This is a genomic window from Enterobacter sp. BIDMC 26, from assembly GCF_000534435.1.
Classification (GTDB): domain Bacteria; phylum Pseudomonadota; class Gammaproteobacteria; order Enterobacterales; family Enterobacteriaceae; genus Enterobacter; species Enterobacter ludwigii.
In genome coordinates, this window is the sequence record NZ_KI973182.1 from 229593 (window position 1) to 287263 (window position 57671).

Annotated in this window: 51 protein-coding genes and 1 tRNA gene (1 of these 52 only partly in view); 36 read left to right on the forward strand and 16 right to left on the reverse strand. The window is 55.9% G+C overall.

Translation table 11 applies throughout. The annotated features are described in order from the left end of the window. Window positions 1-3: 3 nt before the first annotated feature. The 4 genes from fimC to sfmF are packed head-to-tail and all read left to right on the forward strand — an operon-like array spanning window position 4 to window position 4806. A complete protein-coding gene (fimC, locus tag L462_RS22160) occupies window positions 4-696 on the forward strand; it encodes a type 1 fimbria chaperone FimC (RefSeq protein WP_020885156.1) in 693 nt (230 codons plus the stop codon). Window positions 697-710: 14 nt separating this feature from the next. Continuing rightward, complete coding sequence (locus L462_RS22155) at window positions 711-3272, forward strand: fimbrial biogenesis usher protein (RefSeq protein ID WP_032677569.1); 2562 nt, start codon at window positions 711-713, stop codon at window positions 3270-3272. Further along, the gene (fimH, locus tag L462_RS22150) at window positions 3265-4272 is read left to right on the forward strand and encodes a type 1 fimbria D-mannose specific adhesin FimH (protein ID WP_032677570.1); all 1008 of its coding nucleotides are present in this window, start codon (window positions 3265-3267) and stop codon (window positions 4270-4272) included. The genes L462_RS22155 and fimH overlap by 8 nt, the downstream gene beginning before the upstream one ends. A gap of 9 nt (window positions 4273-4281) precedes the next feature. Then, window positions 4282-4806, forward strand: coding sequence for a fimbria assembly protein (sfmF, locus tag L462_RS22145; RefSeq protein ID WP_032677571.1), 525 nt, complete (start codon window positions 4282-4284; stop codon window positions 4804-4806). 51 nt (window positions 4807-4857) lie between these two features. Here sfmF and fimZ read toward each other — a convergent pair whose 3' ends face one another. The 3 genes from fimZ to L462_RS22130 all read right to left on the reverse strand — a co-directional run bounded on the left by fimZ (window position 4858) and on the right by L462_RS22130 (window position 7742). Continuing rightward, window positions 4858-5490: a fimbria biosynthesis transcriptional regulator FimZ gene (fimZ, locus tag L462_RS22140; protein ID WP_014168952.1), complete on the reverse strand. Its 633-nt coding sequence runs from the start codon at window positions 5488-5490 to the stop codon at window positions 4858-4860. An 812-nt stretch (window positions 5491-6302) separates the two neighbouring features. Next, window positions 6303-7019 (reverse strand): helix-turn-helix transcriptional regulator, encoded by a 717-nt coding sequence (locus tag L462_RS22135; RefSeq protein WP_032677572.1) that lies wholly within the window; start codon window positions 7017-7019, stop codon window positions 6303-6305. A gap of 24 nt (window positions 7020-7043) precedes the next feature. Next, window positions 7044-7742 carry an EAL domain-containing protein gene (locus L462_RS22130; RefSeq protein ID WP_032677573.1) on the reverse strand — a complete coding sequence of 233 codons (699 nt, stop codon included), beginning with the start codon at window positions 7740-7742 and terminating at the stop codon, window positions 7044-7046. Window positions 7743-8020: 278 nt separating this feature from the next. On the opposite strand from L462_RS22130, the gene L462_RS22125 reads away from it, so the two are divergent. From L462_RS22125 to L462_RS22080, 10 genes are all read left to right on the forward strand, one after another. Further along, window positions 8021-8097: transfer RNA gene (locus L462_RS22125), tRNA-Arg, on the forward strand. Between the two features lie 330 nt (window positions 8098-8427). Further along, a complete protein-coding gene (locus tag L462_RS22120) occupies window positions 8428-9444 on the forward strand; it encodes an iron ABC transporter substrate-binding protein (protein WP_032677574.1) in 1017 nt (338 codons plus the stop codon). 24 nt (window positions 9445-9468) lie between these two features. Then, complete coding sequence (locus tag L462_RS22115) at window positions 9469-11043, forward strand: ABC transporter permease (protein ID WP_032677575.1); 1575 nt, start codon at window positions 9469-9471, stop codon at window positions 11041-11043. Between the two features lies 1 nt (window position 11044). Next, the gene (locus tag L462_RS22110; RefSeq protein WP_032677576.1) at window positions 11045-12085 is read left to right on the forward strand and encodes an ABC transporter ATP-binding protein; all 1041 of its coding nucleotides are present in this window, start codon (window positions 11045-11047) and stop codon (window positions 12083-12085) included. 215 nt (window positions 12086-12300) lie between these two features. Next, the gene (locus tag L462_RS22105; protein WP_032677577.1) at window positions 12301-14484 is read left to right on the forward strand and encodes a TonB-dependent receptor; all 2184 of its coding nucleotides are present in this window, start codon (window positions 12301-12303) and stop codon (window positions 14482-14484) included. A gap of 102 nt (window positions 14485-14586) precedes the next feature. Beyond that, on the forward strand, window positions 14587-15975 hold the full coding sequence (gene pheP / locus L462_RS22100) for a phenylalanine transporter (RefSeq protein ID WP_014168959.1): 1389 nt from the start codon (window positions 14587-14589) through the stop codon (window positions 15973-15975). A gap of 184 nt (window positions 15976-16159) precedes the next feature. Continuing rightward, window positions 16160-17398, forward strand: coding sequence for an MFS transporter (locus L462_RS22095; protein WP_032677578.1), 1239 nt, complete (start codon window positions 16160-16162; stop codon window positions 17396-17398). 15 nt (window positions 17399-17413) lie between these two features. After that, window positions 17414-18439 (forward strand): sugar phosphate isomerase/epimerase family protein, encoded by a 1026-nt coding sequence (locus L462_RS22090; protein ID WP_032677579.1) that lies wholly within the window; start codon window positions 17414-17416, stop codon window positions 18437-18439. Further along, window positions 18432-19574, forward strand: coding sequence for a Gfo/Idh/MocA family protein (locus L462_RS22085; RefSeq protein WP_032677580.1), 1143 nt, complete (start codon window positions 18432-18434; stop codon window positions 19572-19574). Before L462_RS22090 ends, L462_RS22085 begins: the two co-directional genes overlap by 8 nt. 75 nt (window positions 19575-19649) lie before the next feature. Beyond that, a complete protein-coding gene (locus L462_RS22080) occupies window positions 19650-20621 on the forward strand; it encodes a LacI family DNA-binding transcriptional regulator (RefSeq protein WP_032677581.1) in 972 nt (323 codons plus the stop codon). Here L462_RS22080 and L462_RS22075 read toward each other — a convergent pair whose 3' ends face one another. Both L462_RS22075 and L462_RS22070 read right to left on the reverse strand, forming a co-directional pair. Next, window positions 20622-21866: a mechanosensitive ion channel family protein gene (locus tag L462_RS22075; RefSeq protein ID WP_032677582.1), complete on the reverse strand. Its 1245-nt coding sequence runs from the start codon at window positions 21864-21866 to the stop codon at window positions 20622-20624. Window positions 21867-21932: 66 nt separating this feature from the next. Then, a complete protein-coding gene (locus L462_RS22070) occupies window positions 21933-23369 on the reverse strand; it encodes an MFS transporter (protein WP_032677583.1) in 1437 nt (478 codons plus the stop codon). A 107-nt stretch (window positions 23370-23476) separates the two neighbouring features. On the opposite strand from L462_RS22070, the gene L462_RS22065 reads away from it, so the two are divergent. Both L462_RS22065 and L462_RS22060 read left to right on the forward strand, forming a co-directional pair. Next, complete coding sequence (locus tag L462_RS22065; protein ID WP_014168966.1) at window positions 23477-24346, forward strand: helix-turn-helix transcriptional regulator; 870 nt, start codon at window positions 23477-23479, stop codon at window positions 24344-24346. Further along, a complete protein-coding gene (locus L462_RS22060; protein WP_032677584.1) occupies window positions 24343-25377 on the forward strand; it encodes a hypothetical protein in 1035 nt (344 codons plus the stop codon). Before L462_RS22065 ends, L462_RS22060 begins: the two co-directional genes overlap by 4 nt. Before the next feature lie 121 nt (window positions 25378-25498). On the opposite strand, the gene nfsB is transcribed toward L462_RS22060, so the two are convergent. The 3 genes from nfsB to L462_RS22045 all read right to left on the reverse strand — a co-directional run bounded on the left by nfsB (window position 25499) and on the right by L462_RS22045 (window position 27222). Next, on the reverse strand, window positions 25499-26152 hold the full coding sequence (gene nfsB, locus L462_RS22055; protein ID WP_032677585.1) for an oxygen-insensitive NAD(P)H nitroreductase: 654 nt from the start codon (window positions 26150-26152) through the stop codon (window positions 25499-25501). 121 nt (window positions 26153-26273) lie between these two features. Continuing rightward, window positions 26274-26642: an MmcQ/YjbR family DNA-binding protein gene (locus L462_RS22050; RefSeq protein ID WP_032677586.1), complete on the reverse strand. Its 369-nt coding sequence runs from the start codon at window positions 26640-26642 to the stop codon at window positions 26274-26276. Beyond that, on the reverse strand, window positions 26632-27222 hold the full coding sequence (locus L462_RS22045) for a TetR/AcrR family transcriptional regulator (protein ID WP_020885134.1): 591 nt from the start codon (window positions 27220-27222) through the stop codon (window positions 26632-26634). Before L462_RS22045 ends, L462_RS22050 begins: the two co-directional genes overlap by 11 nt. A gap of 190 nt (window positions 27223-27412) precedes the next feature. On the opposite strand from L462_RS22045, the gene L462_RS22040 reads away from it, so the two are divergent. Both L462_RS22040 and L462_RS22035 read left to right on the forward strand, forming a co-directional pair. Next, the gene (locus L462_RS22040; protein ID WP_020885133.1) at window positions 27413-28516 is read left to right on the forward strand and encodes an MBL fold metallo-hydrolase; all 1104 of its coding nucleotides are present in this window, start codon (window positions 27413-27415) and stop codon (window positions 28514-28516) included. Between the two features lie 32 nt (window positions 28517-28548). Next, on the forward strand, window positions 28549-28890 hold the full coding sequence (locus tag L462_RS22035; protein ID WP_020885132.1) for a RamA family antibiotic efflux transcriptional regulator: 342 nt from the start codon (window positions 28549-28551) through the stop codon (window positions 28888-28890). 58 nt (window positions 28891-28948) lie between these two features. Here L462_RS22035 and L462_RS22030 read toward each other — a convergent pair whose 3' ends face one another. After that, window positions 28949-29197 carry a DUF1158 domain-containing protein gene (locus tag L462_RS22030; RefSeq protein WP_032677587.1) on the reverse strand — a complete coding sequence of 83 codons (249 nt, stop codon included), beginning with the start codon at window positions 29195-29197 and terminating at the stop codon, window positions 28949-28951. Window positions 29198-29685: 488 nt separating this feature from the next. Here L462_RS22030 and L462_RS22025 point away from each other — a divergent pair, with 488 nt between their 5' ends. The 3 genes from L462_RS22025 (at window position 29686) to L462_RS22015 (ending at window position 36706) form a co-directional block, all read left to right on the forward strand. Continuing rightward, window positions 29686-32394: a cation-transporting P-type ATPase gene (locus tag L462_RS22025; protein ID WP_032677588.1), complete on the forward strand. Its 2709-nt coding sequence runs from the start codon at window positions 29686-29688 to the stop codon at window positions 32392-32394. 106 nt (window positions 32395-32500) lie between these two features. Continuing rightward, window positions 32501-33562 carry an efflux RND transporter periplasmic adaptor subunit gene (locus tag L462_RS22020; RefSeq protein ID WP_032677589.1) on the forward strand — a complete coding sequence of 354 codons (1062 nt, stop codon included), beginning with the start codon at window positions 32501-32503 and terminating at the stop codon, window positions 33560-33562. 9 nt (window positions 33563-33571) lie between these two features. Further along, window positions 33572-36706 carry an efflux RND transporter permease subunit gene (locus L462_RS22015; RefSeq protein ID WP_032677590.1) on the forward strand — a complete coding sequence of 1045 codons (3135 nt, stop codon included), beginning with the start codon at window positions 33572-33574 and terminating at the stop codon, window positions 36704-36706. Here the strand turns inward: L462_RS22015 and L462_RS22010 are convergent. Next, the gene (locus L462_RS22010) at window positions 36657-37778 is read right to left on the reverse strand and encodes a YbdK family carboxylate-amine ligase (RefSeq protein WP_025204771.1); all 1122 of its coding nucleotides are present in this window, start codon (window positions 37776-37778) and stop codon (window positions 36657-36659) included. The genes L462_RS22015 and L462_RS22010 overlap by 50 nt on opposite strands. A gap of 143 nt (window positions 37779-37921) precedes the next feature. Between L462_RS22010 and L462_RS22005 the strand changes: the two genes are divergently transcribed. After that, entirely contained in the window at window positions 37922-38812 is an 891-nt protein-coding gene (locus tag L462_RS22005) for an oxidoreductase (RefSeq protein ID WP_032677591.1), read from the forward strand. Here the strand turns inward: L462_RS22005 and L462_RS22000 are convergent. Then, window positions 38809-39603, reverse strand: coding sequence for an AraC family transcriptional regulator (locus L462_RS22000; protein ID WP_032677592.1), 795 nt, complete (start codon window positions 39601-39603; stop codon window positions 38809-38811). The two genes, L462_RS22005 and L462_RS22000, sit on opposite strands and share 4 nt — an antisense overlap. A gap of 118 nt (window positions 39604-39721) precedes the next feature. Between L462_RS22000 and L462_RS21995 the strand changes: the two genes are divergently transcribed. From L462_RS21995 to L462_RS21975, 5 genes are all read left to right on the forward strand, one after another. Continuing rightward, on the forward strand, window positions 39722-41677 hold the full coding sequence (locus L462_RS21995; RefSeq protein ID WP_151711980.1) for an FUSC family protein: 1956 nt from the start codon (window positions 39722-39724) through the stop codon (window positions 41675-41677). Continuing rightward, on the forward strand, window positions 41667-41882 hold the full coding sequence (locus L462_RS21990) for a DUF1656 domain-containing protein (protein ID WP_020885123.1): 216 nt from the start codon (window positions 41667-41669) through the stop codon (window positions 41880-41882). Before L462_RS21995 ends, L462_RS21990 begins: the two co-directional genes overlap by 11 nt. Further along, window positions 41879-42742, forward strand: a complete 864-nt coding sequence (locus tag L462_RS21985; protein WP_032677594.1) for an HlyD family secretion protein — start codon at window positions 41879-41881, stop codon at window positions 42740-42742. Before L462_RS21990 ends, L462_RS21985 begins: the two co-directional genes overlap by 4 nt. Window positions 42743-42947: 205 nt before the next feature. Then, window positions 42948-43397, forward strand: a complete 450-nt coding sequence (gene lysM, locus L462_RS21980; RefSeq protein ID WP_020885103.1) for a peptidoglycan-binding protein LysM — start codon at window positions 42948-42950, stop codon at window positions 43395-43397. Between the two features lie 44 nt (window positions 43398-43441). Then, window positions 43442-43837 (forward strand): YidB family protein, encoded by a 396-nt coding sequence (locus L462_RS21975; protein ID WP_020885102.1) that lies wholly within the window; start codon window positions 43442-43444, stop codon window positions 43835-43837. A 70-nt stretch (window positions 43838-43907) separates the two neighbouring features. Here the strand turns inward: L462_RS21975 and L462_RS21970 are convergent, their stop codons facing one another. Further along, entirely contained in the window at window positions 43908-44828 is a 921-nt protein-coding gene (locus tag L462_RS21970) for an AraC family transcriptional regulator (RefSeq protein ID WP_032677595.1), read from the reverse strand. Window positions 44829-44931: 103 nt separating this feature from the next. Between L462_RS21970 and L462_RS21965 the strand changes: the two genes are divergently transcribed. Then, window positions 44932-45765 (forward strand): oxidoreductase, encoded by an 834-nt coding sequence (locus L462_RS21965; RefSeq protein ID WP_014168986.1) that lies wholly within the window; start codon window positions 44932-44934, stop codon window positions 45763-45765. Window positions 45766-45838: 73 nt separating this feature from the next. On the opposite strand, the gene L462_RS21960 is transcribed toward L462_RS21965, so the two are convergent. After that, window positions 45839-46189 carry a helix-turn-helix domain-containing protein gene (locus L462_RS21960; protein WP_032679651.1) on the reverse strand — a complete coding sequence of 117 codons (351 nt, stop codon included), beginning with the start codon at window positions 46187-46189 and terminating at the stop codon, window positions 45839-45841. Window positions 46190-46521: 332 nt separating this feature from the next. Here L462_RS21960 and L462_RS21955 point away from each other — a divergent pair, with 332 nt between their 5' ends. After that, window positions 46522-47697: an efflux RND transporter periplasmic adaptor subunit gene (locus L462_RS21955; protein WP_014168988.1), complete on the forward strand. Its 1176-nt coding sequence runs from the start codon at window positions 46522-46524 to the stop codon at window positions 47695-47697. A 23-nt stretch (window positions 47698-47720) separates the two neighbouring features. Further along, the gene (gene oqxB, locus L462_RS21950; RefSeq protein WP_020885098.1) at window positions 47721-50873 is read left to right on the forward strand and encodes a multidrug efflux RND transporter permease subunit OqxB; all 3153 of its coding nucleotides are present in this window, start codon (window positions 47721-47723) and stop codon (window positions 50871-50873) included. Between the two features lie 69 nt (window positions 50874-50942). Here the strand turns inward: oqxB and L462_RS21945 are convergent, their stop codons facing one another. Together L462_RS21945 and L462_RS21940 are read right to left on the reverse strand one after the other, a co-directional pair. After that, entirely contained in the window at window positions 50943-51419 is a 477-nt protein-coding gene (locus L462_RS21945) for an RrF2 family transcriptional regulator (RefSeq protein ID WP_020885097.1), read from the reverse strand. Window positions 51420-51749: 330 nt separating this feature from the next. Continuing rightward, window positions 51750-53129, reverse strand: coding sequence for an aminotransferase-like domain-containing protein (locus L462_RS21940; RefSeq protein ID WP_032677596.1), 1380 nt, complete (start codon window positions 53127-53129; stop codon window positions 51750-51752). Window positions 53130-53231: 102 nt separating this feature from the next. Between L462_RS21940 and L462_RS21935 the strand changes: the two genes are divergently transcribed. The 4 genes from L462_RS21935 (at window position 53232) to L462_RS21920 (ending at window position 55794) form a co-directional block, all read left to right on the forward strand. Next, window positions 53232-53987, forward strand: a complete 756-nt coding sequence (locus L462_RS21935) for an AzlC family ABC transporter permease (RefSeq protein ID WP_032677597.1) — start codon at window positions 53232-53234, stop codon at window positions 53985-53987. Continuing rightward, entirely contained in the window at window positions 53980-54279 is a 300-nt protein-coding gene (locus tag L462_RS21930; protein WP_032677598.1) for an AzlD family protein, read from the forward strand. Before L462_RS21935 ends, L462_RS21930 begins: the two co-directional genes overlap by 8 nt. 117 nt (window positions 54280-54396) lie before the next feature. Further along, window positions 54397-54879, forward strand: coding sequence for a glutathione peroxidase (locus L462_RS21925; protein ID WP_032677599.1), 483 nt, complete (start codon window positions 54397-54399; stop codon window positions 54877-54879). Window positions 54880-55050: 171 nt separating this feature from the next. Beyond that, window positions 55051-55794, forward strand: coding sequence for an SDR family oxidoreductase (locus L462_RS21920; protein WP_032679652.1), 744 nt, complete (start codon window positions 55051-55053; stop codon window positions 55792-55794). Between the two features lie 167 nt (window positions 55795-55961). Here L462_RS21920 and L462_RS21915 read toward each other — a convergent pair whose 3' ends face one another. Next, the gene (locus L462_RS21915) at window positions 55962-56273 is read right to left on the reverse strand and encodes a hypothetical protein (RefSeq protein ID WP_032677600.1); all 312 of its coding nucleotides are present in this window, start codon (window positions 56271-56273) and stop codon (window positions 55962-55964) included. A gap of 321 nt (window positions 56274-56594) precedes the next feature. Between L462_RS21915 and L462_RS21910 the strand changes: the two genes are divergently transcribed. Continuing rightward, window positions 56595-57080 (forward strand): GNAT family N-acetyltransferase, encoded by a 486-nt coding sequence (locus tag L462_RS21910; protein WP_050595727.1) that lies wholly within the window; start codon window positions 56595-56597, stop codon window positions 57078-57080. A gap of 206 nt (window positions 57081-57286) precedes the next feature. Then, on the forward strand, window positions 57287-57671 hold the 5' portion of the coding sequence (gene leuE / locus L462_RS21905) for a leucine efflux protein LeuE (protein ID WP_014168997.1). The gene runs 260 nt beyond the window's last position; the window shows 385 of its 645 coding nt (coding positions 1-385); it begins with the start codon at window positions 57287-57289; its stop codon lies beyond the right edge, outside the window.

Consider the following 57671-nt stretch of genomic DNA (forward strand, 5'->3'; position numbering starts at 1 on the left):
GTGATGAATACCCTAATTAAACCAGGACTGTTTTTATCGTTAATTTTAATGATGGTTTCTGCATGCGCAAATGCTTCCGGCGGTATTGCGCTGGGGGCCACCCGCGTTATTTATCCGGCAGATGCAAAGCAAACTTCGCTGGCGATCACCAACAGCAATAAACAAGAGCGCTATTTAATCAACGCGTGGATCGAAAATGCGAACGGGCAAAAAGAAAAAACCTTTGCCGTGACCCCGCCGCTGTTTGTTAGCGAGCCGGACAGCGAAAACACGCTGCGCATTATTTATGCCGGACCCGCGCTGCCTGCCGATCGTGAATCGCTCTTCTACATGAACGTGAAAGCGATCCCGTCCGTGAACAAAGCGAAAACGGAAAACAATAACGTGCTGCAGCTGGCCATCCTGTCGCGGATCAAGCTGTTTGTCCGCCCGACAAATCTGCCGATGCAGCCGGAAGAGGCGCTCTCGCAGCTGCGTTTTGAGCGCGTCGGCAACCACCTCAAAGTCAGTAACGCTTCGCCGTATTACATCACGCTGGTCAATATGAAGCTGGGCGGACAGACGCTGGATAACCTGATGGTTGCGCCTAAAAACTCGGCGCAGCAGGTACTGCCAGCCGCCGCAAGCGGTACGCTCTCCTGGCAGAGCGTGAATGACTACGGTGCCATTACGCCGGCGCGTAGCGTCAACCTGTGAGCAGAGTCAGCGCGATGAATAATCACCAGGGACGTTACTGCCCGGTCGCACTGGCGCTGATGGCAGCGCTCTGGCCACAGGCTGGCTGGAGCGAAAGCTACTTTAACCCGGCCTTCTTGTCCGATGACACCGCCAACGTGGCGGATTTATCGCGTTTTGAACAAGGTCACCAGCAGGCGCCTGGCGTTTATCGCGTGGATATCTGGCGTAACGATGAGTTTATCGCGACGCAGGATGTGCGCTTCGAGCAGGCCGACAATACACCGCCGGTTGCCGGTGGGCTGTCGCCGTGCATTACGCGCGTGATGCTGGAGCGTTTTGGCGTCAATATCGCAGCCTTTCCTGAGCTGGTTAACGTGAAAGGGGAGACCTGTATACCCCTGGCGAAGGCTATTCCCGGCAGTGAGATCGCGTTCAACTTTGCCTCGTTGCGCCTGAATATCAGCCTGCCACAGGTGGCGATGCAGAACAGCGCACGCGGTTATATTCCGCCCGATCAATGGGATGAAGGGATCCCTGCTGCGCTGGTGAACTACAGCTTTACCGGCAACCGCGGGAGCGAGGACGACAGCTATTATCTGAACCTGCAGAGCGGGCTGAACTATGGCGCGTGGCGTTTACGCAATAATGGCGCATGGCGTTACACGCAGAATAACGGGCAGCGGCACAGCAACTGGCAGAATATTGGCACCTGGGCGCAGCGCACCGTGATCCCGCTGAAAAGCGAGCTGGTACTGGGCGACAGCAATACCGGTAATGACGTTTTCGACAGCGTGGGTTTTCGCGGCGGGCGGCTCTTCTCGTCTGACAGCATGTACCCGGACAGCCTGCAGGGCTACGTGCCAACCGTTCGCGGCATCGCCCGAACGCCCGCCAAAGTGGTCGTTCGACAAAACGGCTACGTTATCTATCAAAGCTATGTACAGCCTGGCGCCTTTGCTATCACCGATCTCAACCCAACCTCGTCAAGCGGTGACCTTGAGGTGACGGTTGAAGAGAAGGATGGCAGCCAGCAGCGCTATACCGTGCCGTATTCCACCGTGCCCCTCCTGCAGCGCGAAGGTCGCTGGAAATATGACCTGGTGGCCGGGGATTACCGCAGCGGCAACAGCGAACAGGATACGCCATTCTTCACGCAGGGTACGTTAATTACCGGGCTTGGCGACGGCTACACGCTGTACGGCGGTACCCAGCTGGCGTCACGTTATACCGCGGTGGCCATCGGGGCCGGGAAAAACCTCGGTGACTGGGGGGCAGTGTCGCTCGATATCACTCATGCCCGCAGCCAGCTTGCGGATGACAGCCGCCATGAAGGGCAGTCGCTGCGTTTCCTCTATGCAAAATCGCTTAACGGATTCGGAACCAACTTCCAGTTGCTGGGCTACCGCTACTCCACAAAAGGGTTCTACACCCTGGACGATGTCGCGTGGCGTTCAATGGAAGGCTACCAGTATGCCGACAACCAGGATGATGACGGTGTGCCGGATGTGGAGAGTTATCACAACCTGACGTGGAATAAAAAAGGGCGCTTCCAGCTCAATATTTCCCAGTCGCTGGGGGATTACGGCTCGGTCTATATCTCCGGTAGCGAACAGACGTACTGGGGCACCGATGAGTCCAACCTCTGGTATCAGCTGGGGTACGCGGGCGGCGTGAAGGGCGTCAACTACTCTGTGTCCTGGTCATGGAACAAATCGGTCGGGATAGACGGCACGGACCGAATCGCGTCGTTTAACGTCTCCGTACCGTTCAGCCTCTTTACCCGCCAGGGTTTTCGTCGGGACAGCGCCATTGACCGCGCCTATGCCACGGCGTCAGCCAGCCGTAATAGTGATGGCGACACAAGCTGGCAAACCGGGGTCAGTGGGACGTTGCTGGAAGATCGCAACCTGAACTACAGCGTGACCCAGGGCCACACCAGCAATAACGGCTCAAGCGGAAGCGCCAGCGCGAACTGGCAGGCAACCTACGGCACGCTGGGGGTTGGCTACAACTACGCACGCGACCAGCACGATCTCAACTGGCAGCTCTCCGGCGGCGTGGTCGGCCATGCGGATGGCGTAACCTTCAGCCAGCCGCTGGGTGATACCAACGTTCTGATCAAAGCGCCGGGAGCATCGGGCGTGAGCGTGGAAAACCAGACCGGTGTGAAAACCGACTGGCGTGGCTATGCGGTGATGCCGTATGCCACCGTCTACCGCTATAACCGCGTGGCGCTGGATACCAACACCATGAGCAATAACACCGATATCGAAAATAACGTGAGCAGCGTGGTGCCGACAAAAGGGGCGCTGGTACGCGCCAGCTTTGATACCCGTATTGGCGTGCGCGCCCTGCTGACCGTCACGCGCGGCAACCAGCCTGTGCCATTCGGTGCCGTGGTGCGTGAAACCCAGAGCGGCGTCACCAGTATGGTGGGCGATGACGGACAGATTTACCTGAGCGGCCTGCCGCTGGAAGGTGAACTGCTGATCCAGTGGGGCAACGGGATGCAATCCCAGTGTCGTGCGCACTACAGCTTGCCAGAAAAGAGCCTGCAACAGGCAATCACACTTAAGGGGATTCGCTGTGAGTAAAATCCATTGCCTGGCTTTATCACTTCTCTCTATTTTGCCCGTGGGGAATGCCTTAGCCACCGTGTGTGTGAATGAAAAGGGCGTCCCTACGGAGGTGCATTACGACCTGACGGATAAATTTAACAGTTCGAATAACCAGATCGGACAGGTGGTGACGCTCAGCGAGAAATCGCAGTGGGTGGGGGTGAATGCCGTCTGCCCGAAGGGCACCACCGGGAACACGACCAAACGTAGTTATGTTACCGATTACCCGGTCACGGGAACGAGTGATGGCTATCAGTACCTGAAGCTAAACGACTATCTGGATGGGGCAATGAAAATTACGGACAGCTATGCTGGCGTATTTTATCCACCCAAAAGTTACATCCAGATGGGGAGTCACCCGAACGTCTCTAAAAACAAACCGTTTGGCGTTCAGGATTCCAGCCTCGTCTTTCGCCTTAAAGTGACCCGACGGTTTATAAATATGGTGGTGATCCCGCGGGCGACCATGTTCCGCGTCTATGTCACCACCACCTCCTCTGATCCGTTAACCTCGCCGGTCTACACCATCAGCTACAGCGGGACCATTCAGGTGCCGCAAAGCTGCGCCATCAATGCGGGGAATATCGTGGAGTTTGACTTCGGCGATATCGGGGCCTCCCTGTTCAGCAAGGCCGGGGCGGGTAACAAACCGGAAGGGGTAACCGCGCAAAGCAAAACCATCGCCATCAAATGCACCAACGTGGAAGCGAACGCAATGCTGACGATGCGCGTTGAGGCAGAAAAGGTCTCCAGCAACGCGGTGGTGTCGGATAACCCCGATGTGGGGTTTGTGATTGCCAACGAAAGCGGTACCCCGCTAACGCCCAACAACCTGACCAGCAAAATTCCGTTCCGGCTCGACGACAGTGCGCAGGCGCAGGTGGGGATCCGGGTCTGGCCGGTCAGCGTGACGGGGAATAAGCCTGCGGAAGGCCGTTTCACGTCGCGGGGTTATCTGCGTGTGGATTACGATTAAGGGGAAGAGATGCGGAACCGGAACTGGCATTTCGCCGCAATGACACTGATGATGCTTCACGCCAGCGCGCAGGCAGCCACTGCGCTGGGGGAGATCAATATTCAGATGTACGGCAACATTGTTGATTTTACCTGTGTGGCCGAGGGCAGCGATAGCGACAAGAGCGTTACGCTGGGAACCTGGCCCACGAAACAGCTCAGCACCACGGGAAGCCGCACGCAGCCCATGCCGTTTACGCTGAAGCTGACCGGCTGTCCGCCAGGTGCGGCGTCCATCACGTTTTCGGGTAAAGCCGACGGAAGCAATAACGGGTTACTGGCGCTCAATGACGCCAGTACGGCAAGCAACGTTGCCGTCGAGATCAGGGATGCGGATAAAACGCGTCTGGCACTTCAGCAGGCCAGCCAGTCTGTAGCGGTTGATGCGCAAGGAAATGCGACATTGTCATTTTATGCCAATTATATTGCCACTGCTGATAACCCTCAGCCCGGACGGGCTGATGCTGATGCCACTTTCATGATTAATTATAATTAGCGCTGACCGCACTCCCTGCAGCTCGGATAAGCTGCAGGGAGTGAATTCAGGTTATAGCAGTTCGTGTGCTTTGGCATAATCAATTAATTCAACGATGCTTTGCACACCCAGCTTGGAATAAATATTGGATTTATGTGCGCTGATGGTTTTGTTGCTTAATAGCAACTGCTCTGCAATCTCCTTATTGGATAAACCATTTGCCAGGTAACGTAATACCGTCACCTCACGATTCGATAATGGCATATCCGCGACCATCCCTTTCCCCGAACCCAAATGGTTTATAAAATTCAACGTTTCCGACGGGAAAAAAGAATAGCCCATCAGGATCATTTCAACGGCGTTGTAGATCTCGCCCAAATCTTTTCGTTTACTGACAAAACCATTTGCCCCGGCGCGAATGGCGCGTCCCGCATAAAAAGACTCGGATTTTGAAGAGAGGAACAGGACCTTGATGTCTTTATTTAAGTTTCTGATTCTCTTCAGTAAAGCGAAGCCATCTGTGCCCGTAAGTTCGATGTCCAGGATCACCAGATCGATAGGGTGGTTACGGATACAGTCAAGGACTTCATGGCTGTCGCCAGACTTGAGTTTGACTGTGATGTTTTTATTTTTCTGTAGCAGGACTTCTATCGACATTCTGACGATAGGGTGTTCGTCCATAATGATAACGGATGCCGGTTTCATTTTTAATGCCTCAGACTGTTAAAAGCGTTATGCCGAGTTTGGTTAAAACTCTCGAAATGCCGGAAGGATAAATGTGCAGATCCTTATACCGTAGTATTTCCCTGGAAAGAGCGAAAGCATCCTTGTTAACGTAGTGAAGAAATCTATGCCTCAGCGCGGTCATCTCATTTGGCTGGTGTTGGCAAAAAGGTTTTTCTTATTCATATTTGATACGCGTCTTATTATACCGTGTAAGTTTTTTCCGAAAACCCTGTAAATTACCCCTCGCTTATTACTTTGTATTATCTTCTGGATCCGAATAGCTATTTTTTTAAAATTAGCTTAAATATCCTGTTATCCCATTTACCGCATCTTTTGATCTTTATGTAATAACAAAAAATGACATATCACACTGTATGTTGATCAAATGTTAACAAATCGACGGCCGTTTTCAGGGGCTGAAAGCGGGATCGGATGGCGAAAAAGTGTTCATAGAGGGCACCAGACCTTCGTTTGAAAGTGATCGGGTCGCCGCCGGAAAGGGCACCCATCGTACAGCAGAACATACTGCAGACTTCGCTTTCGAGTGCCGGGCAGTCTCGCCGAGCCGCTTGTTTTTACATCATTATCGTCTTATTAACTCCTTTATCAAACACTTAACGCACGGAGGAAAGTGCTGCAGATTATTCATTCTGTGACATTTCACATGGTTTAAGCCCGTAAATTAGGAATAGTTATAAAATTGAAATTATTGTTAAAATTTAACAAATAAGTAACATGATTGATAAGTAAATTCCTAAAGGTCTTTAGGAAATAAGGGCTTAGTGGGTGGGTTAGAAGGTGCAGTCTGAGAGGTTATTGAGAAGGTGCAGCAGTTCCTGGCGATGGGTCAGACCCAGTTTCAACAGAATGCAGCTGAGACGATAGATAATGCGGCTATAGGGGCGATTCTGCATCAACGCTATCTGGCGAAGGGTCTTCCCCCGCGATAACTCCTGCAAAATAGGCCATTCGGTGCGGGAGAACCAGTCTTTATCGCAGCCCTGGGGAGGGCTGGTATCCATCAGGCTGTGCTGGAAAGCAGACGGCGTCAGCTGACGTTCGAGTACGTGAAAAGGGCCCGCCGCTTTGCAGAACAGGCGAGTATCGTAATTATCCGCCCTGACTAACAGATAGGGCGTCAGAAAAGGGGGATAGAGGCTATGCCTTCTGAGCTGATCCAGCTTGTCGATCAGCGCAGTGGAGCGGCTTTCAATATCCACCACCAGACGGGCGGATGGCCACTGGGCCAGGGCGCTAAACGCATCCTCCAGCGTGGGATAGTCGCAACAGCTGCTCAGGGGAAATTGGCCGTTGAGAAAACCGGTGCGCAGAAAATGATCCTCCGTCACCAGAATGATAAACGGAGCGTCTGTTTTGCGGGGCTGGCTGATGGACTGACTCAAAAATTCGAGCCGGTCGAAGAAGGGGGGAGCAAAAGGCGAGCGCGTAAATCCCAGTGCATCACTTCCTGTACGCCGCCGCCGGTAACGGCGCACTGTCATTCGCATGGCCTCCCCCCTGGAAATGGCTTTTTAATCCTCCGGCCATGTCCAGGACGGCCAGTAATAGCCCTGGCCGAGTTCTGCGCCTGCCTGCAGTGCCCAGGTACAATCCTGCTCAGTCTCAATACCTTCAATAAGCACTTTCCCGGCAAGCTGAAAGCACCGGGACACCAGTTGCCTTAGCGCGGGCGTGGCGCGTAAACGCCAGAATGCATCCTTATCGATTTTTACGCCGCTTAACGGTAACTGGCAGGATAAAAAGGGCGGGATGAGTGTTTCATCAATGTCATCCAGCCAGATACCGTGACCTTGTCTGATGAGCTGCAACAGGCTCCGGGTAACGGTCTGCCTCTGCGCGGCTGACAGCGTTAAAAAAGCACTGGGGTCGACAAGTTCAATATTCAGCGGCGGACATTTTATCCGGCTAAGCCGCTGAAAAGCGTCGGGCTCTGTCAGGACGGTTATCGGCAGATTAATGAAAAAATTATTACAGTGCGGGGTATTTTTTAACGCGGTGAGCTGTGCTTCAAGCAGCGTTATCGACCAGTCTGCAGACTGATGGCGGAAAAAGGCTTCGCTATGCTGCGTTTCAGACAGGACGCTAAGGACCTCTACGCCGACCCTGCGTAAAGAGGAGAGGGCGACGATGGGCTCAAGTTTGATGCCGACGATGTCCTGAGAAAGGTACTGTAACCGGGGGGGCGTATAGGTCAGGTTTTGCGCTGTCACTCCATGGTCCTGTTGTCTGTCAGCCTCCAGGCGGCCGGGATACCTCACACTAGTGTGACGAGCTGACGCTCAGGAAAACAGCAGGCGTTACTTAAATGCAACTAAGCCTTTTCGCAGCGCGAAATTCTACGACGGAAAAGCGATGAATGTTGAAAAAACAGCCGTATTTACAATCGGCTAGCGGTAATTGCCCCTGAAAGCCGAAAAGGCATTGACTCACCTGTCATTGACCGTATAATTCCAGGCGTTTCACCACCGCGAAGTTCACTCTTCTCAGTGCGCCCTTAGCTCAGTTGGATAGAGCAACGGCCTTCTAAGCCGTAGGTCGTAGGTTCGAATCCTACAGGGCGTGCCATTTACTGCCTTCACCCTTTTTCGCTTCCACTCTCCCGTTTTACGCTAAATACACGTTTATGCCGATCTCATTCTGTCGATTAAATAATCGGGAAATAAATAGAACGCTAATGAATATTTGTTATTTTTCCAGCCTAAGGTTTTCTTAATCTTTATTTCATCCATTTTTATAATCTGGATTTTTATCATATTTATCCGCTGTATAAGAATATTTTACACTTTTACGACTAAACTTGATTGATACTAATTATCATTAGCGTTTTTGTATGCTTTAATCCTGTCCCACAACGCTATGCGTGGTAAATCACCCTGGTCTATAAAGGATATGTTCATGAATTCTCGCCTGTTGTCATGCTTCTCGCTTGCCTTGTTGTCTTCATCTCTTTTCCTTTCCACACAAGCACTTGCCGCTGATAACAACGAAGGTATCGTTGTTTATAACGCGCAGCATGAAAATCTGGTGAAGGCGTGGGTAGACGGTTTTACCAAAGAAACGGGTATTAAGGTGACGCTGCGTAATGGCGATGACAGCGAGCTGGGTAACCAGCTGGTTCAGGAAGGCACGGCATCACCTGCAGACGTGTTTCTGACGGAAAACTCGCCTTCAATGGTTCTGGTGGATAATGCCAAACTGTTCGCGCCACTGGATGCAGAGACCCTGAAGCAGGTGCCTGCGGAATTTCGTCCTGCGCACGGCCGCTGGATCGGGATTGCTGCGCGTAGCACGGTGTTTGTCTATAACCCGGAAAAATTGAGCGAACAGCAATTGCCAACATCGCTGATGGATCTGGCGAAACCTGAGTGGAAAGGCCGCTGGGCGGCATCGCCGTCAGGCGCGGATTTCCAGGCGATCGTGAGTGCGATGCTGGCCCTGAAAGGCGAGCAGGCCACCCTTGAGTGGCTGAAGGCGATGAAAACCAATTTTGTGGCCTACAAAGGTAACAGCACCGTGATGAAAGCCGTTAACGCCGGCCAGATTGATGGCGGTGTGATTTATCACTACTACCGTTTTGTCGATCAGTCCAAAACGGGTGAAAACAGCAAAAACACCCAACTCTACTACTTCAAACATCAGGATCCGGGTGCCTTTGTCAGCCTTTCCGGCGGTGGCGTACTGGCGTCCAGCAAACACAAAGAACAGGCTCAGGCATTCATCAAGTGGATCACCGGTAAAGAAGGTCAGGAGAGCCTGCGCACCAACAACGCGTTTGAATATGCGGTTGGCGTGAACGCGGCCTCTAACCCGAAGCTGGTTCCGCTGAAAGATCTGGATGCGCCGAAAGTGGAACCTTCAACGCTTAACAGCAAAAAAGTTATCGAGCTGATGACGCAAGCCGGCCTGCTGTGATCCTGAGAGTTAAGTGAACGCCTTATGTCTGGTCTGAGTCTCGACATCGGAAAAAACAGGATGCAGGAGCCTGCCCGCAGGCGACCTGCGCTGCCGATGGTTGCGTTAGCTGTCTTATTTTCATTAATGGCGCTTCTGCCTCTGGGTTTTATCATTGCCATTGGCATTGAGACGGGCTGGGAGACCATTAAGACGCTGGTGTTCCGCCCGCGTGTTGCTGAGCTACTCAGCAACACGCTGTGGCTGACGGCCTTAGCGGTTCCGCTTTGTATTGTGACCGGCGTGGCGATAGCCTGGCTCACGGAGCGTACCCGGCTGGCCGGGCGGGGAATATGGTCTGCGCTGGCGGTCGCCCCGCTGGCAATCCCCGCGTTTGTACAAAGCTATGCCTGGGTGAGCGTCGTCCCCTCCCTGCACGGTCTCTCAGCGGGAGTATTCCTCTCTGTTTTAGCTTACTACCCGTTTATCTACATGCCGGTTGCCGCGGTACTGCGCCGCCTCGACCCGACGCTTGAAGATGTGGCCGCGTCGCTCGGCACGCCGCCGTGGCGGGTCTTTTTCCGCGTAGTGTTGCCGCAGCTCAAGCTTGCTATCTGCGGCGGGGCGCTGCTGGTCGCGCTGCACCTGCTGGCGGAATACGGCCTGTACGTGATGATCCGCTTTGATACGTTCACCACCGCGATTTATGACCAGTTTCAGTCTACCTTCAGCGGCCCGGCAGCCAATATGCTGGCAGGCGTGCTGGCCTTATGCTGTCTGGCCATCTTAATGCTGGAAGGGGTGACGCGCGGAAAAGCACGCTATGCGCGCATCGGCGGCGGGGCAGCACGTGAACAGAAACGCTGGCCGCTGAAGCCGGTCGCGGCCACGCTGGGCCAGCTGTTTTTCCTCACGCTGATCGTGCTGGCGCTGGGCGTACCGTTAATTGTGCTCTGTCGCTGGGTCTGGCTGGGCGGTATTGAGAACTGGATGAGCGTGGACCTCTGGCACTCCCTGCGCCAGACGCTCATGCTCGGCGTGGGTGGCGCACTGCTGACCACGGCCTGCGTGATCCCCATTGCGTGGCTCGGTATCCGTTATCCGCACCGCGTCTTCCGGATGCTGGAAGGGTGTATCTACATCACCAGCTCGCTGCCGGGGATTGTGACCGCTCTCGCGCTGGTAACGGTGACGATTCATTACGCCCGCCCCATTTATCAGACGGAAATTACGCTCTTCCTCGCCTATCTGCTGATGTTTATGCCCCGCGCGCTCATCAACCTGCGGGCCGGGATTGCACAGGCGCCGGTAGAGCTGGAAAACGTGGCGCGTAGCCTTGGCAGCACGCCTGCGAAGGCGCTGTGGAGCGTCACCATGCGGCTGGCCGCGCCGGGTGCCGCCGCGGGGGCTGCGCTTGTTTTTCTCGGCGTCAGCAACGAACTGACCGCCACGCTGCTGCTCTCCCCGCTGGGAACGCGCACGCTTTCCACCGGCTTCTGGGCGCTGACCAGTGAGATCGATTATGTTGCCGCCGCGCCGTACGCGATGCTGATGATCCTGATTTCACTCCCGCTGACCGCCATCCTCTACGTGCAGTCGAAAAAAATTGCAGGACTATGACATGCTTGAATTAACGTCCATTTCTAAATCCTTTTCCGGTGTGCAGGTGCTCGACAGCTTAAACCTGAGCGTTGCGCCGGGGAGCCGGACGGCGATAGTCGGGCCGTCCGGGTCAGGGAAAACGACGCTGCTGCGCATTCTTGCCGGCTTTGAAACGCCGGACGCCGGGCGGATAGTGATGCAGGGCCGAACGCTGTTTGACGAAAACAGCTTCGTTCCCGCCCATCTGCGCGGCATCGGCTTTGTTCCCCAGGAGGGGGCGTTATTCCCGCATCTCAGCGTTGCAGACAACATTGCCTGGGGGCTGGACGGCACGCGCCACGAAAAGCGCCAGCGCGTAGAGGCGCTGATGGAGATGGTGTCGCTGGACAGGCAGCTCGCGACCCACTGGCCGCATGAGATTTCTGGCGGACAGCAGCAGCGTGTGGCGCTCGCCCGCGCGCTGGCTCAGCGTCCTTCATTGATGCTGCTGGATGAGCCGTTCTCGGCGCTCGATACCGGTCTTCGCGCCATGACCCGCAAAGCGACCGCTGACCTGCTGGCGGAAGCGGGCGTTGCCTCGATTCTGGTGACGCACGATCAAAACGAAGCGTTATCTTTTGCCACCCAGGTGGCAGTAATGCGTTCCGGGCGCTTTACCCAGGTGGGTACCCCGTATGACGTCTACACTCAGCCCGTTGATGAAGAGACCGCGCTGTTTCTGGGCGACGCAGTGATCCTGCCCGCTCAGCTTACCGCCGGCCATGCGGTGTGCGCGCTGGGTGAGATACCCACCAACAATACGCATGCCACCGGGCAGGGCCGGGTCATGATGCGCCCTGAACAACTGCGCGTGACGGCGTGCGCGCCGCATGAAAGCCCGGTGTCGATAATTGATGTCGATTTTACCGGTCATTTGTCCACGCTCACCCTGGCGTTTGCCGGGCAGCAGGAGCCTGTTGTTCTGAAGACTGTAAGCCAGCCTGGCTGGAATCCGGGTACGGCTGTGCGTATTGATGTTGCGGGAACCGCCCGCGTTTTATCGTTCTCCCGCCGCGCCTGAAAGACCGTCCCGGAAACGGGGCGGTTATGCCACGCTATCCCGTCCATACGTCCTCCTGCTTTCCCGCGCCTGTTAACCGATTTTCTCACGCAGTGACGTGCGTTTACGCTTGCCAACAATCATGTAATGCGTATAGTTCTCATTTGCATTGCACTTGATTACATTCTAAGGCCCGACAACGGGCCCTTTTTGCGCGCACGTTTAATGAGTTAATTATGAATAACACGAAAAGGCATAAAACGCTGCTGGCTCTCGCCATTGGCGCGGTCACGCACTCCGCCCTGGCGGCGGATGAAAAGAAAGAAGACACCCTGATTGTCCAGTCTGCGCCTGCCAGCGATTTTAAACCCGGCGGCGACCAGCTTGTGCCGGCGTTCCTTGACGGGCAGGTGGCGAACGGTGGACGCATGGGGATGCTGGGGCAGCAGAACGCCATGGACGTGCCGTTTAATATCATCAGCTACACCTCGAAGCTGGTAGAAGATCAGCAGGCGAAAACCATTGCTGATGTGGTCGCTAACGACGCGGGGGTGCAGTACGTGCAGGGCTACGGCAACAGCGCCGAAACCTTCCGTATCCGTGGCCTGAAGTTTGACGGGGATGACATGACCTTCGGCGGCCTGTCCGGCGTTCTGCCGCGTCAGGTGGTGGATGCGCAGATGGTCGACCGCATTGAGATTTTTAAAGGGGCAAACGCCCTGATGAACGGCGCGGCAAGTTCAGGCGTGGGGGGAATGATTAACCTTGAGCCGAAACATGCGGATGAAACGCCGCAGGCAAAAGTGGGCGTTGATTACACCTCTGATTCCCAGTTTGGCACCACGCTGGATGCGGGCCGTCGCTATGGCGACAACGACCAGTTTGGCGCGCGCGTGAACCTCGTCCATCGCGAAGGGGAAAGCGGGGTGCCCAACGATCGCCGCCGCACTACGCTGCTCTCCACCGGCCTCGACTACAAAGGCGACAATTTCCGCACCTCTCTGGATGTGGGATATCAGAAGAAAACCTTCCATGGCAGCCCGACCAGCGTCAATATCTCCGCCGTGGATTTCGTGCCTGAACCGCCGAAAAACGATCGTAACTTCTCGCAGAAATGGGCCTACAGCAACATCGAAAATGAATTCGGGATGTGGCGCAGCGAGTACGACATTACCGATAACTGGACGGCCTATACCGGCCTCGGCGCACAGCACGCTCACGAAGAAGGGATTTACAGCGCGCCGAAGCTGCTGGATAAAAGCGGTAAGGCGACGGTCAGCCGTCTTGATACCAACCGCATCAGCGATTCCGTCAGCGGGATGGCGGGTATTCGCGGTAACTTTGCTACCGGCTTCGTAACGCATAAAGTCAACGTCGGTTACTCCGCGATGACCAAAAACGAAAAAATCGGCTGGAAAATGTCGGCGGCGGCGGATAACCCAACCACCAATATCTATCACAATACCGGTGTGGATATGCCGGACAGCTCCAGTTTCAACGGTTTAGGCGGAAATTACAGCGATCCGCTCACCAGCGGGCGTACCCGGACGCAGGGCTGGCTGTTGAGTGATACGCTGGGCGTGCTGGACGACAAACTGCTGTTTACCGCCGGGGCGCGTCATCAGAAGGTGGTCATTCGCGGATACAACAAAATTACCGGGCAGGAGAATAAAGCAGACGGCTTCGACGGCAGCCGCTGGATGCCTACCTACGGTGTGGTTTACAAGCCGTGGGAGGCGATCTCCCTGTATGCCAACCACACTGAAGCGCTGCAGCCGGGTCAATCAGCCCCCAACACCGCCACCAACTACGGGCAGAGCACCGGCATCGTTCACTCTAAGCAGAACGAAGTGGGCGTGAAGGCGGATTTTGGTCGCGTGGGCGGCTCCCTGGCGCTGTTTGAGATCAAAATGCCGTCGGCGATCCTCAACAGCAACGGTCATTATGGTCTTGATGCCGAGCAGCGTAACCGCGGCGTGGAGCTGAATGTGTTCGGTGAGCCCCTGCTGGGCGTCCGTCTGAACGCCAGCGCTACCTGGCTGCAGGCGGAGCTGACCAAAACCAACAACGGCCTCAACCAGGGTAATGATGCGATTGGCGTTCCGAATTTCTATGCCGTTCTGGGCGCAGAGTATGACATCAAACCGATTGATGGCCTGACCGCTACCGCGCGCGTGAACCACTCCGGCACGCAATACGCGGACCTGGCGAACACCAAAAAGCTGGACAGCTACTCTACGCTGGATCTGGGTATGCGTTATCGCTTCGCCGTTAACCACAATCAAAATCAGATGACGGTGCGTGCGGGTATCGACAACGTGACTAATGAAAACTACTGGTCCAGCGTGGATGATTCAGGTACCTACATCACCCAGGGCGAACCGCGTACCTTTAAAGTCTCGGTGGGCTACGCATTCTGAGAACGCCGCTCGTTATCCGGGGCAGGGATGCCCCATTCCCTTGCTACCACCAGCCTGAAGTGTTAAAACGTGCCCCTTCTAAAAAAGAGACAGGGGTAGGGCGTGAAAGACGCGTCATCCGCTTCAGGCACCGGTAGCGCTGAAGCTTCGTCGGAACAGAATCCGACGCTGCAACGTGGTTTGCAAAATCGACATATACAGTTAATTGCCCTCGGTGGGGCTATCGGTACCGGGCTGTTTCTCGGCATCGGCCCTGCCATTCAGATGGCGGGGCCGGCGGTATTGCTGGGTTATGCCCTCGCCGGGATTATCGCCTTCCTGATCATGCGCCAGCTTGGCGAGATGGTCGTCGAAGAGCCTGTGTCAGGCTCGTTCGCACACTTTGCGTATAAATACTGGGGCCCGTTTGCGGGGTTCCTCTCCGGCTGGAACTACTGGGTGATGTTTGTGCTGGTGGGGATGGCAGAGCTGACCGCCGCTGGCATCTACATGCAGTACTGGCTCCCGGATGTGCCCACCTGGATTTGGGCGGCGGCCTTCTTCATCATCATTAATGCCATCAACCTTGTGAACGTCCGTTTGTACGGTGAAACCGAGTTCTGGTTTGCGCTCATCAAGGTGCTGGCGATTATCGGCATGATTGGTTTTGGCCTGTGGTTGCTGTTCTCGGGTCATGGCGGTGAGCGTGCCACGATCGACAACCTGTGGCAGCACGGGGGGTTCCTGGCGACCGGCTGGAAGGGGCTTATCCTTTCGCTGGCGGTGATCATGTTCTCTTTCGGCGGGCTGGAGCTGATTGGTATCACTGCCGCTGAAGCGCGCGACCCGCATAAAAGCATTCCGAAAGCGGTCAACCAGGTGGTGTACCGTATTCTGCTGTTCTACATCGGTTCGCTGGTGGTATTGCTCGCGCTCTATCCCTGGGTTGAGGTGAAATCAAACAGCAGTCCGTTTGTGATGATTTTCCACGATCTCAACAGCAATGTGGTGGCCTCAGCGTTGAACTTCGTTATTCTGGTGGCGTCACTTTCGGTCTATAACAGCGGCGTCTACTCCAACAGTCGGATGCTGTTTGGCCTCTCCGTGCAGGGGAATGCGCCGAAGTTCTTAACCCGCGTCAGCCGTCGCGGCGTGCCGGTGAATTCTCTGCTGTTGTCCGGTGCGATCACCTCTTTGGTGGTGGTGATCAACTACCTGCTGCCAAAAGAGGCGTTTGGCCTGCTGATGGCGCTGGTGGTTGCCACCCTGCTGCTGAACTGGATCATGATCTGCCTGGCGCACCTGCGTTTTCGTGCCGCGATGCGTCGTAAGGGACGTGAGACGCAGTTTAAAGCGCTGCTTTATCCGGCAGGAAACTATCTCTGCATCGCTTTCCTCGGGTTGATCCTTGTGCTGATGTGCACCATGGACGACATGCGCCTTTCCGCGATGTTGCTCCCGGTGTGGGTCATCTTCCTGTTTGTGGCATTTAAACTTTCCCGCAAGCAATAATGCATGCCGCCCTCTCCCGGTGGGAGAGGGCGAGCTATCCGGTTTCCCATCCCAACGCGATAAACCTCTTTATCGTGACCCCTCTCCCAAATCTCTCCTGATCCACAGGATCTTTATTTTGTAATCGATTACTTTTCATTTGAGGGTATTTGTAATCGATTACTTTTCTAGGGTGAGGCTCATTATGATGTCAACAACTGAAAGTAGTGGAAAGGTGATAGCGCAGCACCGGCTGCTGGTTCCGCGTCTGTCGCTGATGATGTTTCTGCAGTTTTTTATCTGGGGTAGCTGGTCGGTCACGCTGGGTCTGGTGATGACCCAGCACAATATGTCGTTGCTGATTGGTGATGCGTTCTCCGCCGGGCCCATCGCCTCTATTTTGTCGCCGTTCGTGCTCGGGATGCTGGTGGATCGCTTCTTCGCCTCGCAGAAGGTGATGGCGGTAATGCACCTGGCGGGCGCGGCTATCCTGTGGTTCGTTCCGGGGGCGCTGATCGCTGAAAATGGTGCGCTGCTGATCGGCCTGCTGTTTGGCTACACGCTTTGTTATATGCCGACGCTGGCGTTAACGAACAACATCGCGTTTCACAGCCTGGCAAACGTCGATAAAACCTTCCCGGTGGTGCGCGTGTTCGGCACTATCGGCTGGATTGTCGCGGGGATCTTTATCGGCGTTACTGGCGTGGCCTCCAGCGTCACGATCTTCCAGGTTGCGGCGGCGAGCTCCGTGCTGCTGGCGCTCTACAGCCTGACGCTGCCGCACACGCCTGCCCCCGCAAAAGGGCTGCCGGTCCAGGTTCGCGATCTGTTCTGCGCTGATGCGTTTGCCCTGCTGAAAACCCGCCACTTCCTGGTCTTTTCCGTCTGCGCAATGCTGATTTCCGTGCCGCTTGGCACCTACTACGCTTACACCGCCTCGTATCTGGCGGATGCCGGGATTGCTGATGTCAGCACCGCGATGTCGTTCGGCCAGATGTCAGAGATTGTCTTCATGCTGGTGATCCCGCTGCTTTTCCGTCGTCTGGGCGTGAAAGTCATGCTGCTGGTCGGCATGCTGGCGTGGTTTGTCCGTTACGCGATGTTTGCCATGGGGGTGAGTGAGGAGGGACGTTTCCTGCTCTATCTCGGCATCCTGTTGCACGGTGTGTGCTATGACTTCTTCTTTGTGGTGGGCTTTATCTATACCGACCGCGTGGCGGGCGAAAAGGTGAAAGGCCAGGCGCAGAGCATGATCGTGATGTTCACCTATGGCATCGGCATGCTGCTTGGTTCGCAGATTTCTGGCGCGCTGTATAACCGTCTGGTGGCGGGACAGGCCGTGCCGCAGGCGTGGGTCACCTTCTGGTGGATCCCGGCGGTGGCGGCAGCGGTGATTGCGCTGATTTTCCTTCTCACGTTCAAATATGACGATGACAAGGCGTAACGTTCAGGAGGTGGTATGAGAACGATTAAGGGACCTGGTATTTTCCTGTCGCAGTTTATCAGCGCAGAAGCGCCGTTTAACTCGCTGGATGGGCTGGCAGGCTGGGCAGCAGGTAAGGGCTACAAAGCCGTGCAGATCCCCTGCAATCATCCGCACATTTTTGACGTGGAGAAAGCGGCTGAGAGCCAGGCCTACTGTGACGACATTACCGGCACGCTGGCGGAGCACGGGCTGGCGGTCAGCGAGCTGTCGACCCATCTGGAAGGGCAGCTTATTGCGGTGAACCCGGTCTACGGCGACGCGTTTGACCATTTCGCGCCGGCAGACGTGCGGGGTAACGACGCGGCCCGTCGGGCGTGGGCAGCCAGCAAATTGAATCAGGCGGCGGCGGCCTCCGAAAAGTTAGGCCTGACAGCGCACGCCACTTTTTCTGGATCGCTGGCGTGGCCATTTTTCTATCCGTGGCCGCCGCACAACGCGCAGCGTTTTCAGGACGCTTTCCAGACGCTGGCAACCCGCTGGCGGCCCATTCTGGACACTTTTGATGAGCATGGCGTCGATGTCTGTTATGAGCTGCATCCGGGGGAAGATCTGCATGACGGCGTGACGTTTGAGCGTTTTCTGGCGCTGGTGGACAACCACCCGCGCTGCAATATTCTCTACGATCCCAGCCATATGCTGCTTCAGCAGATGGACTACCTGACGTTTATCGATCTCTACCATGCGCGCATTAAAGCGTTTCACGTCAAAGATGCAGAGTTTCGTCCTAACGGGCGCAGCGGCGTATACGGTGGCTACCAGCCGTGGCTTCATCGTCCGGGTCGCTTCCGGTCGCCGGGCGACGGGCAGATCGACTTCACCGGTATTTTCAGCAAACTGACCCAGTACGACTACGAGGGCTGGGCAGTGCTGGAGTGGGAGTGCTGTCTTAAAGATGGCGATACCGGTGCCCGCGAAGGCAGCGAATTTATCCGTCGTCATATCATTCCGGTATCCGGGCGCGCGTTTGACGATTTCGCCGCAGGAGGCAGCCATGATTAACGTCGGGATCGTCGGCAGCGGCTTTATCGGCCCGGCGCACATTGAGGCGCTGCGGCGTCTCGGCAGTGTGCAGGTGGTCGCCCTGTGCGACAGCTCGCTTTCACAAGCGCAGGAAAAGGCGCGCCAGCTGAATGTGCCCCATGCTTACGGGAACGTTGAGGCACTGCTCGCCCATCCGGATCTGCACGTGGTGCATAACTGCACGCCAAACCATCTCCACGCAGAGATGAACCGTCAGATTTTGCGGGCGGGTAAGCATGTTTTTTCCGAAAAGCCGCTGTGTATGACCCCGGAAGAGGCCCGCGAGCTGGTGGCACTGGCTGAGCAGGCGGGCGTGGTACACGGCGTCAGCTTTGTCTATCGCCAGTTTGCGATGGTGCGCCAGGCGGCCAGCATGAGGCGCGAGGGCAGTCTCGGTCGGCTGTTTGCCACGCATGGCAGCTATCTGCAGGACTGGATGCTGCTGGAAACCGACTACAACTGGCGGGTGGATGCCGCGCTGGGCGGTGCGTCGCGCGCGGTGGCGGATATTGGCTCCCACTGGTGTGACACGGTGCAGTTTGTGACCGGGCGGCGGATCACTGACGTGATGGCCGATCTCGCCATCGTCTGGCCAACGCGCAAGGCCAGTGCGGCGGGAAACCGGACCTTCACGGATGATCGCAGCGCGAACGATGAAGACAAACCGGTCACCACCGAAGATTTTGGCTCGGTGCTGGTGCGCTTCGACGATGGCAGCAAAGGCAGTTTTAACGTCTCGCAGGTCAGCGCCGGGCGCAAAAATCGGCTGACGTTTGAAATTAACGGCAGCGAACGGTCCGTGGCGTGGGATCAGGAGGTGCCGCAGCAACTCTGGATCGGCCATCGTACGCAGGCAAACCAGATCCTCTCCGACGATCCAAACCTGATGAACCGTGACGTGGCCGAAAGCGCCCATTTTCCCGGCGGACATATCGAAGGCTGGCCTGATGCCTTTAAAAATATGATGGCGCAGTTTTACCGCGCCGTGATGCAGGGGGAGATGCCGGCACAGCCGCTGTTTGCGACGTTCCATGACGGCGCGAACGTCATGTATATCATTGATGCGATAGTGAAAAGCCATCAGCAACAGCGCTGGGTGCGCGTTGCGTATTGACGCGTTGCCCGGTTCGCCGGGCAACGAATTTATGGTAGCCTGCATAAAACGTTAACCGCAGGAAATGCCGTCGCTATGTCCATTCAGAAAATCGCTCAGCTTGCCGGGGTGTCCGTGGCAACGGTCTCTCGCGTGCTTAACAACAGCGATACCGTGAAAGCGAAAAACCGCGAACGCGTCCTGCAGGCGATCAAAGAGAGTAATTACCAGCCCAACCTGCTGGCGCGCCAGCTGCGAACTGCCCGCAGCTATATGATTCTGGTAATGGTGTCGAACATCGCTAACCCGTTCTGCGCCGAAGTGGTGAAAGGCATTGAAGAGGAAGCCGAAAAGAACGGCTACCGCATTCTGCTGTGCAATTCCGGCTCTGACATTGAACGCTCGCGTTCGGGGCTGAGTTTGCTGTCCGGTAAAATTGTCGACGGCATTATCACCATGGATGCCTTCTCAAAGCTTCCTGAGCTGGCCGCCCTGATTGGCGCTGCGCCGTGGGTGCAGTGTGCCGAATACGCCGATGCCGGTGCGGTCTCCTGCGTCGGGATTAACGATGTGGACGCCTCGCAGCATGCGGTCAGCCAGCTTGCCGACGGCGGGCGCGGGCGGATCGCGATGATTAACCACGACCTGAGTTATAAATATGCCCGCCTGCGCGAGCGTGGCTATAAGAGCGTTATCCACCTGAAAGATCTGGCTTACCAGGCAGTGGAATACGCCAGCGATCTCAGCTTCAGTGCCGGAATGGCGGCGATGCAAAATCTGCTGAAGGAAAACCCGCCGGACGCGGTCTTTGCCGTTTCCGATACCCTGGCGGCAGGCGCATTGCATGCGATCCAGCAGGCGGGATTACGCGTGCCGGAAGACATTGCGGTAGTCGGGTTTGACGGTACGGAACTGGCGGAGATGATTTCGCTCACCACCATCGAACAGCCGTCGCGGGATATTGGGCGCAAGGCGGTCGATTTGTTGTTGAATAAAATCGATAACCCGGATGCGCCCACGGAAAGAGTGATGATGGACTGGCGCTTTATCTCCCGCGCCAGCGCCTGATTATTTCGCTATTACGCCAGCCAGCGAGCGAATATCGTTTCCGGTCGGAGACTGATGAATACGCAGACCAAATTCATCCACCACGGCGAATATATGGTCGAAAATATCGGCCTGAATCGCCTCATATTCCGCCCAGACGACTGTGTTAGTGAACGCGTATATTTCAACTGGCAGCCCGTTAGCTTCTGGCGCTAACTGGCGAACCATCAGCGTCATATCTTTACGGATCCGCGGGTGATTACGCAGATATTCATTTAAATAGGCGCGGAAGGTTCCAATATTGGTCATTTTGCGCAGGTTCAGCACCGATTCGCCTTCACCGTTTTCCTGATTCCAGAGCGTAATTTCTTCATGACGCGCCGCCATGTACGGCTTAAGCAGCTTCGCCTGAATCAGCTGCTGTTGCTCCTGCTCGTCGAGGAAGTGGATGCTGGTGGTGTCTATATTCAGGCTACGCTTGATGCGTCGCCCGCCGGAGGCCGACATGCCGCTCCAGTTGATAAAGGCATCAGAGACCAGCGCCCAGGTCGGAATGGTGGTGATGGTATTGTCGAAGTTGCGCACCTTCACGGTGGTCAGGCCGATGTCTGTGACCGTGCCGTTGGCTCCGTATTTTGGCATCTCCAGCCAGTCACCGAGTTTAAGCATGTCATTGGCGGAGAGCTGGATCCCGGCGACAAGCCCGAGGATCGGGTCTTTAAACACCAGCATTAACACTGCAGCCATGGCGCCCAGGCCGCTAATCAGAATGGCTGGCGACTGACCAATCAGCAGCGAGATAATTAAAATCCCCACCAGAATAGCGCTCACCAGTTTTATCCCCTGGAAGATGCCCTTCAGCGGGAGCTGCGAGGCTGTCGCCATCTTTTGCGAAAGATTGAAAATGACGTCCAGCAGCGAGAAGAACGAGAGCAGGGCATACACCATCACCCACAACTTTGCGCAGGTGGTGAGCATTTCCGCGGCTTCGCTGCCTTTTTGCAGCCACAGTACCGCCTGAACGTTGACAATAATCCCCTGCAGGGTAAAGGCGACACGGTGAAATAACTTGTTCTGGGTAATGATTTGCAACCATAAATGGCTGCTGGCCTGCGCGCGTTTCTCAAAGGCCCGCAGGACCACTTTGTGCAGAATAAAATGAACGATGAGTGCGGTAAGAAAAATAATACCAAAGATAATTACTAAAGAGGTGGTGTGATTAATTTCAATGCCTAACTCTTCAACCTGAGCAATTAATTCCTGCATAACGTCTCCTGTATTGATGCAGCCCCATAATGGCGGCTGCGGATCTATTATGCAAATCCGTCAGGGTTATTTGACGGCGTGGCAGGTCGTCACCACCGGCAGGCACAGGTGATGGCGAACCCGCAGCGTCGCCAGCGCGAGGATCACCATCAGGCCAGTTTCCACCGCGAGGAAGAGGGTGATCGCCTGGGTGTAATCTCCGTGATGATTTTGCAGACCGTGCAGCAAAATCGCGCCAAAGATGGCCGGGCCGAGTCCAAGCGCCGCCTGCTGCAGCGTGCTCAAAATGGCGCTCGCCGCCCCGGCGTCATCAGGCTGAATATCGCGCATGCCAATACGATAAAAACTGTTCACGATCAGCGCCTGACCGTAGCCGACCAGCCCGGTCGCGGGTGCCAGCGTCAGCGCGGTATTGTGCATTCCCCAGAGGCGGAAGGTGACAATCAGCGCCAGCAGGCCCGCTATCTGGATCGCCAGACCGGTCAGCAGAATGGTACTGGTGCTGTAGCGGGCAATCAGACGCGGGGCAAACCACGCTGAAATAAAGTAGGTGACACCCAGGGCGATAAAACTGTTGCCAGACTGCCACGGCGCCATCCCCAGACCGGTTTGCATGGTTAACGCCATGCAGAACATAAAGCCGGACCAGACGCTAAAAAAGAGCAACGCAATCAGCACGCCAAAGCGGATACTGCGCAACTGCAGCAGGCGCGGCGGGATCAGCGGATGTGCATCGTCCCGCTCTTTTTTGCGGGCGTTGAGGGCCATCAACCCGGCAAGCGGAATAATGGCGATAAGCGCGACCTTGAGCGGCCAGGACCAGTGCCACTGCGGGCCAAGCGCCATCGGGAACAGCAGGCAGCAGAGGATGATCGCCAGCAGGACGGTGCCCGTCCAGTCAATGCTTGATGGCGTGTCGCGGCGGGTTTCCGGCACGTAGCGGCGGCTCATGGCCAGCACCACCAGACAAATTGGCACGTTGATAAAGAAGGCGTTACGCCAGCCGAGGCCGGCAATGTCCGCCGATACCAGCCAGCCTCCGCCCATCTGGCCGACGATAAACGCGATGCCGCCGATGCCGCCAAAGAGGCTGATGGCCTTCGCGTGGGCCGTGCCTTTCAGCGTTACGTGCAGGGTGGCGAGAATTTGCGGCATGATCAGCGCCGCGCCAGCCCCCTGAAGAATACGGGCGCCCAGCAGTTGTTCAATGTTGCCTGCCATTCCGCACAGCAGCGAGGCCAGGCCAAAGCTCGCCACGCCCCACATGAAAAGACGACGGCGGCCAAGGTTATCCCCCAGCTTGCTGCCGAGGGCAAGGCAGACGGCAAAGGCCACACCGTAAAGGGCCACAATTAATTCCAGCTCGGTGGCCGTAGCGTGCAGCGAATGGGTGATAGCATCCAGCGCCACGTTGGTGATTGAGGTATCAATCAGCGGCAGCATCTGGCCGGTTAACAGCAATATCAGGCCTGCGCGGCCCGGTGAAACGACTGACGTATTCATGGTAACTCCATTGCGTCATTCAACAGATGGTCGTAGCATCAACGATCTGATAAACGGGTACCAGTTCTTGCTTATACTGGTACTGGCACTACCATGCAGGGGGATTTATGGCGCTGATGTCTGAACCCGTCGTCTCGCTCAAGGATGACACCCGAAAACAACTTGGTGCGTTTTTACGCGCCCGACGCGAAAGCCTCGATCCGCAGCGGCTCGGCCTGCCGCGCAGCGGTCGACGCCGCACGCCCGGGCTGCGCCGTGAAGAGGTGGCCCTGCTGGCGGACGTCGGGGTGACCTGGTACACCTGGCTTGAGCAGGGCAGGGACGTCAATCCGTCCAGCGCGGTGATGGCCGCCGTGGCAAAAGCGCTGCAATGTACCCCGACCGAAGCGCGCCATCTTTTTGTGCTGGCCGGGCTACCGCCGGGTGAAGCACCGCAGGCCACCTGCTGTGAAGGGATCAGCGAAGGCACGCGCCGCCTGCTTGATACGTTGATGCCGAAACCGGCCAGCATTCAGAAACCCAATTTCGACATCGTGGCCTGGAACGACAGCTTTGGTCATCTGATGGGTGTCGATTTCAATGCGATCCCCCCGGAAGACCGCAACTGTATTTATCTGTTCCTCACCCACCCGGCATGGCGCGCCCGTCTCGGCAGACGTGACGATGTGCTGCCCGTCTTTGTCTCTTATTTCCGGGCGGCGATGGCCGAGCACCGGGGTGACCCGCTGTGGGAAGCCAAACTGGCGCGCTTCTTTGCGGTGTCTGAGGAGTTTAAAAATCTGTGGCATCAGCGCAATGACGTGCGCGGTGTGGAAAACCAACTCAAGTTGTTTACCCATCCTGAGCTTGGGGAATTTACCCTGCAGCAGATGTACTGGTACTCTGCTCCACGAAACGGTTCCCGGTTGCTGGTGTATCTGCCAGTGGATGAAGCCGGGGAGAGAGCAATGGAATGGCTGACGGAGCAGGCAAAATGAAGGTTACCGGCAAACAGGAGCGGCTGCTACGCCGCGCACTCAACGAGTGGCAACAGGAAGGCACATTAACCGCTGACGACCATCAGCGGCTGGCCGGTACGCTTCAACGCGTGACCATGGACTGGCAGCGGCTGAGCCGCTATGCCTTCTGGACGGCACTCGCCTGCGTCATTATCGCCATCGGCAGCCTGTTCTCGGACAGCGAACTGATGGCGCGCATTATCGAATTCTTCGCTTTTTCCTCCCTTGCCCGCATCGGGCTGCCGGCACTGCTGGCCGTGCTGTTTTATTTGTGGGGCTTCAGCCGCCAGCGGCGGGAGACGCAGTGGCATTACAGTACCGAAGCGATTTTGTTCCTCGGAGTCTTGTTTACCGCCATCGCGCTCTGGCAGCTGGGTGAACGGCTGGATAACGGCAGCGGCCACATCGCGCCACTGTTCCTGGCCGGCTGTGCCGTCTATGGCCTGGTAGGCTTTTTCGGCCGCTCCGGGCTGGTCTGGCTGTTCTTCTTGCTCTCGCTTGGCAACTGGTTTGGCGCGGAGACGGGCTATATGTCCGGCTGGGGCGCTTACTGGCTGGGGATGAACTATCCGGTGCGCTTTATCTTTTTCGGCGGCGCGCTGCTGGCCCTGTGCTGGATCCTGCGCGCTGTGCTGCAGTCCCGTCATCTCTACACCACCAGTAAAGCGATGGGGCTGACGTATCTCTTTGTCGCCCTGTGGATCATGTCGATATTTGGTAATTACGATATCGATAACTGGTACAGCGTGACCCAGGCCTCGTTGCTGCCGTGGGCGCTGCTGTTTGCGGTGGCGGCGGTTCTTTGTATTTACGTCAGTCTGAAAACTGACGACGGCATGCTGCGCGGGTTTGGCCTGACGTTCCTCGCCATTAACCTCTATACCCGCTACTTCGAATACTTCTGGGATGGGATGAACAAGGTGGTGTTCTTCCTGATTCTGGCGGCGTCGCTGGCGGTGATAGGGCGGTATGCGGAGCGGATCTGGCATGCCGGGCGTGCGGAGAAGTAAGTTTTGCGCGTGTTTATCGGGAAGACGCAGAAAACGCCGTCTGCGCGAGATGCTGACTCAATGGCGAAACCAGGCAGATGACGCGTGATTGAAAACGGGCCGCAGTTGCGGCCCGTTTGTCTTAGCACTCGGTCACAATCGTGCTCAGCGGCAGGCGAGATTTTGGCAGCGTGGCGTTGAAATCTTCCACGCTGTGGTGTCCAACCGGGACCACCACCAGGCTGGTGAAGCCTTTCTCTTTCAGGCCAAACTCTTCGTCGAGAATGGCGGCGTCAAAACCTTCAATGGGTACGGCATCCAGGCCCAGCGCGGCCACGCCTAACAGGAAGTTACCGACGTTGAGGTAAACCTGTTTCGCCATCCACTGGTCGTCATCTTTCAGATCCACGCGGTGCATGTCGGCGAAGTAGCAGCGACCTTTGTGATTCGCCGCTTTTGCTTCTGGGGTGTTGAAGCGACCGTCGGCCTCTTCCTGATCCACGACGCGCTCAAGCCATGCATCGTCCATGGCGGTTTTCGCGCAGAACACCACCACATGAGAGGCGTCCATCATTTTGCGTTCGTTGAACACGTAAGTGCCTGCCGCAGATTTGGCCACGCGCGCTTTACCTTCCTCAGTGCTGGCAATAATAAAATGCCACGGCTGGGAGTTCGTGCTGGACGGGCTGTACTGCAGCAGGGTTTTGATCTTCTCCGCTTCTTCAGCGGTCAGTTTCTTGCTTGGGTCAAACGCCTTGGTGGAGTGGCGTTTCAGGGCAACGGAAATGATATCCATAACAACTCCTGGTGATAAAATTCGCCCGCGTGCGGGCGCGAAAAGGAGTGCAGATTACCGTGCGAAGCGGGAAAAGATAAGTGCATTTTGAGCGCTTAATCTGTTCGTCTCAGACGAACAATCAGCGCGGCCTGATCCATTTCTGGTCTTTTTTCGGCAGCTTATCGACGACCAGATTCCAGGAATCGTTGATGAGATCGGCCACCAGTTCCGGCGTAACATCGTCGGTGCCGTAGAGTGAAATCCAGTGCTTTTTATTGAGATGATACCCCGGCTCAACGCCGCGGTAGATCTGCTGGTTTAACAGGGATTTTTCCGGCTCGGATTTCAGGCTGACATGCGGTCGCCCGTGAGCAACCGCAACAATCATGAAAATCTTGCCACCCACTTTAAACACATCAAATTCCGGCCCGAACGGCCAGCAGTGTTCGGTGAACGGCAGTTCCAGCGCCACGCGTTTGGCGTGTTCCTGCAGCGATTTACTGTCCATCAATATCCTCGGAGGCGAGTCCACGCCACATGGCTTCAAAGCCCAGCGCTTTAAAATCGACGGCGCGGGACGGATCGCGGGTGGCAAATTCCATGGTGGTTTCGGCAAGCGATAAGAACATGGCATCACCAAAGGTACGAAACTCATCGGACATAAATACCGGCCGCACTGCACGACGGCACAGTTCATGCAGTTCCGGGAACATCTCCTGCACGGCCTGCTCCGTTTCGGCGCTGATCTTCTCGCTGACCCCAAGCTGGCGAATGGCGGCGTGAGCGACAGGATTACGGATGCCCCAGTCCACGTAGCTGTTCCAGATATTGCGGGTATGTTCTTTGGGAAGGGTGAGCGTGCGATCAAGCTCAGCCAGCATCGTCTGGCAGAGATCCTGCTTCAGGTGCAGATAGAGGGCATTCAGCAGATCGTCTTTGGTAGCAAAGTAGCGGAACAGTGTGCCTTCAGCGACGCCCGCGTTCCGGGCAATTAAGGCCGTTGAGGCGGCAATACCTGACTGTGCAAATGCAGCGGTTGCTGCGTCCAGTAAGGCCTGTTTTTTATCTTCACTCTTCGGACGTGCCACTAAATTGTTCCTCCTGTCAATTGTAAAAACCTTGATTGAAACACGTGCTTTGACAGGCTGCAACGCGCAATGTCAAAGATCGAAAACGTCTTGACGACTTTATCATCATATCTATAATGAGTGCTTACTCACTCATAATCAAGTTCAACCCGCGTAAACCATCGGATGGGGCGCGTTTTCGGGTCAGGATATGAAAAAGCCTCTATTCATCTGCGTGGTGTTCGTCATGATTATTGCTTCAGCTGCGAGTTTACCTTTTGTCCTGAATCCTGGATTTGGCCAGCCACCGCAGGGTGCGCAGCTTACCGAAGTGGAGGCCTCCCCGCAGTATCGCGACGGGAAGTTCCACAATACGTTGCCGACACCGGGCTTCACCGGCGAGCAAAATATGCTGGTGGCGTGGTGGCAATTTCTGACCCGCAAAACCGAAAATGCCCGTCCCGCGCAGCCGCTGCCGCTGGTGAAAACCGATCTCGCCAGTCTGCCGCTGGAGCAGGACACGCTGGTCTGGCTCGGTCACTCGTCGTGGTATATGCAGCTGGCGGGTAAACGTATTCTGATTGACCCGGTGCTCAGCAACTATGCCGCGCCGTTCTCGTTCCTCAATAAAGCTTTTGCGGGCGAGTATCCCTGGCATGCGCAGAACATGCCGGAGATCGACCTGCTGATCATCTCCCACGATCACTACGATCATCTGGATTACGCCACCATCAGGGCGTTACTGCCGAAGGTGAAACGTGTGGTTACCCCGCTGGGCGTTGGATCTCATCTGCGCTACTGGGGCATGAAGCCGGAAATTATCGACGAGCGCGACTGGAACCAGTCGGTGCGCATCAGTGATGACTTAACGGTGCACGTCCTGCCGGCACGTCACTTCTCCGGACGCGGGATTAAACGCGATCAAACCCTGTGGGGGAGCTTTATGTTCGTCACGCCGGCGCAGAAGGTTTATTACAGCGGAGACTCCGGTTACGGTCCGCACTTCAGGGCCATCGGTGAGCAGTTCGGCGAGGTGGATTTAGCCATCATGGAAAACGGCCAGTACGATCGGGACTGGAAGTACATTCACATGATGCCGGCGGAAACGGCGCAGGCGTCGGCTGACCTTAACGCGAAAGCTGTCGTGCCCGGTCATAACGGACGCTTTGTGCTGGCGAAACACACCTGGAACGATCCGCTGATCCAGCTGGCGCAGGCCAGCAAAGATAAAAATTATCGACTACTGACGCCGGAGCTGGGTGAACCTGTTCACGTGAGTGATACCACGCAAACCTTTCGTGAGTGGTGGGAATAATGTTTAAGCGAGAAGCAGAGGGGGAGAGCAGTATGACCATTTCCGCTCAAGTCATCGACACCATCGTCGAGTGGATCGACGACAACCTGCACCAGCCATTACGTATCGAAGAGATCGCCCGCCACGCGGGTTACTCGAAATGGCATCTGCAGCGTTTGTTTATGCAGTATAAGGGCGAAAGTCTCGGGCGTTACATTCGCGAACGCAAGCTGCTGCTGGCAGCGCGTGACCTGCGTGAATCGGACGAGCGTGTCTACGATATCTGTTTGCGCTACGGCTTTGATTCGCAGCAGACGTTTACGCGTATCTTTACCCGTACCTTCAACCAGCCGCCTGGCGCGTACCGCAAAGAGAACCACAGCCGGACACACTGAACGTGTCGTTATGCAGAAATCCGACCGGGTAAGGCGCAGCCGCACCCGGTTTTTTTACTTACGATGCCAGTGAAAACCAGCGACGCCAGACGAAACGCAGGATGAAGAATTCGAGGGCGCCAAGCAGTAAAAACCACACGCAGAACAAAATGGTGTACAGCTGGTTAAGATCGACCATGTGGAAGATCGTCATCAGCTTTTTCGACAGCACCAGCCCAAGCGACGGCGCAGGTAACAGCAGGCAGGAGAGCAGGGCCATCAACAAAATGCCCCCCGCTGTGAGCAGCGATTCTAACGGGTGTTTCATCTTAATGTTAATCGTCAGTTAAAAATGTCATTGTCCGGCATCGCGGAACGTAAAGCAATATAAACCCGGCAGACGTTTTTTGTTAAATCAAATGCACTTTTCTGCGAATAAATAACAGAAAGAGAATAATCTCTCAGAAGCGATTAAATTATTATCGCGTTATGTAAATAAATGTCCTTGTCATGCAAATAATTTTACAAACATATAAGTGCTATATCCAATTAACGTGGCAATAACAATGGCTGCGACAATGTATAACGCCAGGCGGCGTGCGCGATAAATACCAAACATGGTTCCTCCTCGTTTAGCGTTGGTTTAGAAATATTTTGTAAAAATCATCGTATTCGAATAATAGTTATTAGTTTTGAATATCCCGGCAGTAATTATATTGCGGTAGATCAATTTTACCCGCAAGCCTTAAAAATGAATTTATTAAAGCCAGAAAGGAATTCAGGCTTCCGTCCACCGTATATTGAAGGAAAAATACGATGACCAAAAAAAATCTCTCTCAGAACATGCCACCTGCTGGTGGGCAGGCGTATCAGCAGACCGTTGAGCAAGTGCTTGCTAACAAGCAGAGCCAGGCAAGCGGCCTCGACCGTGCTGAAGCGCAGGCACGTCTGCATCAGTATGGCCCTAACGCGTTGCCGGAGAAAAAAGGCAAGCCCGCCTGGCTACGTTTTCTCGCCCATTTTAATGATGTACTGATTTACGTTCTGCTTGCCGCGGCGGTATTAACCGCAGTTATGGGCCACTGGGTCGATACGCTGGTTATCCTCGGTGTGGCGGTAATCAACGCGTTAATTGGCCATATTCAGGAAAGCAATGCGGAAAAATCCCTGAAGAGTATTCGTAATATGCTCTCCAGCGAAGCGCGCGTCATTCGCAATGGTAATCATGAAACGCAACCGACAACTGAAATAGTCCCGGGCGATATTATTGTATTACGCGCGGGGGATCGTATTCCGGCGGATATGCGTTTAATCGAAGCGCATAATTTACGCGTGGAAGAGGCTATTCTGACCGGCGAATCTACCGTGGTGGATAAACACATTAATCCGCTGACCGGTGAATTACCGCTGGGCGACCGCACTAACCTGGTCTTTTCCGGTACGACCGTGAGTGCAGGGGGCGGCATTGGCGTGGTCATTGCCACCGGGCAAGAGACTGAACTTGGCCACATTAACCAGATGATGGCGGGTATTGAAAAGCATCGTACGCCGCTGCTGGTGCAGATGGACAAGCTGGGAAAAGCGATCTTCGCCATTATTCTGGCGATGATGGCGGCACTGTTTGTCTTCAGCCTGGTGTTCCGCGAAATCCCCATGGGCGAGCTGCTGCTCTCTCTGATTAGCCTGGCGGTCGCGTCCGTGCCGGAAGGTCTGCCAGCCATTATTTCTATCATCCTTTCTCTTGGCGTGCAGGCGATGGCACGCAAGCGGGCGATTATCCGCAAGTTGCCAACGGTTGAAACCCTGGGGGCGATGACCGTGGTCTGCTCGGATAAAACCGGCACCCTGACCATGAACGAGATGACGGTGAAAGCCATCATTACTGCCGACAGTTGCTACCGCGTGGACGGTAACAGCTACGAGCCGGCGGGGAACATTTACCTGGAAGGCAGCGACGAGCCGATGCAGATCCAGCCGGGCACCGTGCTGGAGCAGTACCTGCGCACTGTCGATCTCTGTAATGACAGCCAACTGATTCAGGACGAACGCGGTCTGTGGGGCATCACCGGTGGGCCGACCGAAGGGGCGCTGAAGGTGCTGGCGGCGAAGGCGCATCTTGAGCCGGTGATGACCACCCTGATTAACAAGATCCCGTTCGATTCGCAGTACAAGTACATGAGCACCCACTATCAGATTGGTCACGAGGAGCACATCCTGATTACCGGCGCGCCGGACGTGATTTTCGCGCTGTGTAAACAGCAGCAGGCCCGTAACGGCGCTGAAGCGTTCGACCGCGCTTACTGGGAAACCGAGATGGAGCGCTATGCACGTCAGGGGCTGCGTATGGTTGCCGCGGCGTTCAAACCGGCGAACGGTGAGCAGGCGCTGACGCATGACGATCTGAATCACGGGCTGATCTTCCTCGGTATTGCCGCAATGATGGATCCACCGCGTCCTGAAGCGATTGATGCGATTCATGCCTGCCAGCAGGCCGGGATCCGCGTGAAGATGATCACCGGGGATCACCCGCAGACGGCAATGAGCATCGGTCAGATGCTCGGGATCACCAACAGCGAGCAGGCGGTGACGGGCTACCAGCTGGAGAAAATGGACGACGCTGAGCTTGCAGACGCCGCGGTGAAATATGACATTTTCGCCCGTACCAGTCCGGAGCATAAGCTGCGTCTGGTGAAAGCCCTGCAGGACAAGGGTGAGATCGTGGGCATGACCGGCGACGGTGTGAATGACGCTCCGGCGTTGCGCCAGGCGGACGTGGGCATCGCAATGGGCATCAAAGGCACCGAAGTGACCAAAGAGGCGGCGGACATGGTCCTGACCGACGATAACTTCGCCACCATCGCCAGCGCGGTAAAAGAGGGGCGTCGCGTTTACGACAACCTGAAGAAAACCATTCTGTTCATTATGCCGACCAACCTGGCGCAGGGGTTACTGATTGTTATTGCGCTGCTGGCAGGAAACATTATCCCGCTGACGCCGGTACTGATTTTGTGGATGAACATGGCAACCTCCGCCACGCTCTCCTTTGGCCTGGCCTTTGAAGCCGCTGAGCGCAACATCATGAAGCGTCCGCCGCGTCAGACCGGACAGCACGTGATGGATGCGTACGCCGTATGGCGCGTGGCCTTTGTCGGGACCATGATTGCCATCGCCGCCTTTGCGCTGGAAGCCTGGCTGGCACCGCGTGGCCACAGCGCGGAGTTCATCCGTACCGTGCTGCTGCAGATGCTGGTCTGCGCTCAGTGGGTATACATGATTAACTGCCGCAACACTGAAGGGTTCTCCCTGAACCGTGGCCTGCTGGCGAACAAAGGGATTTGGCTGGTCACAGGCGTGTTGTTCCTGCTCCAGGCAGCAATCATCTACCTGCCGTTTATGCAGATGCTTTTCGGCACGGAAGCGCTGCCTCTGCGCTACTGGTTCGTCACGCTGGCGGTAGCCGCGGTGATGTTCTTCGTTGTTGAAATCGAGAAGCGACTGACCCGCAGGTTCCGTAAGGCTGCATAACCCTTTGCCCTCACCTTAACCCTCTCCCGCCGGGAGAGGGGATGCTGGCCTCCCTTTCATTGGGCAGAGGGCCGGGGTGAGGGAAACACATCAGAGGTACATCCCCATGAAATTCCCGCTCCTGTTCGTCCTCCTCGCCCTCTTTCAACCCGCGTTTGCTGCTGCCATTCCGGTTCGCGTGGCGGTTGTGGAGCAAACGACCCACGCAGCTGAACGGCACGTGCCTGGCCGCATTGAAGCCATTCATACCGTCGAGATAAGAGCGCGCACGGAAGGCGTGATTACCCAGGTTCATTTCCGTGACGGACAATACGTGAAAAAAGGTGACGTGCTGTTTGAGCTGGACGATGCCGAGCCACGCGCCGCCGTGCGTCTGGCACAGGCTGAGGTAAAGAGCGCGGAAGCCACGCTGCGTCAGGCGCAGCAGCAGCTTTCACGCTTTGAAAGCCTGGGCAACAGCAATGCCATCAGCCGTCACGACGTGGATAACGCGCGCATGCAGCGCGATGTCGCCAGCGCTGCGCTGGAGCAGGCGAAAGCTCGCCTCGAAACCCGTAACGTGACGCTGGCGTACACGCGCATCACATCGCCGATTGATGGCCGCGTGGGGCACAGCCAGTTCCATGCCGGCAGCCTGGTGAACCCGTCAAGCGGCGTGCTGGTGGATGTCGTGCAGCTTGATCCGATCCGCATCGCCTTTGCGCTGGAAGAGGGGGCGTTTGCCACCAAAGCCGGACAACATGCGGATATCAGCGCCCTGAAGCGCGCCTGGCAGGCGCGGATTGACAGCAATGGTCAGCGCCTGAGCGGTGAACTGACCTCCGTGGACAATCGTATCGACCCGCGTACCGCCAGCGTGATGCTGCGCGCCGAATTCGCCAACCCGCGCCATCAGCTGCTGCCGGGCGGCAATGTGAATGTCTACCTGCGTCCGGCAAGCGCGCAGCCGGTGCTGACAGTGCCCGCTGCGGCGGTACAGCAAAACGGCGAGGGATTCTTTACCTGGGTGGTTAACGCAGAAAGCAAAGCCGAAAAACGCCCGCTGAAGATTGCCGGACAGATTGGCCAGCAGTTTGAGATTTCATCCGGCTTACATCCCGGTGAGCGAGCGATCACCGACGGTGCCCAGCGCGTACAGCCTGGCGCAGCCGTCCAGATACTGAATTAAGGAGCCATCATGCTGACGTTTTTCATCAAACGCCCGCGCTTCGCGATGGTGATTGCGCTGGTGATAACCCTGCTGGGTGCCATCGCGCTGAAGATTATCCCGGTGGAGCAGTACCCGCAGATCACCCCACCGGTGGTGAATGTCTCCGCCAGCTGGCCCGGTGCCAGTTCGGCTGACGTGGCGGAAGCCATTGCCACGCCGCTGGAGACTCAGCTTAACGGCGTGGATCACATGCTCTATATGGAATCCACCAGTTCCGATGAAGGTGCCTACAGCCTGAACATCACATTTGCGGCAGGGACCGATCCGGATCTGGCCGCCATCGACGTGCAAAACCGCGTGGCGCAGGCTGTGGCGCAATTGCCCACCGAGGCGCAGCAAAACGGCGTGCAGGTGCGTAAACGCGCCACCAATCTGATGATGGGGGTAAGCCTTTACTCACCGGACAATACCCACACGCCGCTTTTCGTCAGTAACTACGCCAGCACGCAGGTACGTGAAGCGCTGGCGCGTTTGCCGGGCGTCGGGCAGGTGCAGATGTTTGGCGCACGCGACTACAGCATGCGTATCTGGCTGCGTCCGGATCGCATGAACGCCCTGAACGTGACCACCGATGACGTGGCTCAGGCGTTACGCGAGCAGAACGTCCAGGGGGCGGCAGGCCAGGTCGGAACGCCGCCGGTGTTTAACGGCCAGCAGCAAACCCTGACGATTAACGGCCTGGGGCGTTTAAATCAGGCTGAGGACTTTGCGGACATCATTATCCGTGCGGGGGAGATGGGCCAGCTGGTGCGCCTGAAAGATGTCGCCACGATTGAACTGGGGTCGCGCAGCTACAGCTCCGGCGCCCAGCTGAACGGGCATGACTCGGCCTATCTTGGCATCTACCCTACGCCGTCCGCCAACGCCCTGCGCGTAGCCGATGCGGTTCGCGCGGAGCTGGCGCGACTCTCTGCACGCTTCCCGGACGATCTGACCTATGAAATAAAATTCGATACCACCACCTTTGTCGCCGCGACCATCAAGGAGATTGGTGTCTCGCTGGCGCTGACCCTGCTCGCCGTCGTGGTGGTGGTTTCCTTATTTCTGCAGAGCTGGCGTGCGACGCTGATTGTGGCGCTCGCTATTCCAGTGTCGCTGGTCGGCACCTTTGCGGTGCTCTATACCCTCGGTTATTCGGCCAACACGCTCAGCCTGTTCGCCATTATTCTGGCACTCACCATGGTGGTGGATGACGCCATTGTGGTGGTGGAGAGCGTTGAAACGCTGATGGCGGAAGGGCAAAGCCGCACGGCGGCTACCGCACAGGCGCTGCGCCAGATTGCCGGGCCGGTGATTGCCACCACCCTGGTGCTGCTGGCGGTGTTTGTGCCGGTGGCGCTGCTGCCGGGGATCGTGGGGGAGTTGTATCGCCAGTTCGCGGTCACGCTCTCCACCGCCGTCACGCTCTCAAGCCTGGTGGCGCTGACCCTGACGCCAGCGCTCTGTGCGCTGTTGCTGCGCCCGCGCCCGAAGAAGCCAGCCGCGGTTTACCGCGTTTTCAACCGCGGACTGGATACCACGCGCACCGTTTATACCCGCATCGTTAACTGCATTAACCTTCGTCCGTGGCTGGTGCTGCTGGCAACGGCCGGCGCGGCGGGCGTGGTGGTGTTCAGCTTTATGTCGATGCCAAAGGGCTTCCTGCCGCAGGAAGATCAGGGCTACTTCTTCGCCAGCGTGCAACTGCCGGAAGCGGCGTCGCTGGAGCGTACCGAAGCGGTGATGACCACCGCGCGGGAGCTTATCGCCAGACACCCTGCGGTCGAGGATGTGATTCAGGTCTCCGGTTTTAACATTCTCAACGGTACCAGCGCGTCTAACGGCGGGTTTATCTCCATCATGCTGAAGACATGGAGTGAGCGTCCGCCGCTTGATGAGGTGATGGGAACGCTGCAGCGTCAGTTGCTGGCGCTGCCGGAAGCGACCATCATGACCTTCGCCCCGCCGACGTTGCCGGGGCTGGGCAACGCCTCCGGCTTCGACCTGCGTATTCAGGCCCAGGCGGGGCAAAGCCCGGCGGAGCTGGAACGCGTTACCCGCAACGTTCTGATAAAAGCTAACCAGCATCTGCAGCTTAACCGGGTGTTTACCACCTGGAGCAGCAACGTGCCGCAGCTGACGCTGACCGTTGATCGCGAGCGCGCTGCCCGCCTCGACGTGCCGGTCTCGCGCATCTTCAGCAGCCTGCAAACCGCCTTTGGCGGCACGCGGGCCGGGGATTTTAGCGTTAACAACCGCGTCTACCACGTGGTGGTACAGAACGAAATGCAGTGGCGCGAGCGTGCCGGGCAAATCAGCGAATTGTTCGTGCGTAGCAATAACGGTGAGCGGGTGCGTCTGAGTAATCTTGTCACGATTACCCCGACCGTTGGCGCACCGTTCCTGCAGCAGTACAACCAGTTCCCGTCGGTGTCAGTGAGCGGGTCGGCGGCAGACGGCGTGAGCAGCAGCACGGCGATGGCCGTGATGAGCGAGCTTCTGGCGGAAAACCTGCCTGCCGGGTACGACTATGCCTGGAGCGGGATGTCTTATCAGGAGCAGCAGACCGGAAATCAGGCCATCTGGATTGTCCTGGCCGCGGTGGTTATGGCGTGGCTGTTCCTTGTCGCGCAGTATGAGAGCTGGACGCTACCCGCGAGCGTGATGCTCTCAGTCCTGTTCGCCATCGGGGGCGCGCTGGTGTGGCTGTGGATCGCGGGATACGCCAACGATGTGTATGTGCAGATTGGCCTGGTGCTGTTAATCGCGCTGGCGGCCAAGAACGCGATCCTGATCGTCGAGTTTGCCCGCGCACGGCGTCATGAGGGGATGGCGATTGTCGATGCGGCCCGTGAGGGCGCCTCCCGCCGCTTCCGGGCGGTGATGATGACGGCGGTGTCATTTATTATCGGTGTGCTGCCGATGATGCTGGCGTCCGGGGCAGGGGCGCAGAGCCGCCGCATCATTGGCACCACGGTGTTCAGCGGGATGCTGGTGGCCACCGTGGTCGGCATTCTGTTTATCCCGGCGCTGTTTGTGCTGTTCCAGCGCCTGCGTGAGTGGGGGCATCGCCTTACGGACTCGTCGCCCACAGCTCGCAATGTTTCTGAACCAGAGAAATAAGCGAACCGCCGTCTGCGATAAAATCGCGCATGCGCTGCGCCTCGCTCTTGCCCTGTTTTAACATCAGGGCTATTTCCTTAATCGCGCTCGTCGCGCCGAGCTTCTCGGCCGACGGCGCAACCTGCTCCAGCAGCCACGCAATATCTTCCGCCACGGTTTTGTGCTCACCAGTCTGCACGTCTGTCAGAATGCCCTCTAACCCATAACGACATGCCTGAAAACGGTTAAAGCGGTACAGCAGAAAATCCTTTTCCTGATGCTTATAGGGCCGCGTGGTCAGCAGCCAGTGAGACGTCGCCTGAATCAACCCGGCGATGTTGATCGCGTGGCCGAGCGTCAGCGGTGTATCCATCACCCGCACCTCGACCGTGCCAAAATGCGGGCTGGGGCGAATATCCCAGTGCAAATCTTTAATGCTGTCGATCATGCTGGTGGCGCTCAGACGACGAAACAGCCCTTCGAACTCCTGCCAGTTGTTCACCCACGGCATCTGTCCATTATCCGGAAATCCCGAGAAGATATTGAGTCGCGACGAGGCGAACTTTGTGTCCGTACCCTGCATATAGGGTGAGGACGCCGCCAGAGCAATAAAGTGGGGGACAAAGCGCGACAAACCATGCAGCAGATAAATAGCGTCGTCGCCGGTCCGACACCCGACATGCACGTGCTGGCCGAATACCGTCGCCTGCAAAATCAGATAGCCAAACCGTTCGAGCGTGACGTTATAGCGCTCGTCATCGCACACCTCCTGACGCTGCCACTTCTGGAAAGGGTGCGTCCCACCGCCGCAGATCTGAATATGCTGCTCCGCAGCGGCGCGCAGAATACTTTGCTGCATCACCGAGATTTGTGCGGCGGCCTGATCAATGTTCTGACACACGCCGGTGGCGATTTCGAGCATGCTCTCGGTGATATCGTGCTTCACTTCCCCGCCTTTGATGTCGTCTTTGACGGCAGCGATAAGGGCGGAGGAGTCCTGGCTCAGATCGTACCCCGGCGGGTTAACCACCTGCAGTTCAAGTTCAATACCAAGGGTATAAGGTTCAGAGGAATGGAAATCGGGTAATGGCATGGTGCACTCCGTTGTCGTAGATGAAATGAGTATAGACAACGGGTATGGCTCCCACTTCAGGCGGTGGTATAAAGGGACGTGTGGCGGCTATGCTGAACGCCACGGCACACTGATTAGGGCTTTAGCGACCAGGGGAGTTAACAATGTCTGACTATCCAACCATTGCACTGATTGGACCCGGTGCAATCGGAACCACTATCGCTGCGGTGCTGCATGAGGCTGGCCGCACGCCGCAACTGTGCGGACGTACCGCACACCCGCAATTACGTTTGCGGCACGATGAGGGTGAAATCGTGGTACCCGGGCCGGTATTAACCGATCCGACGGTCATCGATCGTCCGTACGATCTGGTTTTTATCGCAGTGAAAACGACCCAGAACGCCGACAGCGCGGGATGGCTGAACGCGCTGTGCGATGAAAACACGGTGGTTTGCGCGCTGCAAAACGGCGTCGAGCAAAAAGCCCAGCTGGCACCGTGGGTCAATGGCGCGACGGTACTGCCGTCGGTGGTCTGGTTCCCGGCGCAGCGTGAGCCGGATGCGTCAGTCTGGCTGCGGGCCAGTCCGCGGTTGACGCTGCCGGATGTGCCGCAGGCAAAACGGGTGGCTGATGCGCTGAACGGCACGCGCTGCGCGGTAGACTTGTCGGCAGATTTTCTTACCGTCGCATGGCGCAAGCTGCTGCAAAATGCGGTTGCAGGCCTGATGGTGCTTGCGAATCGTCGTGCCGGGATGTTCTCCCGTGAGGATATCAGCGAGCTGGCGCTGGCGTATCTGCGCGAAGGGCTTGCCGTGGCCCGAGCAGAAGGCGCGGTGCTGCACGATGACGTTGCGCAGGAGATCCTGGCGAATTTCCAGCGCGCACCTGCCGATTTAGGCACGTCTATCCTCGCCGATCGTCAGGCCAACCGTCCCATGGAGTGGGATATCCGCAACGGCGTGATCCAGCGCTATGGTCGTGCTCACGGTATTCCCGTTCCGATTAGCGATGTGCTGGTTCCCCTGCTTGCTGCAGGCAGCGAAGGGCCGGGTTAACGGCCGCTGACTTTTCGTTCGGCAAAATAGTGCGCGGGCGTGGTGCCCATGGCTTTCCTGAACATGGTGATAAACGCATTCACGGATTCATACCCAAGCGTTGTCGCCACGTTCTGGACCGGGACACCGCTTGCCAGCTCCTGCAGGGCAATAATCAACTGCAGCTGCTGACGCCAGCGGCCAAAGCTCAGCCCGGTCTCGCGCGCCATCAAACGCGCAAAGGAGCGCTCGCTCAGCGCCAGCCGTTTCGCCCACGCTTTCAGGGTGCTTCTGTCGTCAGGATGGCTGACCAGCGCGTCGGCCATGGCGCGTATTTTGGGATGGGCTGAAACGGGCAGACTCAGCTTCTGCTGCGGCATGCTGGCGAGCTCATCAAGCGTCACTCTGGTCAGCCGCGCGGCATGGCTCTCTGGCGGATAATCAACGCGTTCATGCGTCAAACGGTCAACCAGCGTTTTGATTAACGGGGAAATGGCCAGCGTGCAGCATTTCTCCGGCAGCGCGGCGGCACCGGGCTCAATAAACAGATAGTTGAGATGAGCATTCCAGGTCGCTTTGGCGCTGTGTGCGATCCCGCCAGGGATCCAGACGGCACAGTCTGGCGGCACGATCCAGATATCATTTTCCGCATGACAAATCACCGCGCCATACAAAGCAATAATCAGCTGCCCCTTACGGTGGGTGTGCACCGGCACTTCCGCGGCGTACTCCATGAAATCCAGATGTCGGGCTACGGCCGGGCATGCGGTGGCGTCAGGGTCGAAGAGCGTATTGGCAAGTTGAGGTTTCACGTTTCTGGCAACATTTAGGTATTTTTTGACAGAATAGAGTATTTAAGCGGGTTCGCAAGCCAGTAATAATTCTGGCATGAACATATTAAACGCTTTTCATTTTCATTCGGGGCGCGCCATGCGTGAGCGCTTATCTCCCGTGCTGCGTAACGATGCCAGTGCGTTGCTCTATTCCGCGAGAAGTTTTGCAGCGGCGATGCTCGCTTACTCCATTGCGCTGTCGATAGGCCTCGAACGTCCATCGTGGGCCATTATTACCGTCTATATCGTGTCGCAGACGTCGGTGGGGGCCTCGCTGAGCAGAAGTCTCTATCGTCTGGCCGGCACCGTTGTGGGGGCCTGCGCCACCGTTGCGATCGTACCTGTCTTCGTCAATATGCCGATCCTCTGCAGCGTGATGCTGTCGGGCTGGATCACGTTCTGCCTCTATTTATCTCTGCTGGAGCGCACCCCGCGGGCGTATGCCTTTGTACTGGCCGGGTACACTGCGAGCCTGATTGGTTTTCCTGCGGTATCCGACCCCGGCGGGATTTTTAATATCGCCATTATCCGTGTGCAGGAGATTGTCATTGGGATCTTCTGCGCGGCGCTGATACATCGCTATGTGTTACCCGCGCGTATCTCCGGCCTGTTCAACAGTAAGTTATCGCAAACCCTGCGCGCCGCGCGTGAGCGGGTGGCTGACACCCTCGCAGGCAAACCCGTCGCGGTTTCAGACCCGCTGCATCTGGCGCTGGCGCTGCAGTTTCTGCAGGGTATAAGCCACCATATTCCGTATGATTTTGCCCTGTCTGCTCCGGTGCGGCAGGGCAGAAAGGCTATCCATGACCGACTGGCGCGGCTGGTCATCGTCAACTGTGAATTACGCGATCGCTTACCGGCGACGGTGCCTGCCGGGTTGCAGGTATTGCTCGACGACGTTCAGGCCTGGCTGGGGGATAAAAATGCTGCACGCCCCAGCACGGCAGATGCGTTAATAGCACGCAGTGAACAGCTCGCAGAGCGCTACGCTGCACAGGCCCGGACGATGGACGACGCGCTACAGGCCAGTTTTGTCCGTTATCTGACGCAGGCCATTGCGCTGTTGCAGCAGTGCGAACGTCTTTCTGATGCCATCCACCATGCGAAGCCCGCCCAGGGACTGACGGTGGGCAGGGCAGTTAAAGGGTATGTTTTTCACCGCGATCCTCTTACTGCCGCCCGCACCGCGCTGGGCGCGTTCGCCATTATCCTGAGCGGCTGCCTGGTCTGGATCTTCTCCGCCTGGCCCGATGGCAGCACGGCGGTCTCTATCCTTGGGGTCTGCTGCACGCTGTTTGGCAGTTTCGACACCCCGGCTCCGCACATAGTGAAATACATTATTGGCTCGTTCTGGGGCGTATTGATTAGCCTGCTGTACAGCTTTGCGCTGCTTCCGCAGGTGAGCGATTTCCCCGTGCTGGTGGCCGTGCTGGCGCCGGTATATCTGCTGGCCGGGTCACTTCAGGCACGTCCTCCCACCACGTTTATGGCGATGGGGATCACCCTGACGCTGCCGGTGTTGTGCGAGCTGGGTGCCCACTACAGCGGAGATTTTGCCACGGCGGCCAATTCCGCCATTGCGCTGTTTGCCGCAACCGGCTTTGCTGTTATCAGCATGAGCCTGCTGCAAACCGTGCAGGCCGACGCGGCCATCGCACGTCTGCACACGCTGTGCCAGCGCGATATTCGTCGCAGCGTGAAGGGCACGCTTCTGCTGGATGAGACGCACTGGACCAATCTGATGATTGACCGCGCTGCCCTGTTACTGCCGCGCCTGCAGCGCAGCGGACGTGCCTCAGAGCAGGTGCTTAACCCGCTGCTGCGCGCGCTGCGCATCGGCCTTTCGGTGATGCATTTACGCCGCTGCGGTATGCCCGCGAGCAGGGAGATCAGCGCGCGCCTGTATCACCTGAACGACACCGACGCCTTGCGTGAACACATCGCCGACCACATCCGCCTCTGTTTGCCTGCCACAGATGCACAAACGCGCCAGTTTGTCGGCCATCTGGTGGATTTACATTGCGCATTACGGAGGGCAGACGATGGTCAATGATCTGAATATCGGGGGCGTTTTTATCCCGGGACTGCTTGTCACCGCGCTCGCGGCGCTGGCGTGCACGCTGGCACTCATCGCGCTTTTATCCCTCAGCAGGCTCTACCGTCGTTTGCCTTTTCGCCCGCTGCTGGACGTTTCAACTTATCTGGTCACCTTTTTCCTGCTGATGCAGGGCCTGACCGCGCTGGGGTTATTTAGATGAAATCATTACTTTCTCTGGTCGGTCGCTATGCGCTGACGTTATGTGCCGTCGCGGCGGCCACGCTTCTGGCTTTTATGATGTGGAAACATTATGCGCAAACGCCCTGGACCCGCGACGGCCGGGTACGGGCGGATGTGGTACAGATTGCGCCGGACGTATCCGGGCCGGTAATCCGCGTGGCCGTCCGGGATAACCATTGGGTTAACCGGGGCGATGTGCTCTACGCTATCGACCCGCACTGGCTCACGCTGGCGGTGGCCAGCGCGCAGGCGGAGGTGGAATCCAGACGGCATGAGATGGTGATGCGACAGGATGCCGCCAGACGACGCGCACAGATTAAAGCCGCGATTTCCAGCGAGGATTTACAGCAAACGGGCAGCGCCGCGAACGTCGCGGTGGCGAATTATCACGGTGCGCTGGCCGCGCTGGAGCTGGCCGAGCTTAATTTGTCCCATGCCACCGTACGGGCTCCCGTCTCGGGTTATATCACCCATCTGCGGCTTCGCCCGGGGGACTATGCCACCGCGGGGGAGACTAAGGTCGCCATCGTCGATGCGCACAGTTTCTGGGTGGTGGGGTATTTCGAGGAGACCAAACTTCGACATATTCGCGTTGGGGACACGGCGCATATCGTGTTGATGGGCTATGACCCGGTGATTGCCGGGCATGTTGAGAGCATCGGCCATGGGATCGGTGATAACAACGATGAGACGGGCGGGCTTGGGCTTCCCGACGTCGAGCCGACGTTTAGCTGGGTGCGGCTGGCGCAGCGCGTCCCGGTGCGCATACATATTGATGCATTGCCGAAGGGGATTGAGCTGGTAGCCGGGTTGTCGGCGAGCGTGGAGGTGGTGCGTTGAGGGCGACGGGAGCCCCTGTTTATATTGCGGCATAACGGCGATACCAGGGCAAATATCCTGCACCCTGACGCTGATTGGATATACTTCATGTGGCAGGTTGTGCTGTTTCCCGATTTTTCAGCCAGAGCGGAGACACCGCATCGTACATCCTGCAACGGGATCCAATGAAAATGTTCACCATGAAACAGTTATGGAGGTGTGGAAGATGGGATTATTAAGTTTTGTGAAAGAAGCGGGCGAGAAAATCTGGGATGCCGTATCCGGCGGTAGCAAGGAAGATCAGGCCGACAAGCTGAAAAAACATATTGATAGTCTTAACCTGCCTGGTGCCGAAAAGGTCAACATTAATGTCGCGGACGACGGTACGGCGACGGTGACCGGCGACGTGGGCTCCCAGGAAGATAAAGAAAAAATTCTGGTGGCGGTAGGTAACGTCACCGGGATTGGTCAGGTCAATGATAGCGTGACCGTCACCCAAAGCGGGGTGGAAAGCCGCTATTACACGGTGAAATCCGGCGATACCCTGAGCGCCATCTCAAAAGCGATGTATGGCTCTGCCAATGAGTATCAGCGTATTTTTGAAGCCAATAAACCGATGCTGACGCATCCCGACAAAATCTACCCGGGTCAGGTACTGATTATCCCGGCTAAGTAAGCCGTCAATCAGGACGTGTTAGCGATGTTTGTAGGGAGTCTGTGATGGGATTATTAGATCAAATCGGCAGCCTGGCCGGCGGGCAGGGCGGTAAGACGGAGCAACTCCAGGCGATCATGACCTGGATTGAGCAGCAGGGCGGCATTCAGGGGATCCTCGAAAAATTCCGCAATGGCGGCCTGGGCGGCGTTGTCGAGTCGTGGCTTAGCCAGCAGAGTAATCAGTCGGTCAACAGCGAACAGATCACATCGGTGTTTGGATCGCCAGCGCTGCAGGATCTTGGCGCGAAACTGGGCGTGGATTCTCAAACCGCGTCGACGCTGATTGCTGAATACCTGCCTAAAATCGTCGACGGCCTTTCACCGCAGGGCGAAGCCCCGGCCCAGGGCGACCTGATGTCTGCGGGACTTAACCTGCTCAAAGGTAAGTTCCTGAGTTAGTGCAATCCACGGCGTGATGACGCCGTGTACATACCAGGCCTGTATTCAGGCCTGGTATGTAGTATCAGGCTTAATGGGAAGAGACAAATATCGACGCCTGCTGCACAGGCGGAACGGCGAAATTACGCTGCATGCGTTTTATTTCCTCTGCGGGTGGCAAACCAAACAGCCGTTTGAATTCACGATTAAACTGCGACGGACTTTCATAACCGACGGCGTAGCTCGCGGCGGCGGCGGTAATATGCTGACGCATCATCAACATCCTTGCCTGATGCAGGCGCACCGATTTCACATACTGCATCGGCGGCATACGGGTTATCGCTTTGAAATGGGTGTGAAACGTCGGCACACTCATTCCGGCCTCCATCGCCAGTTGATTAAGCGTTAACGGCTCAGCGTAGGCGGTATGGATGTGCTGCAGTACTTTGCCAATTTTGCCGAACTGCCCCTGTAAGGCCAGCGCGGCGCGCATGGCCTTGCCCTGGGCGCCCGTCAGGACGCGGAAATAGAGCTCTCGCACCCGCGCCGGGCCGAGGATCGCCGCCTCAAGCGGATTGTTCAGTACTTCAAGCAGGCGCAGCACGGCCGTTTTTACCGCGTCGTCCATCGGGCTCGACATCATGCTTTGCGGCGCAGCGGGAGGATGTGGGGCGTGATGCTGCTCAATCTGCAACATCAGTTCAGCGGCAAGCTGAAAATCCAGATGCAGATATATCGCCAGCAAGGGGTGTTCTGCCGATGCGTCGGTTTCCATCACAAACGGCACCGGAACCGACACGGCCAGATAGTGCTGTTCATCATACAGATAGGTCTGCTGACCGAAAAAGCCGCGTTTGCTGCCCTGGCAGACAATTACAATCCCCGGATCGTAAAGCACGGGCGTTCGCGCAAGCGGGCGGTCGGCACGCAAAATTCGCACATCAGGTAACGCCGTCAGGTTGTACCCCTCCTGCACCGCCAGTGCTTTTACTAAGGTAATCATCCCGGACATCACTGCACCTCATAAAATCAGGCAATAAAAAGAGAAGATACGGCCTAAAAATACGGCAGAGCAGAGAATACCATGCAATCTTCACTGTTCATGGGAGTTATTTATGGCATCTGCAAAAACAATCTTAATCACCGGCGTCAGCAGCGGCTTTGGTCGTGCTCTGGCGGAGGAAGCCCTCGCCGCAGGCCATCGGGTCGTGGGGACCGTGCGCACCCCCGAAGCAAAGCAGGCATTCGAGGCACTCGATACGCAGCGGGCATTCGGCTGCCTGCTTGATGTCACGGACTATGCGCACATTGATGAAGTGGTTACGCAGAGTGTGTCTGCCGTCGGCCCGATTGATGTCCTTGTGAACAATGCCGGTTACGGTCACGAAGGCATACTGGAAGAGTCCTCGCTCGCAGACATGCGCCGCCAGTTTGAGGTGAATGTGTTTGGCGCCGTCGCGATGATCAAAGCCGTGCTGCCGGGCATGCGCCAGCGTCGTCACGGCCATATTCTTAATATCACCTCGATGGGCGGTTTCATCACTCTGCCCGGCATCAGCTATTACTGCGGCAGTAAATTTGCGCTCGAAGGCATATCAGAAACGCTAAGCAAAGAGCTTGCTCCGTTCAACATACATGTCACTGCGGTGGCACCGGGCTCGTTTCGCACCGACTGGGCAGGACGCTCGATGGTACGCAGCGCGCGCAGCATCCCGGACTATGACGCGTTATTCGATCCTGTCCGCCAGGCTCGTCAGGAAAAAAGTGGTCAGCAACTCGGCGACCCCGTAAAAGCGGCGCGCGCCATGCTGGCTATCATTGAGAGCCAGAACCCGCCGACGCATTTATTGCTTGGCAGTGATGCTTTGAGTTTAGTGCGGGAAAAGCTTGCGCGTTTAGGTGAGGAAATCGATCGCTGGGAAGCGTTAACACGTTCAACGGACGGCTGAGCGGCGAACACGGGAACATGATTACAGGCCGGTTTGCCACCGGCCAGTACCGGTCGCGGCGAAAGCCGCGACACTATGTTGATTGCTGGCGTTCAGGGCAGACGGTATTGCGACGCCATGCCCCGGGGGCCTGGCCATACTGACGCTTAAAGCTGCGGTTGAAGGACTGCTGGGAGTCAAAGCCCAGCGCGATCGCCACGTTCAGGATCGGTTCATCGCTGTGGGTTAAGCGCTCGACCGATTTTTGCAGCTTTTGTGCACGAATATACTCGGCCAGCGGATACCCGGTATGTTCCTTGAAGATCCGCTGGAGATGCCATTTCGAGTAGCCGGCGCGCCTGGAAACGGTGTTAATGTCCAGGCGGCTTTCAAGGTTGTTGTCGATCCAGTCGAGTAGATCATGAATAAATGCGTCAGTGTTCATGGTTTCCCCCACGCCGCGTTTTAAAAAGCATTTTTGTCTGTTGCATTTAAAGATGACTCGCTCTGACATTAAATGCAAGTTTTATTGTTGCATTTAAATCCTTGCCGAAAACGCGCCTTTTGTCCCTGAGCCAAATAGCACATAAAGTGTATTAATTATTCTTGCACTAAATCTGACGCCTTCCTACAATCGCCGCGATAGTGTATTCGCAACTGTTACAGTTTTGTGGCGATGAACGACACAAATAGTCTCAAGCCAGTCCGGACAAAGGAAGTGGCGCCGCGTCTCCCGCAGCGTCTTGCCCGGCGGCTACCATTACCGGAATAAAAATAATGAGCCTGCAAAAACCCTGGGTTAACGTTCATCTGACGGCGCTGGGAGCGATGTTCCTCTCCATGCTGCTTGTCGGATGCGATGACGGCGTGGCACAAAATGCCGTCCCACAAGCGCCCGCTGTGAGCGCCGCTGACGTGGTAGTGAAATCCATCAGTCAGTGGGATAGCTTTAACGGCCGGATTGAAGCGGTGGAAAGCGTTCAGCTGCGCCCCCGCGTCTCCGGCTACATTGATAAAGTGAATTACACCGACGGCCAGGAAGTGAAAAAGGGCGAGGTGCTGTTCACTATCGATGACAGAACCTATCGCGCTGCGCTGGAACAGGCGCAGGCCACCTTAACGAGAGCCAAAACGCAGGCCAGCCTGGCGCGCAGTGAGGCTAACCGTACCGATAAACTCGTCAATACCAACGTCGTCTCCCGTGAAGAGTGGGAGCAGCGCCGTTCGGCCGCCGCTCAGGCGCAGGCCGACATTCGCGCCGCGCAGGCAGCAGTTGACGCGGCACAACTTAACCTCGATTTCACCAAAGTGACCGCGCCTATTGATGGCCGCGCCAGCCGCGCGCTGATCACCAGCGGTAATCTGGTCACAGCGGGTGACAGTGCCAGCGTCCTCACCACGCTGGTCTCCCTGAAAACGGTTTACGTCTACTTTGACGTGGATGAAGCAACCTACCTCCACTATCAAAATCTTGCCCGCAGCGGGCAGGGCGCGTCCAGTAATCATCTGGCACTCCCGGTTGAGATTGGTCTGGTGGGGGAGGAGGGTTATCCCCATCAGGGCAAGGTGGATTTTCTTGATAATCAGTTAACGCCGAGCACCGGCACCATCCGTATGCGCGCGCTGCTGGATAATGCGCAGCGTCAGTTCACGCCAGGACTGTTTGCCCGCGTACGCCTGCCGGGCAGCGCTGAATTCAAAGCCACGCTTGTCGACGATAAAGCGGTGCTGACCGATCAGGATCGCAAATACGTTTATATCGTTGATAAAGAAGGTAAAGCGCAGCGCCGCGATATCACGCCGGGGCGTCTGGCCGCCGGTTTACGTATCGTGCAGCAGGGGCTGAACCCTGGCGATAAAGTCATCGTCGACGGTTTACAAAAAGTGTTTATGCCGGGTATGCCGGTTAACGCGAAAACCGTTCCGATGACCGCCAGCGCCGCGCTTAACTGATCCCTTACCCGAGAATCCGACATATGGACTTTTCCCGCTTTTTTATCGACAGGCCGATTTTCGCCGCAGTACTGTCGATTCTGATTTTCATCACAGGATTAATCGCTATCCCGCTGTTGCCGGTGAGCGAATATCCTGACGTCGTACCGCCAAGCGTGCAGGTGCGCGCGGAGTATCCGGGTGCCAACCCGAAAGTGATTGCAGAAACCGTGGCGACGCCGCTGGAAGAAGCCATCAACGGCGTTGAAAACATGATGTACATGAAATCCGTTGCAGGCTCTGACGGCGTACTGGTAACCACCGTGACGTTCCGCCCGGGTACCGACCCGGATCAGGCGCAGGTACAGGTGCAAAACCGCGTGTCACAGGCCGAGGCGCGTCTGCCAGAAGATGTACGACGTCTGGGTATTACCACCCAGAAACAATCACCGACGCTGACGCTGGTGGTGCATCTGTTTTCGCCGGGCGGCAAGTACGATTCACTGTATATGCGTAACTACGCCACGCTTAAAGTGAAGGACGAACTGGCGCGTCTGCCGGGCGTGGGTCAGATTCAGATTTTTGGCTCTGGCGAATACGCGATGCGCATCTGGCTGGATCCCGACAAGGTGGCAGCCCGCGGGTTGACGGCCTCGGATGTCGTGACGGCGATGCAGGAGCAAAACGTTCAGGTTTCTGCCGGACAGCTTGGCGCCGAGCCGCTGCCGAAAGAGAGCGATTTCCTGATCTCCATTAACGCCCAGGGGCGTCTGCACACGGAAGAAGAGTTTGGCAATATTATTCTGAAAACGGCGCAAGACGGCTCGCTGGTACGCCTGCGCGACGTGGCGCGTATTGAAATGGGCTCTGGCAGCTATGCGCTGCGTTCCCAGCTCAACAACAAAGACGCGGTCGGGATTGGTATCTTCCAGTCCCCGGGTGCGAACGCCATCGATTTGTCTAACGCCGTGCGCGCGAAAATGAACGAACTGGCCACGCGTTTCCCGGAAGATATGAAATGGGCAGCACCGTACGACCCGACGGTTTTCGTTCGCGATTCCATTCGCGCGGTTGTGCAGACCCTGCTGGAAGCGGTGGTGCTGGTAGTACTGGTGGTGATCCTGTTCCTGCAGACCTGGCGCGCGTCGATTATTCCGCTGATCGCGGTGCCGGTATCGGTTGTGGGGACGTTCAGCATTCTCTACTTGCTTGGCTTCTCACTGAATACCCTGAGTTTGTTCGGGCTGGTGCTGGCTATCGGTATCGTCGTGGATGACGCCATCGTGGTGGTGGAAAACGTCGAGCGAAATATCGAAGAGGGGCTTTCTCCGCTTCAGGCGGCGCATCAGGCGATGCGTGAAGTTTCGGGGCCGATTATCGCGATTGCGCTGGTGCTGTGCGCGGTGTTTGTACCGATGGCGTTCCTCTCCGGAGTAACCGGCCAGTTCTACAAACAGTTTGCGGTGACTATCGCGATTTCGACGGTGATTTCCGCCATCAACTCGCTGACGCTCTCGCCGGCACTGGCAGCGCTGCTGTTAAAACCGCACGGTGCCCCGAAAGACTTCCCGACCCGGCTTATCGATCGTCTGTTCGGCTGGCTGTTCCGTCCGTTTAACCGCTTTTTCCACCGTAGCTCTAATGGTTATCAGGGGCTGGTGGGGAAAACGCTCGGACGCCGTGGCGCGGTGTTTGTTGTTTATGTGCTGCTGTTGTGCGCGGCTGGCGTCATGTTTAAAGCGGTCCCCGGTGGGTTTATACCTACCCAGGATAAGCTGTATTTAATTGGCGGCGTGAAAATGCCGGAAGGTTCTTCACTGGCCCGCACCGATGCGGTGATCCGCAAAATGAGCGAAATCGGGATGAATACGGAAGGCGTGGATTATGCGGTCGCTTTTCCTGGGCTTAACGCGCTGCAGTTCACCAACACGCCGAATACCGGGACGGTCTTCTTTGGTCTGAAACCGTTCGATCAGCGTAAACACACGGCCGCGGAAATTAACGCTGAGATCAATGCCAAAATCGCTCAAATTCAGCAGGGCTTTGGTTTCTCCATTTTGCCACCGCCGATTTTAGGGCTGGGGCAGGGGTCGGGTTATTCGCTGTACATCCAGGATCGCGGCGGTCTGGGCTATGGTGCGCTGCAAAACGCGGTGAACACCATGTCCGGTGCGATTATGCAGACGCCGGGGATGCATTTCCCGATCTCAACCTATCAGGCTAACGTTCCGCAGCTGGATGTGCAGGTTGATCGAGATAAGGCGAAAGCGCAGGGCGTGTCGCTGACCGATCTGTTCGGTACGCTGCAAACCTATCTGGGATCGTCTTATGTGAACGATTTTAACCAGTTCGGGCGTACCTGGCGCGTGATGGCGCAGGCCGACGGGCCGTTCCGCGACAGCGTGGAAGACATTGCGAATTTGCGCACCCGTAATAATCAGGGCGAAATGGTGCCGATCGGCAGTATGGTGAATATCAGCACCACCTACGGGCCGGATCCGGTGATCCGTTATAACGGTTATCCGGCGGCGGATCTGATTGGCGATGCCGATCCGCGCATTCTCTCTTCGGCACAGGCGATGACGCAACTGGACGGAATGTCTAAGCAGATCCTGCCGAACGGGATGAATATTGAATGGACGGATCTGAGCTTCCAGCAGGCCACTCAGGGCAACACGGCGCTGATTGTCTTCCCGGTCGCGGTGCTGCTGGCTTTCCTGGTGCTGGCCGCACTGTATGAAAGCTGGACCCTGCCGCTGGCGGTTATCCTGATCGTTCCGATGACGATGTTGTCCGCGCTGTTTGGCGTCTGGCTGACCGGGGGCGATAACAACGTCTTCGTGCAGGTGGGGCTGGTGGTACTCATGGGGCTGGCATGTAAAAACGCGATTCTTATCGTTGAGTTTGCGCGCGAGCTGGAGCTTCAGGGGAAAGGGATTATGGAAGCGGCGCTGGAAGCGTGCCGCCTGCGTTTACGCCCGATTGTGATGACCTCCATCGCCTTTATTGCCGGGACGATTCCGCTGATCCTCGGCCACGGCGCAGGCGCAGAAGTGCGCGGTGTCACCGGGATCACGGTGTTCTCCGGGATGCTGGGCGTGACGCTGTTTGGTCTGTTCCTGACGCCGGTGTTTTACGTGACGCTGCGTAAATTCGTTACGCGCGGCAAACCGGTCAACGACGTTTTACCTGCCTAGGTTTTTACAGGGCACAAAAAAACCGCCTTCTCGTTAAGGCGGTTTTTTTTCGTATCAGGAAGGGCATGGCTACGCTTTTTTATGCAGGCCTTCAATTTCAGGCACCGGATCGCACCCGCTGGTATCGGCTTTTTTGACCTTTTCCAGCGCGCTGGCCACGGTATGTTGAGCCAGAACCTCTAACGAAGCCTGCTCCGCTTCATCGGCGATAGATTTAAAGTACCAGCACGCGTTGGCGCTGACGACGCAACGAGCCGGTACGTCAGGACGCGACGCCCACAGCTTTTTATCTTCTATGACAGAAACATAGATATCACGCAGGGTGATCTTATCCGCCGGACGACCAAGATGAATAGAACCGTTACGGCCAAGGGTTGAGACGATAATGCCGTCACGCGTAAGCGGAACCATTAACTTGCGGATAAAGCTCGGATTTGCTTCCAGTCCGTAGGCCAGAATCGCACTCGTCGAACGTTCACCCGATTGCTCCGCCATCGCTACGCTGAGAACCATCTGCAAAGCTGTCGGGAAGCGGTAATCTAACATTTCATTGTCCTGGGTTGCGGTGAATCTTGTTCTTTTTGGCACCGCAGAGGTGAATAATCAATAAGTAACAATATAACAAATACGGCAATTTTTTTGAAGCAGACAACGCCTGACCTGGCCCGTAAAAAAGCGTTTACGCTTCGCGTCGAATGGCAGCATAAGACCCATCCATACGCTTTACCGATTGTATAAGCATCGTCTATTTCATCATGGCGACTGATAAAAATATTATGAAAAAATGCTGATCGAATCGCCGCTGATTTTTTGAGCACATAAAGGGAATGACATTACCCTCGTCAGAAGAAACAGGAGTCACACCTATCCTGTCATTCATACATTAAAAAGCGGGAACGGGTCTGGTTTCTGTTTGAGTTGCCCGGCAATCTCGTTGAGTTTTAAGAGTGCTTGCTTTAACTGGCTGAACTCCGTTCCGCCAATACACAACCTGACGCCGTACTGATCCGACTGTTGACCCACTTCAGTTGAGGCCGGTGCTGTCACTTTGATGCCTGTCGCCAGCGCTGCATTGTAGAAAGAGTGCGCGTCATCGCGTGAAAACGGTAACCAGAGATGAAAGCTGGGCAGCCCCGAGCGATAAACGTGCTCTCCTAAAATGTCGATAGCGAGTTGGTAACGACGCCGGGTTTCGTGTTCAATTGCGAGGGTGACGGTTTCTGCTGTGCCATCAATCAGCCATTGCTCCATGATGGAACTGCTTAGCGGAGAGACCATCATCGCCGTTGCCCTCAGCATGGATTCTGCTCGTGAATACAGCGCCTCTGGTACCAGTAGCCCGCCAATCCGCAATGCTGGATTAAGGATCTTAGATAAGCTATTCACATATAAGGTGATATCGGGGGCGATTTTGGCAATCTGTGGCAATTCTGTCGTGCTCATCAGCCGATAAACATCATCCTCAATAATCTTTATGCCCCTTTCCCGACAAACCCGAACCAGTTCCTGACGGCGGGCCAGGCTCATAATGCGTGTGGACGGACTTTGTAAGAGCGGCGTGACATAGACAGCACCGCCTTTTTCCGCATTTTCATCGAGGGTCTTTTCCAGAACAGAGACATCCATGCCTTCGTCATCCATCGGGATCCCCACTAATGTGAGCTTCAGTAAATGCGACAGCTGAATCAGCCCTGAATAGGTCTGAGCCTCAACGTACAGTCGGCCAAAAGGTTCACAGACCGTAGACAACGCTACAGAGAGCGCATGCTGAGCACCGTTCGTTAAGATGAGATGCTGGTAATCTGCCGGGACACCCAGACGACTGAACCACTGCGCAAGAAGCCGCCGGTGTTCATCATGGCCCGTTGCCGGGGCGTAAGTGTTAAACATATCCATGTCAGGACGCCGGGCGAGGGTGGTGAGTGTCTTACTCAGTGACCGGGAGGTCAGTGCTGCTGGCGGGGTGTTTTGCGACAGGTCGATAAAGGTTCGGCTTCTGGAATTGGCCAGCGCGACAAACATTCCGCTGCCCTTAACGCTTCGCACCAGACCCCGTCTCTCCAGGATCCCATAGGCTTTCGTTACAGTACCCACCGCGATACCGAGCGTATCTGCCAGTTCACGATGTGCCGGAAGGCGCGCGCCGAGCCTCAGCTGGCCTGAAAGGATATCGTCTGACAACGCCTGGACCAGCCGATCGGTAGGGGAGGAATTGCCTTCTGCAAGATGGGGTTGCCACGGAGAACGTTCGCGCATGAGATTACCATAAGTGTAATGTGACACTATTTATATTTACTGATAGTGTCACATCTTTTATTCTGGCGCCAGTATTTGAAATAGACGAAATGAGCGAAACGCATGAGTGAACAACGTGTGGATGTCAGTTCTGCCAGACCATTACTGGATAAGAGTGAAACGAAGAAAAAAGAAATCCTTCGTGGCCTGAAAGATGGGTTACCCGTATTACTGGGCGTGATCCCGTTTGCGCTGGTGTTGGGTGCGCAGGCAAGCCATAAGGGGCTCACGCCTCTCGACGTTCCCTTGATGACAGGATTAAATTTTGCCGGCGGGTCTGAATTTGCCGCCATACAAATCTGGACGTCGCCGCCACCTTTTTTACTTATTATGGCCGTGACATTACTGGTAAACAGTCGTCATATTTTAATGGGGGCGACGCTGGTTCCCTTACTTTCTCGTTTTCCAAAACGAAAAGTCTTACCTGCGCTTTTTTTTATGACGGATGAGAGTTGGGCACTCAGTTATAATGACGCGCATTCCAGAAATAACAAAACGGCGCCGCTGTTCAGCATGCCGTATTATATGGCGGTCTCTTTATCTTTCTATACGATGTGGGTTTTCTGTACCGCACTCGGTGCGTTAATTGGCCCGGTGCTGGGCGATGTTCACCAGTATGGTTTTGATATGGCCTTTCCGGCGGTCTTTCTTGTGCTGGTCAGAGGCATGTGGAATGGCATTCGTAAAGCTGTGCCCTGGATAATCAGTCTGGTCGTCTCCGTGGCGGTATGTCATTTTATTGCCGGCCTGTGGTACGTCATTGCTGGCCCCTTAGCAGGATTAGCCGTTGCCGCATTTTTAGGGGGAGAGGATGCCTGATTACCAGACCTTCATCGCCATCGTATTAATGGCACTCACCACGTATGCAACGCGTGTGACCGCTTATCTTATATTACGAAACCGGGTGCTTACGCCCAGGGCGATGACGGTACTTAAATCCTCTCCCGGTTGTGTCATGCTGGCTTTCATTGCGCCTTTTTTTGCCTCCGGAAATCCCGCAGATCTGATCGCGTTAGGGTTAACGTTGGTTGTTGCAATGCGCTTTTCAATGCCGGTGACGGTGATCTGCGGCGTGATGTTTGCCTTTATACTTCGCTATTATTTAGGGTAAGTTTCCTGACCTGCCGCGCAACCAGAAACAGAATCGACTTCCCACATTCCATTCCCCGCAGCTGTGCGCGACGTGGTAATGTTGGCGTCGAACAGGTTCTGCGTTGAGGATCCCGCTATGACCACGTTTTATCAACTGACAGCCACCCGTCTGGATGGACAGCCTGTCGCTATGCTCGACTTCGCTGGCAAGGTGGTGTTGGTCGTGAATACCGCCAGCCAATGTGGTTTCACGCCACAATACGGCGGCCTTGAGGCGCTTTATAAGAAATACGCCGCTCAGGGGCTGGTGGTGCTTGGGTTCCCCTGCAACCAGTTCGGTAAACAGGAGCCCGGCGATGCCGACGACATCGCCAGGACTTGTCACATTCATTACGGTGTGAGCTTCCCGATATTCGAGAAGATCGAGGTCAACGGAGCCGCAGCGCATCCGGTGTTTCGCTATCTGAAAAACGAATTGCCCGGCGTGCTGGGGGGACGAATCAAGTGGAACTTCACCAAGTTCCTGATCGGACGCGACGGTAAACCGCTCAAGCGTTTTGCGCCGATCACCACCCCCGAGAAAATGGAAGCCGCAATCCTTACTGCGCTTGAACGCTAAGTATTGTGGTCATGATGGCCTGAACTCAGGAGGGTATTCATTGCAGGGGGCGTTTATCGCGCATCGCAGACGCCATGCCCGCATCTAAAATAGCACTCACGGAAAGATGTCACTCCCTCTCCTCATGCTATATCTCCATAAACATACCCATTAATGAAAGGACGTATGGAGATGCTGAGAGGCAAAAGAGCGGTTATTACGGGTGGGGGCAGAGGATTTGGTCAGGCGCTGTGCGTATGGCTGGCGCGGGAAGGCGTTGAGGTAGAATTTTGCGCGCGGCGGGCTGATGATATTCAACAAACCTGCAGTCTTATCACTGCTGAAGGCGGTATGGCAAAAGGGTATATCTGTGATTTAACCCGGGCTGAATCCCTTTCTGCGTTTTCTTCACAGCTATTAACTTCAGACAAGCCCATAGATATTTTAATTCTCAATGCTGCCCAATGGTTGTCAGGAACGTTAGACGACCAGCCTGATACCGACATTATTAATACCGTCAGTTCCGGCCTGACAGCGTCGATTCTTCTGACGCAGGCTCTGTTGCCTGGGTTAAGACGTTCAGACAGTGCTGATATCGTCTCAATTATCTCTTCCTGCGGGATCCCGAATTTCACGGATTCAATTGCGCACCCCGCTTTTTTCGCCAGCAAACATGGGCTCAGCGGATTTACAACAAAACTCGCACAGCAATTGTCCGAAGAAAATATACGGGTTACCGGACTGTACCCTCCTGATTTCGAACTTACAGGGTTAGATTCGAGTGTCGATAGCCAATGCAGAATGGGAGAGCGGCTCTTGAACGGGCGATCGGTCTGGGAAGCGATTCGTTTTGTGTTGGTTCAACCGCGTAGTTGCCATATAACTAGCCTCTATTTTCAAGGTCCAACTCGTGAAGAGTTGAGTGATAGGGTCTAAATTGGGTGATGTTAAACAGAACAGTCTTCGCACGGAGCAGCATGTTGATACCAAATGAAACAGACTGCTCTGTGCTCTAAGTGGATGCGTTGAGTCAATATGGGGGTTATGGCAAATCAGGGATTACGACAATTCAGGGATACCGACAGGATACCCGGAAGATGACATTAAAGCGGTGAAATTGTCTCAACAACATGCTGGAAAACGTAAGGGTCAGAAAGTAGCTTAAATTCTTCATCATCCGGGTAAGTGACTGCCACATGATAGTTTTCTCCAGCAAATGCCTTCACTGACTGCAGATCCTGCCAGTAAGTTGCCAGAAAGAAATGCTCCCAACTTCCCTGCGTTTCTCTGCGAACGAACGCGCCTTTGTTCCCCGATATGCTCCTGGAATGCTCTACCCCTGTTTTTTCAAGGTGTTTTGCAAAACCTTCCGCATGTTCAAGCGGAACACATCCATGCCAGGTCCTTACAATCATTAGTGTTCTCTCTTTAAGGATGGTGAGGGTATAACCATATCATCAGAAAGCACCTCATGGTGTGATTAACGAAGAACGCTATCTCGCACATCGATTTATCGGACATTCTTCACCTTGCTTCAGACTGAATCTCATGACCATGATAAATTTAGGTCACTTCCGTTTTTCGCTCACAGTTGCATCCAGCCGCTGTGTACCGCTAGCGGCAAACATCAGTGCTCTGAGGAGGGAAGCGCTGCAGCGCTCTTTGTTGAGATAGCTCCCTCACTTCGGTTTTCCTTACGCTATGATAAATCATTATATTTTGCTCAAGGGCCATACATGAACATCTCCATCTGCAGACCAGACGAATATGATGATTTGGCTGATATTTTTATCGAAATGGAAACCTACTATAACCAGACGCTTTGCCTGTCCAGGCGTGATATGTCCGTGTATCTGAGGGATAAGATCTTTGCAGCCGACTCCGGTACCGAAGTTCACAAAGTGGTTTGTGATGGAGTTATCGCTGCGTTCTCATGTGTATCAGTAACGTACCCCTCTCCGCGATTTAGTGGGCAAATGTTTATCAAAGAGCTTTTTGTCTCTGCACCTTTCAGAAGGGCTGGAATTGGGAGAGGGCTGATGAGTTTTATAGCCAGTCGTGCTATAGAACGCGGGTGCTTTCAGCTCGACTGGTTATCTGTGACAGCAGACCCACTGGCGCAGACGTTTTATGAGTCTCTCGGTGCTCAGATTATCAGGAGCGTTAACTATCATCGGATTTCAGGCCCATCAATAGATAATCTTGCCCGTCGTGCCAACTGAAGCATTCAGGCAAAGATACTCCCCGTTGAAAAACATATCATTATGGAAGGTCCGCTTCTCATTCATAGCGGACCTTCTGCTCCGTTAGTTTGGCCGCTTTATGCCAGCAGCGGACGTAGGCTGAATTGAAAGTAGCCATGATGTGTTTTCATTATGACCGGTTACGTTAGAATAGCCTCGTTGAAAACGATAGAGCTGGAGTAAAAATGTTTGCTGATTTTGGTATCGTGAATTTCTGGACGTATCTACTTGGTGCGACACTGATAGTCCTTGCCCCCGGCCCTGAGACCATGTTCGTGATTAAAACAAGCATTACGAGCGGCATCAAACGAGGCTTTGCTGCAATATTTTCCATTCTCATGAGTGACGTACTTCTGGTTCTGCTGGCATGGTGTGGGCTGGCCGCGGTTATAAGCTCAACTCCTGCCTTGTTTAACGCCATCAAATACGCAGGTGCTGCCTATCTTTTCTATCTCGGTGTCCAGACGATACGCGCTATCTTTAAGCCAGCTCTCGAAACGAGTCAGGAAAATAAATCTTCAGCTGATGCTAAGGAGATCATCGGGCGCGGAATGCTGGTTACTCTACTGA

What these genes read in the sequence shown, in the direction of transcription:
- L462_RS21975 (WP_020885102.1), top strand. Translation starts at nt 43,442, where the DNA reads ATGGGATTATTAGATCAAATCGGCAGCCTGGCCGGCGGGCAGGGCGGT.
- L462_RS21910 (WP_050595727.1), top strand. Translation starts at nt 56,595, where the DNA reads ATGAACATCTCCATCTGCAGACCAGACGAATATGATGATTTGGCTGAT.
- L462_RS22105 (WP_032677577.1), top strand. Translation starts at nt 12,301, where the DNA reads ATGAATAACACGAAAAGGCATAAAACGCTGCTGGCTCTCGCCATTGGC.
- L462_RS22040 (WP_020885133.1), top strand. Translation starts at nt 27,413, where the DNA reads ATGAAAAAGCCTCTATTCATCTGCGTGGTGTTCGTCATGATTATTGCT.
- L462_RS22035 (WP_020885132.1), top strand. Translation starts at nt 28,549, where the DNA reads ATGACCATTTCCGCTCAAGTCATCGACACCATCGTCGAGTGGATCGAC.
- L462_RS21915 (WP_032677600.1), bottom strand. Translation starts at nt 56,273, where the DNA reads ATGATTGTAAGGACCTGGCATGGATGTGTTCCGCTTGAACATGCGGAA.
- L462_RS22020 (WP_032677589.1), top strand. Translation starts at nt 32,501, where the DNA reads ATGAAATTCCCGCTCCTGTTCGTCCTCCTCGCCCTCTTTCAACCCGCG.
- L462_RS21925 (WP_032677599.1), top strand. Translation starts at nt 54,397, where the DNA reads ATGACCACGTTTTATCAACTGACAGCCACCCGTCTGGATGGACAGCCT.
- L462_RS22135 (WP_032677572.1), bottom strand. Translation starts at nt 7,019, where the DNA reads ATGCGAATGACAGTGCGCCGTTACCGGCGGCGGCGTACAGGAAGTGAT.
- L462_RS22050 (WP_032677586.1), bottom strand. Translation starts at nt 26,642, where the DNA reads ATGGACAGTAAATCGCTGCAGGAACACGCCAAACGCGTGGCGCTGGAA.
- L462_RS22115 (WP_032677575.1), top strand. Translation starts at nt 9,469, where the DNA reads ATGTCTGGTCTGAGTCTCGACATCGGAAAAAACAGGATGCAGGAGCCT.
- L462_RS21935 (WP_032677597.1), top strand. Translation starts at nt 53,232, where the DNA reads ATGAGTGAACAACGTGTGGATGTCAGTTCTGCCAGACCATTACTGGAT.
- L462_RS22015 (WP_032677590.1), top strand. Translation starts at nt 33,572, where the DNA reads ATGCTGACGTTTTTCATCAAACGCCCGCGCTTCGCGATGGTGATTGCG.
- fimC (WP_020885156.1), top strand. Translation starts at nt 4, where the DNA reads ATGAATACCCTAATTAAACCAGGACTGTTTTTATCGTTAATTTTAATG.
- L462_RS21985 (WP_032677594.1), top strand. Translation starts at nt 41,879, where the DNA reads ATGAAATCATTACTTTCTCTGGTCGGTCGCTATGCGCTGACGTTATGT.
- L462_RS22085 (WP_032677580.1), top strand. Translation starts at nt 18,432, where the DNA reads ATGATTAACGTCGGGATCGTCGGCAGCGGCTTTATCGGCCCGGCGCAC.
- L462_RS22025 (WP_032677588.1), top strand. Translation starts at nt 29,686, where the DNA reads ATGACCAAAAAAAATCTCTCTCAGAACATGCCACCTGCTGGTGGGCAG.
- L462_RS21990 (WP_020885123.1), top strand. Translation starts at nt 41,667, where the DNA reads ATGGTCAATGATCTGAATATCGGGGGCGTTTTTATCCCGGGACTGCTT.
- L462_RS22080 (WP_032677581.1), top strand. Translation starts at nt 19,650, where the DNA reads ATGTCCATTCAGAAAATCGCTCAGCTTGCCGGGGTGTCCGTGGCAACG.
- L462_RS21970 (WP_032677595.1), bottom strand. Translation starts at nt 44,828, where the DNA reads ATGTCCGGGATGATTACCTTAGTAAAAGCACTGGCGGTGCAGGAGGGG.
- L462_RS22005 (WP_032677591.1), top strand. Translation starts at nt 37,922, where the DNA reads ATGTCTGACTATCCAACCATTGCACTGATTGGACCCGGTGCAATCGGA.
- lysM (WP_020885103.1), top strand. Translation starts at nt 42,948, where the DNA reads ATGGGATTATTAAGTTTTGTGAAAGAAGCGGGCGAGAAAATCTGGGAT.
- L462_RS22090 (WP_032677579.1), top strand. Translation starts at nt 17,414, where the DNA reads ATGAGAACGATTAAGGGACCTGGTATTTTCCTGTCGCAGTTTATCAGC.
- L462_RS21955 (WP_014168988.1), top strand. Translation starts at nt 46,522, where the DNA reads ATGAGCCTGCAAAAACCCTGGGTTAACGTTCATCTGACGGCGCTGGGA.
- L462_RS21960 (WP_032679651.1), bottom strand. Translation starts at nt 46,189, where the DNA reads ATGAACACTGACGCATTTATTCATGATCTACTCGACTGGATCGACAAC.
- L462_RS21930 (WP_032677598.1), top strand. Translation starts at nt 53,980, where the DNA reads ATGCCTGATTACCAGACCTTCATCGCCATCGTATTAATGGCACTCACC.
- nfsB (WP_032677585.1), bottom strand. Translation starts at nt 26,152, where the DNA reads ATGGATATCATTTCCGTTGCCCTGAAACGCCACTCCACCAAGGCGTTT.
- oqxB (WP_020885098.1), top strand. Translation starts at nt 47,721, where the DNA reads ATGGACTTTTCCCGCTTTTTTATCGACAGGCCGATTTTCGCCGCAGTA.
- L462_RS21965 (WP_014168986.1), top strand. Translation starts at nt 44,932, where the DNA reads ATGGCATCTGCAAAAACAATCTTAATCACCGGCGTCAGCAGCGGCTTT.
- L462_RS21940 (WP_032677596.1), bottom strand. Translation starts at nt 53,129, where the DNA reads ATGCGCGAACGTTCTCCGTGGCAACCCCATCTTGCAGAAGGCAATTCC.
- L462_RS22060 (WP_032677584.1), top strand. Translation starts at nt 24,343, where the DNA reads ATGAAGGTTACCGGCAAACAGGAGCGGCTGCTACGCCGCGCACTCAAC.
- fimZ (WP_014168952.1), bottom strand. Translation starts at nt 5,490, where the DNA reads ATGAAACCGGCATCCGTTATCATTATGGACGAACACCCTATCGTCAGA.
- L462_RS22010 (WP_025204771.1), bottom strand. Translation starts at nt 37,778, where the DNA reads ATGCCATTACCCGATTTCCATTCCTCTGAACCTTATACCCTTGGTATT.
- L462_RS22075 (WP_032677582.1), bottom strand. Translation starts at nt 21,866, where the DNA reads ATGCAGGAATTAATTGCTCAGGTTGAAGAGTTAGGCATTGAAATTAAT.
- L462_RS22120 (WP_032677574.1), top strand. Translation starts at nt 8,428, where the DNA reads ATGAATTCTCGCCTGTTGTCATGCTTCTCGCTTGCCTTGTTGTCTTCA.
- L462_RS22155 (WP_032677569.1), top strand. Translation starts at nt 711, where the DNA reads ATGAATAATCACCAGGGACGTTACTGCCCGGTCGCACTGGCGCTGATG.
- L462_RS21920 (WP_032679652.1), top strand. Translation starts at nt 55,051, where the DNA reads ATGCTGAGAGGCAAAAGAGCGGTTATTACGGGTGGGGGCAGAGGATTT.
- L462_RS22110 (WP_032677576.1), top strand. Translation starts at nt 11,045, where the DNA reads ATGCTTGAATTAACGTCCATTTCTAAATCCTTTTCCGGTGTGCAGGTG.
- sfmF (WP_032677571.1), top strand. Translation starts at nt 4,282, where the DNA reads ATGCGGAACCGGAACTGGCATTTCGCCGCAATGACACTGATGATGCTT.
- L462_RS22070 (WP_032677583.1), bottom strand. Translation starts at nt 23,369, where the DNA reads ATGAATACGTCAGTCGTTTCACCGGGCCGCGCAGGCCTGATATTGCTG.
- L462_RS21995 (WP_151711980.1), top strand. Translation starts at nt 39,722, where the DNA reads ATGCGTGAGCGCTTATCTCCCGTGCTGCGTAACGATGCCAGTGCGTTG.
- L462_RS22095 (WP_032677578.1), top strand. Translation starts at nt 16,160, where the DNA reads ATGATGTCAACAACTGAAAGTAGTGGAAAGGTGATAGCGCAGCACCGG.
- L462_RS21945 (WP_020885097.1), bottom strand. Translation starts at nt 51,419, where the DNA reads ATGTTAGATTACCGCTTCCCGACAGCTTTGCAGATGGTTCTCAGCGTA.
- L462_RS22065 (WP_014168966.1), top strand. Translation starts at nt 23,477, where the DNA reads ATGGCGCTGATGTCTGAACCCGTCGTCTCGCTCAAGGATGACACCCGA.
- L462_RS22030 (WP_032677587.1), bottom strand. Translation starts at nt 29,197, where the DNA reads ATGAAACACCCGTTAGAATCGCTGCTCACAGCGGGGGGCATTTTGTTG.